Below are 55451 nucleotides of genomic sequence, written 5' to 3' on the forward strand. Positions count from 1 at the left end.
GTGTCACAGGCTCTCTGGCAACAATGTCTGGATACCCTTCAGGATGAACTGAATTCGCAACAGTTCAACACCTGGATCCGTCCGCTGCAGGCGGAGGAAGGGGAGTCCAACCAGTTGCGCCTGCTGGCGCCGAACCGCTTCGTGCGCGACTGGGTCAGCGACAAGTATGCCAAGCGGATCAGCGAGCTGATGCGCGAGCTCTCGCCGGCCAAGCCGCCCAAGGTGGTGCTGACCGTGGGCAGCCGGCGCAGCGCGGCGCCGAACCCGCAGCCCCGGGAGCTGGGCAACCCGGTCTCGGCGGCGCCCCGGGCACCCGCGGCGCCCGCCGTGCAGGTCCCGCCCCGCGGCGACGTGGCCGACGAGCGCGAGATCGACCAGCTGCGCGAGGAGGGGGCCGGCCAGCGGCGCGGTGGCGAGCGCGAGGTGCAGGTGGAGGGCAGCCTCAAGCACAACAGCGGCCTTAACCCCAACTTCACCTTCGAGACCTTCGTCGAGGGCAAGTCGAACCAGCTGGCCCGCGCCGCCTCCCGCCAGGTCTCCGAGAATCCCGGCGGGGCCTACAATCCGCTCTTCCTCTACGGCGGCGTCGGCCTGGGTAAGACCCACCTGATGCATGCGGTCGGTAACGCCCTGGCGACCCGGCGCGAGAACGCCCGCGTCGTCTACCTTCATTCGGAGCGTTTCGTCGCCGACATGGTGAAGGCGCTCCAGCTCAATGCGATCAACGATTTCAAGCGGTTCTATCGCAGCGTCGACGCCCTGCTGATCGACGACATCCAGTTCTTCGCCGGCAAGGAGCGCTCCCAGGAGGAGTTCTTCCACACCTTCAATGCGCTGCTCGAGGGCGGCCAGCAGATGATCCTGACGTCAGACCGATATCCCAAGGAAATCAGTGGGGTAGAGGAGCGGTTGAAGTCTCGCTTCGGCTGGGGCCTGACGGTGGCCATCGAGCCGCCGGAGCTGGAGACCCGCGTCGCCATCCTGATGAAGAAGGCCGACCAGGCCAAGGTCGACCTGCCCCACGATGCCGCCTTCTTCATCGCCCAGAAGATCCGCTCCAACGTCCGTGAGCTGGAGGGTGCCCTGAAGAAGGTGATCGCCGACTCCCACTTCATGGGCAAGACGATCACCCAGGATTTCATCCGCGAGTCGCTCAAGGACCTGCTGGCACTGCAGGACAAGCAGGTCGGGGTGGATAACATCCAGCGCACCGTGGCCGAGTACTACAAGATCAAGCTCTCCGATCTGCTCTCCAAGCGTCGCTCGCGCTCGGTGGCCCGCCCCCGCCAGGTGGCCATGGCGCTCGCCAAGGAGCTCACCAATCATAGCCTGCCCGAGATCGGCGACGCCTTCGGCGGCCGCGATCACACCACGGTGCTGCACGCCTGCCGCAAGGTGAAGTCGCTGCAGGAGGAGAGCGCGGACATCCGCGAGGACTACAAGAATCTGCTGAGGCTGTTGACCAGCTGAACGGAACACCAGCGGTCGGGACGCCGGCCTCAATCCCTCCAGGACAAGTAGTGGAGTCGACATGAAATTTTCCATCTCCCGAGAAGCGCTGCTGCGCCCGCTGACGCTGGTTGCCGGCGTGGTGGAGCGGCGCCAGACCCTGCCGGTACTCTCCAACGTGCTGATCCAGGTCGACCAGGACCAGGTGTCGCTGACCGGCACCGACCTCGAGGTCGAGCTGATCGGGCGCACCGCGGCCAGCCTCGTGGAGGAGCCGGGCTCCGCCACCGTGCCGGCCCGCAAGCTGATGGATATCTGCAAGTCGCTGCCCGACCAGTCGGAGATCCAGCTGACCCTCGAGGAGGGGCGGGCCGTGCTGCGCAGCGGCCGCTCGCGCTTCACGCTCTCGACCCTGCCGGTCGCCGAGTTCCCGAACATCGAGGACGACCAGGGCACCGTCGAGCTGAGCCTGCCCCGAGGCACGCTCAAGCACCTGATCGATGCCACCTCCTTCGCCATGGCCCAGCAGGACGTGCGCTACTACCTCAACGGCATGCTGCTCGAGATGGGCCCCAACCTGGTGCGCACCGTGGCCACCGACGGTCACCGCCTGGCGGTCTGCTCGCGCTCCGCCGATATCCAGGTGGAGCCGTCCCAGAAGCTGATCGTGCCGCGCAAGGGCATCATGGAGCTGGTGCGCCTGCTCGACGACGGTGAGGAGCCGGTCAGCCTGACCCTCGGCGCCACCCACGTGCGCGCCCACACCGGCGACTTCACCTTCACCTCCAAGCTGGTGGACGGCAAGTTCCCGGACTACGAGCGGGTCGTGCCGCGCGGCGGTGACAAGGTCTTCATCGCCGATCGCGCCGAGCTGCGCCAGGTGCTGTCGCGTACCGCCATCCTCTCCAACGAAAAGTACCGCGGCGTGCGCCTGCATCTCGAGGAGGGGAACCTGCGGGTCATGGCCAACAACCCCGAGCAGGAGGAGGCCGAGGAGAACGTGGCCATCGAGTACAGCGGTCCGGCCATGGAGATCGGCTTCAACGTCGGCTATCTCGTCGACGTGCTCAGCGTCCTGGACGAGGATCGCGTGCAGATGACCCTCGCCGATTCCAACAGCAGCGCGCTGATGGAAGAGCCCGGTGGCGGCGACGCCATGTACGTCGTCATGCCCATGCGCCTCTGAGACGCCGTCCGGCGGCACCCGGTGAGGGTGCCGCCGACGCTGTCGATCCGCTCTTATGCCTCTCGATCGCCTCGCCTTCCAGGGCCTGCGCAACCTGCAGGCCGTCGATATCACGCCCGGCCCCCGCATCAACCTCGTCACCGGCGCCAACGGCAGTGGCAAGACCAGCCTGCTCGAGGGCATCCATGTCCTCGGCATGGGGCGCTCGTTCCGAGCGCGTCAGCTGCGCCACGCCATCGCCCACGACGCCGACGCCATGACGCTGCACGCGCGGCTGTCCGGACGGCTGTCCGGTGACCCCGCCACTTCCATCGGGGTGCGTCGCCACCGCGAAGGCGCCGAGCTCGAGATGCGCCTCTCCGGCGAGCGCCTCGACCGGGTCTCGCGGCTGGTGGAAACCCTCCCGCTGCAGCTGATCAACCCCGACGCCTTCCGGCTGCTCGAGGGGCCGCCGGCCGGGCGGCGCGAGTTCCTGGACTGGGGTGTGTTTCACGTGAAACATGAATTCCTCGACGCCTGGCGCCGCTTTCGGCGGGCGCTGAAACATCGGAATGCCCTCCTCAGGCATGGTAGAATGTCGGATGCTTCACTGGATGCCTGGGAACAGGAACTGGTGCACTGGAGCGGGCTGCTGGACGGCATGCGCCGCGACTGGATCGAGGGATTCCTGCCGGTGTTCGAGGACACCCTGCGGGAGCTCATCACGCTCCCCGGCCTGGCCGTGCGCTACGCGCGAGGCTGGGACCGCAAGCGTGAACTGAGCGATATCCTCCGCCAGGCGCGCCACACCGATCACCAGATGGGCTTCACCCAGCAGGGGCCGCAGCGCGCCGAGCTGAGCATACGGCTCGGCAAGCGGCCGGCGGTGGAGGTGCTCTCGCGCGGCCAGCAGAAGCTGGTGGTGAGCGCCCTGAAGCTGGCCCAGGGGCGTCTGCTCGAGCAGCTGACCGGGCGGACCTGCCTCTACCTGATCGATGATCTGCCTGCCGAGCTCGACAGCGACCACCGGCGCGTCTTCTGCCAGTGGCTGGAGCGCATGCAGTGCCAGGTATTCATCACCAGCGTCGACCCCGATGCCCTGGCGGGCCTGTGGCAGGCGGACACCCAGTTGACGATGTTTCACGTGGAACATTCCGAATCAGGCCAGGGGCAGCTGCTGCCAATGGACAGACAGACTTCATGACGGAGTAGTCAATGAGCGAACAGGCTTACGACTCATCGAGCATCAAGGTTCTCAAGGGCCTGGATGCCGTACGCAAGCGGCCGGGCATGTACATCGGCGACACCGACGACGGCACGGGCCTGCACCACATGGTGTTCGAGCTGGTGGACAACTCCATCGATGAAGCGCTGGCCGGACACTGCAGCGAGATCCGGGTGATCATCCACCCCGATGAGTCGATCACCGTGACCGACAACGGTCGCGGCGTGCCGACCGATATCCACGAGGAGGAGGGGGTCTCGGCGGCCGAGGTGATCATGACCGTGCTGCACGCCGGCGGCAAGTTTGACGACAACTCCTACAAGGTGTCCGGCGGCCTGCACGGCGTCGGGGTCTCGGTGGTCAACGCCCTGTCCGAGGAGCTCAAGCTGACCATCTGGCGCGCCGGCCAGGTCCATGAGCAGCTCTACCACCACGGCGTGCCCGACGCCCCCCTGGCGGTGGTCGGCAAGACCGAGCAGAGCGGCACCCGGGTGCATTTCCGCCCCTCCGCCGAGACTTTCCACAATATCGAGTTCCACTACGATATCCTCGCCAAGCGCCTGAGGGAGCTCTCCTTCCTCAACTCCGGCGTGGCGATCCGCCTGATCGACGAGCGCAGCGGCAAGGAAGAGCTGTTCCACTACGAGGGCGGCCTCAAGGCCTTCGTCAACCACCTGAACACCAACAAGACGGTGCTCAACCCGGTGTTCCACTTCAACGCCGAGCGCGAAGACGGAGTGGGCGTCGAGGTGGCGATGCAGTGGAACGATACCTTCTCGGAAAATATCTTCTGCTACACCAACAACATCCCCCAGCGGGATGGCGGCACCCATCTGGCCGGCTTCCGCGCGGCGCTGACCCGCTCGCTGAACCACTACATCGAGGCAGAGGGGCTGCTCAAGAAGGCCAAGGTCAACACCTCCGGCGACGACGCCCGCGAGGGCCTCACGGCGATCATCTCGGTGAAGGTGCCGGATCCCAAGTTCTCGGCCCAGACCAAGGACAAGCTGGTCTCCTCGGAGGTCAAGACCGCGGTGGAGCAGGAGATGGGGCGCCTCTTCGCGGACTACCTCATCGAGAAGCCCAACGAGGCCAAGGCGATCGTCAACAAGATGCTCGACGCCGCCCGCGCCCGCGAGGCGGCGCGCAAGGCGCGCGACATGACCCGCCGCAAGGGTGCCCTGGACATCGCCGGGCTGCCGGGCAAGCTGGCCGACTGCCAGGAGAAGGACCCGAGCCTCTCCGAGCTGTTCCTGGTCGAGGGTGACTCGGCCGGTGGCAGCGCCAAGCAGGGGCGCGATCGGCGCACCCAGGCGATCCTGCCGCTCAAGGGCAAGATCCTCAACGTCGAGAAGGCGCGCTTCGACAAGATGCTCTCCTCGGCCGAGGTCGGCACTCTGATCACGGCCCTGGGCTGCGGCATCGGGCGCGAGGAGTTCAACCCCGACAAGCTGCGCTACCACTCGATCATCATCATGACCGACGCGGACGTCGACGGCTCGCACATCCGCACGCTGCTACTGACCTTCTTCTTCCGCCAGATGTCCCAGCTGATCGAGCGTGGCAACGTCTTCATCGCCCAGCCGCCGCTCTACAAGATCAAGCGTGGCAAGCAGGAGCTCTACCTGAAGGACGAGCAGGCGATGGTCGACTACCTGACCACCACCGCCCTTGACGGCGCCCGCCTGCACGTCAATGCCGACGCCCCCGGGATCGCCGGCGCCCAGCTCGAGGAGCTGGTCAACCAGTATCGCGACGTGATGAAGCGCATCGAGCGCCTATCGCGGGTCTATCCCGACGTCGTGCTGCGCAAGATCGTGCATGCCGCCCGGCTCGACGGCGAGCAGAGCCTGCGCGATCGCCTCACCATGCAGAACTGGATCGACTACCTGCAGCGGGAGATGGACGCCCTGGTCTCCTACGAGGGCGGGCCGCGCTACACCTTCCGCCTCGAGGAGGACGGCGAGCGCGGCTTTTTCCTGCCGGCAGTGACGCTCACGGCCCACGGCGTCACAACCGACTACGTCTGGGGCGTCGAGTTCTTCACCAGCGCCGACTACCGCGCCATGGCGGCGCTGGGCGAGACACTGGACGGCTTGCTGGAGGAGGGGAGCTACGTGGCGCGCGGTGAGCGCAAGCGCCCCGTGGCGAGCTTCTACGATGCCCTGGAGTGGCTGATGGCCGAGGCGCAGCGCGGCCTCTCCATCCAGCGCTACAAGGGCCTGGGCGAGATGAACCCCGAGCAGCTGTGGGAAACCACCATGAATCCCGAGACCCGTCGCATGCTGCGGGTCTCCATCGAGGATGCGGTGGCCGCCGACATGATGTTCAATACCCTGATGGGCGACGAGGTGGAGCCGCGGCGCGACTTCATCGAGCGCAATGCGCTGGTGGCCAACCTGGACATCTGATGGCCCCGGCGATGTTTCACGTGGAACATCGCCGGATTCGTCCTCTACGGCGAGCACCATCAACGACGAGGCCGGCTAATTAGCCGGCCTCGTCGCGTTCAGGGGTGACGACGTGTCGCCTCAGTCGGCGCCGCCACCCTCCTCTCTCAGCAGCCACGTCACGAAGGCGGCCAGATCGTCGAAGACCACCGCCCGGTCGAGTCCCTCTCCCTTCGCCTCCGTACGACGCCCCTTCCCGGTCCTGACCAGTACCGGGCGACAGCCCATCGGTTCTCCCGCCTGCAGGTCGCGTAGGCTGTCGCCGACCATCCAGCTGCCCGCCAGGCTCTCCAGGCCAAGCGCCCGGCGCACCTGCTCGAGCAGGCCGGTCAGCGGCTTGCGGCAGTCGCAGCCGTCGTCCGGACCGTGGGGGCAGTAGGCGATGTGGGCGATCTTTCCACCGGCCTGTCGGACCAGCTCGTCCAGCCGCTCATGCATGCTCGCGAGGACCGCCTCGCTGTAGTAGCCCCGGGCGATGCCCGACTGGTTGGTGGCGATCGCCACGGTCCAGCCGGCCCGGCTCAGCCGGGCGATGGCCTCGATGGCGGTGGGGTAGGGGATCCATTCGTCGAGGGACTTCACGTAGGCATCGGAGTCGTGATTGATGACGCCGTCGCGATCGAGGATCACGAGTTTCGAGGGATGGGGCATGGGGCGCGTCCGGTGATAGTAGCCAGGAGATGGCGGGAGTGTTTCACGTGGAACATCGTCTGCCAAGCGGCCAAGCGGCCAAGCGGCCAAGCGGCCAAGCGGCCAAGCGGCCAAGCGGCCAAGCGGCCAAGCGGTCAGCGGCCAGCCGTACGCATGACCTCGCGCCGCCGCCGCAATGCCGGTTGCCGCTCCAATGTTCCACGTGGAACATCGCATGAAAAAGGGCCGGCGATCATTCGCCGGCCCTTGGGGTCTCGAGAGGGAAGCGCCTACTGCTGGAGCAGGGCGATGTCGGCCACCTCGAGGAACAGCGCCTGCAGGCCGGCCAGCAGCGCCAGGCGGTTGCGCTTCACCGCCTCGTCATCGGCCATCACCATGACGTCATCGAAGAAGCTGTCGACCGGCTGGCGCAGGGTCGCGAGCACGTCCAGGGCATCGCTGTAGCGCGCCTCGGCGAACAGCGGGGCGACCTTCCCGCGGCAGCCGCTCAGCGCCTCGGCCAGGGCCTTCTCGGCGTCCTCCTGCAGCAGACCGGCGTCGACCTCGACGGTCACGTCGCCGCCCTGCTTGGCGAGGATGTTGGAGACCCGCTTGTTGGCGGCGGCCAGTGCGGCGGCCTCCTCGCGACGCGCGAAGCCCTGCACCGCGTGCAGGCGGCGGGCGAAGTCGAGGGGCTCGGTGACCGGGCGGGCCCGCACGGCCAGGTAGACCTCGGTGTCGATGCCCTCGTCGCCGGCCCAGGCACGGAAGCGGTCGAGCATGTAGGTGAGGACCTCGTCGACGAGCCCCTCGGCGTAGGGCAGCTCCTGGTGCTGGGCGGCCGACAGCTCGAGCAGCTCGCGCAGGTCGAGGCTGAGCTGGCCCTTGACCAGGATGTTGATCACGCCGATGGCCGCACGGCGCAGGGCGAAGGGGTCCTTGGTGCCGCTGGGGCGCTGGCCGATGCCGAAGATGCCGGTCAGGGTGTCGAGGCGGTCGGCCAGCGCCAGCGCCAGGCCGGTGCGGCCCTGGGGGATGGCGTCGCCGGCGAAGCGCGGCAGGTACTGCTCCTCCAGCGCCAGGGCGACCTCCTCGGGTTCGCCGTCGTTGAGCGCGTAGTAGCGGCCCATGGTGCCCTGCAGCTCCGGGAACTCGAGCACCATCTCGGTGACCAGGTCACACTTGGCGAGCTCGGCGGCGCGCCGGGCATCGTGCACGTCGCCGTCGATCTTGCCGGCGATGAAGGCGGCCACGGCGGCGTTGCGGTGCGCCTTGTCGGCCAGGCTGCCGAGCTGCTTCTGGAACACCACGCCGGCCAGCGCCGGGGCGCGCTCGGCCAGGGTCTGCTTGCGATCGGTGTCGTAGAAGAAGGCGGCGTCGGCCAGGCGCGGGCGGATCACCCGCTCGTTGCCCTGGATCACCTGCTCGGGGTCGGCGCTGTCGATGTTCGAGACGGTGATGAACAGCGGCTTGAGCCGGCCTGCCTCGTCCAGCAGGTGGAAGTACTTCTGGTTGGCCTTCATCGACGAGATCAGACATTCCGGCGGCACCTCGAGGAAGCGCTCGTCGAAGCTGCCGGTCAGGGCGACGGGCCACTCCACCAGGCCGCTGACCTCGACCAGCAGGTCCTCGTCGATCACCGCGGTGGCTTCCTGGACCTCGGCCTCGGCCAGCACCTGCTCACGGATGCGCTCGCGGCGCTGCTCGCGATCGGCCAGCACCCAGGCGCCCTCGAGGGCGGCGAGGTAGTCGTCGGCATGGGCGAGCTCGATGGGGGCGGGCGCGTGGAAGCGATGGCCGCGGGTGGTGCGGCCGGCCTCGAGGCCCAGGGCGCTGGCCTCTACCACCTGGCTGCCGTAGAGCATCACCAGCCAGTGGACGGGGCGGGAGAACTCGACGCGCGAGGCGCCCCAGCGCATGTTCTTGGGCACCGGCAGGGCGCCGATGGCCTTCTCGACGATGCCGGGCAGCAGGGCGGTGGTGGCCTCGCCGGGCTGGTGCTCCCGGTAGCCGAGCCAGGTGCCCTTGTCGGTCTCGAGGTGGATCAGCTGGTCCACGCCGACGCCGCAGGAGCGGGCGAAGCCCTCGGCGGCCTTGGTCGGCTGATCCTCCTTGAAGGCGGCGGCCAGCGCCGGGCCGCGGCGCTCGACCTCGCGGTCGGGCTGCTTGTCGGCGAGCTCGCGGACCTGCACGGCCAGGCGGCGTGGGCTCGCGTAGGCCAGCACCTCGCCGGCGTCGATGTCGGCCTCGCCAAGGCCGCGGCGGATGCCGTCGGCCAGGGCATCGGAGAGTTCATCGATGGCGCCCGGCGGCAGTTCCTCGACGCCCAGTTCGACCAGTAGGGTGTTGGCAGCCATCAGACGTCTCCCTGTTCGGCAAGCGGCGCATCGGCCAGCAGTTCATGGCGCAGGGCCTCGGGGGCCAGCGGGAAGCCGGCGGCCTTGCGTGAGTCGTAGTAGGCCTGGGCCACGCCCCGGGCCATGGTGCGCACGCGCAGGATGTAGCGCTGGCGTTCGGTGACCGAGATGGCGTGGCGGGCGTCCAGCAGGTTGAAGGTGTGAGAGGCCTTCAGCACCTGCTCGTAGGCGGGCAGCGGCAGCTGGGCCTCCAGCAGCTTGGCGCACTCGCGCTCCTGGTGGTCGAAGGAGGCGAACAGGAAGTCGACGTCGGCGTGCTCGAAGTTGTAGGCCGACTGCTCGCGCTCGTTCTGCAGGTAGACGTCGCCGTAGGTCACCCGGGTGCCGTCCGGGGCCACCGTCCACACCAGGTCGTAGACGCTGTCGACGTCCTGCAGGTACATGGCGATGCGCTCGAGGCCGTAGGTCAGCTCGCCGGTGACCGGGTAGCACTCCAGGCCGCCGGCCTGCTGGAAGTAGGTGAACTGGGTGACCTCCATGCCGTTGAGCCAGACCTCCCACCCGAGGCCCCAGGCGCCCAGGGTCGGCGACTCCCAGTTGTCCTCGACGAAACGGATATCATGGACCAGCGGGTCGAGGCCCAGACGCTTGAGCGAGCCCAGGTAGAGCTCCTGGAGCTCGGCCGGAGAGGGCTTCATCACCACCTGGAACTGGTAGTAGTGCTGCAGGCGGTTGGGGTTCTCGCCGTAGCGGCCATCGGTGGGGCGGCGGGAGGGCTGCACGTAGGCCGCATTCCAGGTCTCGGGCCCGATGGAGCGCAGGAAGGTGGCGGTATGGAAGGTGCCGGCACCGACCTCCATGTCCAGGGGCTGGAGGATCACGCAGCCCTGTTCGGCCCAGTACTGCTGCAGGGCGAGGATCAGGCCCTGGAAGGTTGTCACGTCTGGCGTCGACTGTGTCATTGGAAGCACCGTTGGCCATGAATTCACGAGCCGTCAAGTATACAATTACTGGCAGATCGGTTATAGGCGCAGGCCCGGAGAAGAGGTTTTCCATGATCGTAGTAACTGGCGGAGCCGGCTTCATCGGCTCGAATCTGGTCAAGGCGCTGAATGCCCGCGGCCGCAACGACGTCCTGGTGGTCGACGACCTCAGCGACGGCACCAAGTTCGTCAACCTGGCCGACTGCACGCTGGGCGACTACCTGGACAAGGACGACTTCCTGGCCCGGGTGAAGGCGGCGATGAACGGCGAGGAGTCGCACCTGCCGCCCATCGAGGCGATCTTCCACGAGGGCGCCTGCTCGGACACTACCGAGTGGGACGGCCGCTTCATGCTCGAGAACAACTTCGAGTACTCCAAGGTGCTGCTGCACTTCTGCCAGCGCGAGGGCATTCCCTTCCTCTACGCCTCCTCGGCCGCCACCTACGGCGGCAGCGAGGTGTTCTATGAGGCGCCGGAACACGAGAAGCCGCTCAACGTCTACGGCTACTCCAAGCTGCTCTTCGACCAGTATGTGCGCGCCCGCCACGACGAGTTCGAGAGCCAGGTCGTGGGCTTCCGCTACTTCAACGTCTACGGCCCCCGCGAGCAGCACAAGGGCAAGATGGCCAGCGTCGCCTACCACCATCACACCCAGATCAGCGCCGGCCATGACCTCAAGCTGTTCGGTGCCTGGGACGGCTATGAGGCCGGCATGCAGAGCCGCGACTTCGTCTATGTCGGCGACGTGGTGGACGTGAACCTCTGGTTCCTTGACCACCCCGAGGCCTCCGGCATCTTCAACCTGGGTACCGGCCGCGCCGAGCCCTTCAAGGCCATCGGCGAGGCGGTCATCGACCACTACGGCAAGGGCAAGATCGAGTACATCGACTTCCCCGAGGAGCTCAAGGGGCGCTACCAGAGCTACACCCGGGCCGACATCTCGCGGCTGCGCGAGGCGGGCTACGACCGCGAGTTTCGCACGGTGGCCGAGGGCGTGAGCGCCTACCTGGAGTGGCTGAATGGGTGAGGCCCCGGCGCCGACCGGCGGGGAGGGGCAGCGTATCCTGGTGGTCGGCCCCTCCTGGGTCGGCGACATGGTCATGGCCCAGAGCCTGTTCAAGACCCTCAAGGCGCGCCATCCGGGTTGTCGCATCGGCGTGGTGGCTCCCGGCTGGTCGCGGCCGATCCTCGAGCGCATGGACGAGGTCGACGAGGTCGCGGGCCTCGAGGTGGGCCACGGCGAGTTCGGCCTGGTAACGCGGCGGCAGCTGTCGGTCTCCCTCAAGGGACGCTTCGACCGGGCGATCGTGCTGCCGCGCTCCTGGAAATCGGCGCTGGTGCCCTTCCTGGCGCGCATCCCCCGGCGGACCGGCTTCACCGGCGAGCAGCGCTACGGGCTGCTCAACGATCGCCGGCCCCTCGACAAGGCGATCCTCGACCAGACCGTCAAGCGTTTCGTGGCGCTCGGCCTGCCCCGGGAGGAGGCCGAGCGCGGCGACTTCGCGCTGCCTCGCCCGGCCCTGCGCCTGGACATCGACAACCTGGTCGAGCAGCGCCTCGCCCTGGGCCTCTCGTCGCGCCCGGCCATCGGCATGATGCCGGGCGCCGAGTACGGTCCCGCCAAGCAGTGGCCGCTGGCACACTTCCGCGAGCTGGCCCGGGCGCTGGTGGTGGAGGGGTTCGAGGTGCGGGTGCTGGGTGGGCCCAAGGACGTCGAGGCCGGCGAGACGATCGCCGATGGCCTGCCCCATACCCACAACCTCTGCGGACGGACACGGCTGGCGGACGCCGTCGACCTGCTGGGCGACTGCCGTCAGGTGGTGACCAACGACTCGGGGCTGATGCATGTGGCCGCGGCGGTGGGGACCCGGGTCCAGGCCATCTACGGCTCCTCGTCGCCGGCCTACACGCCGCCACTGACCGACAACGCCGAGATTCACCACCTGGCCCTGGACTGCTCGCCCTGCTTCCAGCGCACCTGCCCGCTGGGCCATACCGACTGCCTGAAGCGCCTCACCCCCGAGCGCGTCCTGAAGGCGGTGCTGGCGGCGACGCCCTCCTCCTCACCCTCCTAGCGGTGGCCCGCCGAGGCGGCCTCGGGCGGCGCGTTCGAGGCGTCGTTCCGGGTGGGGGCCAGGCCCTCCCACAGCCGCTCCTGGAGGGCGGTCTCCTCCCGCAGGCGGGCGTTCAGCGTCTCCAGGCCATGCGCCTCGACCAGCGTTGGCTGGTCGGAGAGCAGCGAGACGCCGAGCCCCGCCCGGTGCCAGTCGATGACGAAGCCCATGGCCTCGAGCACCGTCGGCAGGACGTCCATGGTCGACGCCTCGACCCTGAGCCGGCGCGCCTCTAGCCCCTCGCCCAGCAGCATCAGGGTGTTCTCCCGCGGCGTCGCGACCAGCTGCTCCCAGGCGGAGACGCGCATGGTCAGGTGGTCGCTGGCGATCACCACCAGGGTGTTCTCCAGCAGCCCCTCCGACTCGAGACGCTCCACCAGGCGGCGTGCCAGCCAGGCCGAGCATTCCACCGAATAGAGGATGTCGGTGCCGTCGAACTCGCCCTGGCGCTCGCGGCAGGTGCGGGCCGGATACCCGTGGGGAGCGTGGCCGGCGAGGCTCAGGTTGACCAGGCCCCAGGGGCCGCCCCGGGCCTCCAGGCGGCGGATCTCCTCGACCGTGAGGTCGTAGAGCGTATCGTCGTAGAGCCCCCAGCTGTTGACGTAGTCGGGGTCCGGCAGCCGCGGCTCCAGCTCCTCGCGCCCCATGACCCGCTCGAAGCCATGATCGCGGTAGAAGACGCCCTTGCCGGCGAAGCGGGTGCTGGCCCCGCCCAGGTAGGAGAGCGCATAGTCGCGCTCGGCGAGCAGGTCGCCCAGGCAGTCGACCCCCGGCACGACTCGACCGAGGGGCTCGAACTGGCTGTCGTGGAGCAGGCCGGCCGGCATCAGCGGCGTGCCGCACTGGCTGGCGATCATGCCGGCCATGGTCCAGCCGGTGTTGTCGAGCTGGCGCACCCCCTCGACGACCAGGGCGCGCTCGCCCAGGGCCTCGAGCGGCGCATAGGCATCGCCGAAGCGCTCCGGGTCGGCGTAGGTGCGCTCCAAGCTCTCCAGGTAGATCAGCAGCAGGTTGGGGGGTGAGCGAGGCGCGTCGAGGATCACCGGCGCCACGTACTGCCGATCGAGCCAGGCGCCGTCGTCGGTGACGATGGCGGCGCCGCGCTGGCCGAGGCCGTAGAGCATGGGGTTGAGGGCCAGCAGCGCCACGGCCAGCAGGCGCTCCGTGGTCCGCCAGCGGCGATCGACCCTCACCAGCCAGGTGAAGGCGGCGAGCAGCAGCAGCATGCCCAGGGTATGCAGCAGGGCGGAGACGATCCGCTCCGCGCCGCCGTGTTCCGACATGCCGGCCTGGAGGTGGAAGAAGACCGCCCCGAGGTCGACCTCGCCGAAGCTGGCGGCCAGGTAGACGTAGAAACCCCACAGGGCCAGGGGAAGGAGTGACCAGGGCCACACCCGGGTCGGCGGGTGGGGATGCCGGGGGGCGCCCCAGCGGCGCCAGCGGGCCAGCAGCAGCCAGGCGCCGGTCACCGCGGGCAGCGCCCAGGTCGGCAGCCGGGTCAGCATGGCCAGGGCATAGCCGAGCCACAGGCCCAGCACCAGCAGCGCCCACCAGCGCGGATGACGGAGTCGACGCGCTGCCCTAGGCATGGTCGGAGGGTGCCACGGCCCGTTCGTTTTCGTGCAGCTCGTTCAGCTTGGCGTACTTCATGTAGGCGTGGAACGCCGTGGTGATCGCGACCGTCATGCCATCCGCCCCCTGGAAGAGTCCGCCCTTGAGGATCAGCTTGCGCAGCATGGCGCTGGCGGCATGCAGGGTGGGGCGCCAGCGCGAGGGGCCCTTGCCGCGCTCCTTCATCGCCCAGGCGTCGCGGCTCGAGAGCTGGTCGATGCGGGTGATCCAGTGGGAGAGGTCGCGATAGGTGAAGTGCCGGATGTGGCTGTGGGTATCCACGACGGCGGGGGCCTGCACCGAGGAGTGCGCCTTCTTCGGCAGGTAGCCCGAGGTGGTGCGGTTGTAGAGCCGCGTCACGGGGTCGGGATAGAAGCCGGCCGCCTTGATCCAGTGATGTCCGGCGAAGTTGCGGCGATTGAAGCGGTACGCCTGGCGTGGGTCGTCCAGCGGCAGGGCGCGGATCGCCGCGACCGCGTCCTCGTCGAGGCGCTCGTCGGCGTCGAGGGCGAGGATCCAGTCGTGCCGCGCCTGGGGCACGGCGAAGGCCTTCTGGGGGCCGTCGCCGAGGTAGGGCTGGTGGATGACCCGGGCGCCCAGCGACTCGGCGATGGCCGCGGTGTTGTCCCGGCTGCCCGAGTCGACGACGAGGATCTCGTCGCAGACCGGCCGCAGCGAGGCGATGCAGTCGGCGATGTTTTCCGCCTCGTCGAGGGTGATGATGATACCGGTGATGGGGGTCATGGGGTCGTCTCACGGGTCGAGAGGGGCAGCAGGTGCTCGGCGATGCGCGTCGCCGCGGCGTCGAGGTCGATGCTCGACATGTCGCGCTCGCCCGCCCCCTCCGGGGGGCAGAAGGCCAGGCGATGGGCCTTTGCGTTGCAGGTCTGCCAGCGCAGCGGAGTGGCCGAACGGCGCGACGGATAGAACCCCGCCGTCGGACGGTCCAGGGCCCCGGCGATGTGCAGCGGGCCGGTGGAGCCGGCGACGAACAGGTCGGCGGCCGCGAGGCTCCGGGCGAAGTCGTCGATGCCGCGGCGGGCGGGCAGCCGGTGGGCGGTGATCGCCGCCTCGGCGAGCCGCTCGCGGAGCCGGTCGGCCGCCGCCTCCTCGCCCGGGCCTGCGGTCAGCACCCAGCATGGCCGCTCGGCCCCGGCGGCGTCCAGCCGCGCGTCGACGGCGACCACCAGGCGGGCGTACTGCTCGAGGGTGAGGTTGACCGCCGAGCCGCCGCTGCCCGGGTGCAGGAAGGCCCAGCACGCCGCGGGGGCCAGGGGGAGCTCGTCGGCGAGCCGTGCCCGCTCGGCCTCGCGGGTGCCGGCCGGCAGCGGCCAGAAGGGCGGTGCGGGGCGCGGCGGCACGGCGAGGCCCAGGGCCTCGACCAGGGCCTCGGCCAGCTCCAGGTTGTAGACGTATTCGGGTTTCTCCGAACGCGACCTGCGCTGGGTGACCCGGCGGTTGTAGAATAGCTGCGCCCACTTGGTGGCCGGCGCCAGGCGCAGCGGGATGCCGGCTCGCCAGCCCAGCCAGCCGATGCGCGGAGTCGAGAAGAGGGTCAGCAGCGCATCGAAGCGGCCTGCGCGCAGGGTGTCGAGCAGCGCGCGCTGCGCCTCGCGGCCGGCGTCGTCGCCGGGGTCGAGCAGCACCTCGTCGATCCACGGGCACTGCCGGGCGAGTGGCGCCGTGTAGGCCGGCACCAGCACGCTGACATGGAGGGCCGGCTCGGCCGCCTTGAGGCAGGCCAGCGCCGGCCAGGCCAGCATGAAGTCGCCGAGCTTGTCATTGCGCACGACCAGCAGGCGAGGGTGGCCGCCGTCCCTGGCAGGAGAAAGTGTCATCATCCGGGCTCCCGGGCCCCGCAACCGCACGTAAGGAGAGCGCCTTGTCCTGCAAGTCGTCCCGCAAGGTCCTGCACATCTGCCTCTCGAACGGCTGGGGCGGACTGGAAATGTATCCGTCACGCATTATACCCGAGCTTGCGCGACAGGGGTGGGAGGCCCACGGCCTGGCCCTGGCCGGTTCCCGGGTGGCCGAGAGCCTCGTCGAGGCGGGGATCGCGCCGCTGACGGTGGCCTCGCGCGGTCGCGCGCTGCTGGGCATCGGCCGGCTGCTGGGCTACCTCAAGGCCCACGGGATCGGCGTGCTGCACTGCCACAAGTCCAGCGACCTGCGCCTGGGGGCCCTGCTGGTGAGCCTGCGCCCCTCCCTGCGGCTCTTCTTCACCGACCACATGGGGGGCACCCGCCCCAAGAAGGACCCCTACCATCGCTGGGCCTACGGCCGCGTCACCCGGGTCTTCTCCATCAGCGAGACGACTCGCCGGCGCAACCGGGCGGCCTTCCCCCTGCCTGCCGAGCGCATCCAGCGTCTCTACCTCGGCATCGACCCGACGCCCTATACGCCGCGGCTGTCGCCGGAGGCGCGGGCGGCGCTGCGCGATGAGCTCGGCGTGGCGCCGGGCAGGGTGGCGATCGGCCTGGCGGGGCGGTTGACCCCGGGCAAGGGGCAGCGGGTGTGGATCGAGGCGCTGGCCTGGCTGGCCGAGCAGCGGCCGGCCCTGGCCTGGCAGGGGGTGCTGGTCGGCGGACTCACGGCCGGCGAGGGCAGCAACGAAGCCTTCGTCGCGGAGCTGCGCGACCGGGTCCGCGCGCTCGGCCTGGAGGAGCGCATCGCCTTCGTCGGCTTTCGTCGTGACCTGCCGCGGCTCTTCGAGGCGCTGGACATCGTTTGCGTGCCGTCGCGCAACGAGGCCTTCGGCCTGACGGTGATCGAGGCCATGGCGGCGGGCAAGGCGGTGGTCGGCAGCGACAGCGGCGCCCTGCCCGAACTGATCGAGCCCGCGACGGGGCGCCTCGCTCCGCCCGACGATCCCGTCGCCTGGGGACAGGCCCTGGCCGAGCTGGCCGACGATGCGGCCCTGAGGGAGACCCTGGGAGAGGCGGCGCGCGCGCGGGTGGCGCGCGACTTCACCCTCGAGGCGCACGTGACGAGTCTCGTGGCCGCCTACGCCGAGGCGTCGTAGCCCCGGCGCACGGCCGCCATGGCCTCGGGGGCGCCGAACTTCTCGAAGGAGCGCTGCAGGCGCGCCAGGTTGGCCGCCCGCCAGCGACCGGGGCGCCTGAGCCGGCAGCGATCCAGGTCGATCAGCCAGACCCGTCCCTCGGGGTCGATCAGCAGGTTGCGGGCGTTGAGGTCGACGTGGTCGAGGCCTTCGTCGTGGAAGCGGCGCACCATGGCGCCGACCCGTGCGAGCAGGGCGTCGTCGGCCTGTCCGCGCGTGAGCCGGTCGGCCAGGGCGCGGGCACCGGGAATGCGCACGGTGATGAGCGCCGCCTCGTAGCCGAGCCCGTGGCGCGTCACCCGGGCGGCCACCGGGCGCGGCACCGGCAGGCCCCTCTCGTAAAGGCGGGCGGTGAGGCGCAGCTCGCGGAAGGCGCGGGTGCGCTCCAGGCCGGTCCAGGGATAGCGGGTCTCGCTGAGTCGCGCGATCAGCCCGCCCCGGCGGTAGGGTCGCAGCACCCACTCGATCCCGTCGCCGGCGTCCAGGAAGAGGCTGGCGCCCCGGCCCGGCGCCTCGCCGGTGACCCGACCGGCGTCGCGCCACCAGGCGGGGTCGAAGCCCTCGGCGAGGAGTCGCGGCGCGGTTTGTGGCGCCCGCCCGGCGTCACATAAACTGTCCGCATCATATAGAATGCAACTCTTTCCCGCTCGATACGTTGCCAACCGCATGAAGCATCCTCTGCCCGATCGACCCCAGCATATCTGCGTGCTGCGACTCTCCGCCCTGGGCGATGTCTGTAACCTGGTGCCGACAGTCCGTGCCCTGCAGCGTCAGTGGCCCGAGGCGCGGATCACCTGGATCGTCGGCAAGGGCGAGCACAGTCTACTGGCGGGCCTCTCCGGGGTCGAGTTCGTGGTCTACGACAAGGCGACGGGCCTGGCCGGCATGCGGGCCCTGTGGCGGCAGCTCGCCGATACGCGCTTCGACCTGCTGCTGCACATGCAGCAGGCGCTGCGGGCCAGCGTGCTCTCCCTGGGGCTCAAGGCCGACCTGCGGGTGGGCTACGACAAGGCGCGGGCCAAGGATGCCCAGCACTGGTTCACCCAGCGCCAGCTGGCCCCCCATCCGAGGGCCCACGTGCTCGAGTCCTACCTCGACTTCGCGCGCCTGCTCGGCGTCGAGGACCTCTCGCTCGCCTGGGACCTGCCGGTGCCCGAGGCCGCCGTCGAGGAGGCCCGCGGCATCACCGGCGAGGCCCCGTACCTGCTGATCAGCCCCTGCGCCAACCCACGGCTGCGCAACTTCCGCAACTGGTCCGCCGAGGGCTATGCGGCGGTGATCGAGCACGCCTGGCGTCAGCACGGGCTCAAGACCGTGCTGACCGGCGGCGGCAGCACCCAGGAGCGCGAGCTCGGCGAGCGCATCCAGGCGCTCTGCTCGGCGGAGGTGGTCACCGACGTCATCGGCGAGACCTCGCTGAAGGGCCTGCTGGCCCTGATACGGGACGCCCGGGCGGTGATCGCCCCGGATTCCGGGCCGGTGCACATGGCCAACGCCCTGGGCGCGCCGGTGGTCGGGCTCTACGCCACCACCAACCCCGACCGGGCGGGTCCCTACTGCTGGCGATCGTTCGTGGTGAATCGCTACCCCGACGCCGTGCGCACCTACCTGCACAAGGATCCCGAGACGCTGCCCGCCTGGGGTCAGCGGGTCCGCCACCCCGACGCCATGTCGCTGATCCGTGCCGAGGACGTCATCGACCGTCTCGAGGCACTGCTGAGCCACCCCGAGTCCCCTATCGAGACGGAGTCCCCCGATGAAGCTTGACCTGACCGCCCTGGAGCGCTCCCGCCTGCTGGTGGTAGGCGATGTGATGCTCGACCGCTACTGGCACGGCGGCACCTCGCGGATCTCCCCCGAGGCCCCGGTCCCGGTGGTCAGGGTCGACGAGGCCGAGGACCGCCCCGGCGGCGCCGCCAACGTGGCGCTCAACGTCGCCTCCCTCGGCGCCCATGCCGCCCTGGCCGGCCTGGTGGGCGAGGACGACAACGCCGACCGGCTGGTCTCCCGCCTCGAGGACGCCGGAGTGAGCACTCGCTTCGCGCGCAGCGCCGGCATTCCGACCATCACCAAGCTGCGCGTGATGAGCCGCAACCAGCAGCTGATCCGCCTCGACTTCGAGGAGAAGCTCGGCGAGGTCGATACCTCGGGGCTCCTTTCCCAGGTCGAGGCGGCCCTGCCCGGCTGCGACCTGGTGATCCTCTCCGACTACGGCAAGGGGACCCTCAACCGCGTCGAGGAGCTGATCCGGATGATCCGCGGCGCCGGCAAGCGGGTGCTGGTGGACCCCAAGGGTGGCGACTTCCGCAAGTATCGCGGGGCCAGCGTGATCACCCCCAACCTCGGCGAGTTCGAGGCGGTCATGGGCCCCTGCCGCGACGACGCCGAGCTCGCGGCCAAGGGCGAGACGCTGCGTGCCGAGCTCGAGCTCGAGGCGCTGCTGGTCACCCGCAGCGAGAAGGGCATGACGCTGATCCGCGAGGGGCACGAGCCGCTGCACCTGCCGACCCGCGCCCGGGAGGTCTACGACGTCACCGGCGCCGGCGACACCGTGATCGGCGTGCTGGGCCTGGCGCTCGCCGCCGGGCACGGCTTCCCCGAGGCGATGACCCTGGCCAACCTGGCCGCCGGCCTGGTGGTGGCCAAGCCCGGCACCGCGACGCTCTCCATCGCCGAGCTCTACACCGCCCTGCACGGCGACAAGCTGGCCGAGTTCGGCGTCATCGAGGAGGCGCCCCTGGTCGAGGCGGTGCGCGCCGCCCAGGCCCGCGGCGAGCGGGTGGTGATGACCAACGGCTGCTTCGACATCCTCCACGCCGGCCACGTCGCCTACCTGGAGCAGGCGCGCCGCCTCGGCGACCGGCTGGTGGTGGCGGTCAACGACGATGCCTCCATCGGCCGCCTCAAGGGGCCCAAGCGACCCATCAACCCCCTGGCCCGGCGCGTGCAGGTGCTGGCCGGCCTCGGCGCCGTGGACTGGGTGGTGCCCTTCGGCGAGAACACCCCCCAGCGGCTGATCGAGACGGTGCTGCCGGACGTGCTGGTCAAGGGCGGCGACTACCGCCCCGAGGAGATCGCCGGCGGCGCCGCCGTGCGCGAGGCCGGCGGCGAGGTGCGGGTGCTGGGCTTCGAGGACGGCGTCTCCACCACCGCGATGATCTCCACCATCCTCGATCGCGAGACCTGATGGGCCTCTCGCCGGCCTGGGCCCGCCGCGCCTACTCGGCGGCCCTCTACCTGCTCGCGCCGCTGGTCTGGAAGCGGGTGTGGCGCGAGCAACTGCCCGGTCGCCCGCGGTGCGAGCGGCTGGGGCTCGTTCCCCCCGCCGGCGAGCGCGAGCGGGTCCTCTGGCTGCACTGCGCCTCGGTGGGCGAGGTGCAGGCCGCCCGCCCGCTGATCGCGGCGCTGGCCGAGCGCTGGCCCGGGTATCGCCTGGTGATCACCACCATGACTGCCACCGGCGCCGAACGGGTGCTGGCGCTCTCGGAGGCGTCCGGTCAGGAGGGGGCGTCCGGCGAAGTGAGCCATCACTTCGTGCCGCTGGACTTCCCCGGCGCCGCGCGGCGCTTCGTCACCCGGCTGCGCCCGGCGCTCGCCCTCTTCTTCGAGACCGAGCTGTGGCCCAACCTGCTGGCGGCCTGCGATCGCGCGGGCGTGCCGGTGGCGGTGGTCAACGGCCGGCTCTCGCCCCGCGCCTTCCGCGGCTATCGCCGTCTGAGGCCGCTGATGCGCGACGTCCTGGGCCGGGTGCGCTGGCTGGCGGCCAAGTCCGGCGAGGATGCCGCCCGCTTCCAGGCCCTCGGCATGCCGGCCGAGCGCAGCGACGTGGTGGGCAGCCTGAAGTTCGACCTCGCCATCGACGACGCGACCCACGAGGTGAGCGAGCGCTTGCACACCCGGCTGGGCGACCGGCCCGTCTGGGTGGCCGGGTCCACTCACCCCGGGGAGGACGAGGCACTGCTGGCGGCCCATGCCCGGCTGCGAGCGCAGCGGCCCGAGGCGCTGCTGGTGCTGGTGCCGCGCCACCCCCGGCGCTTCGAGGAAGTGGCCGCCCTCTGTGCCCGGGCGGGCCTCGCGGTGGCGCGCCGCTCCCGGGGCGAATGGCCCGGCGCCGACACGGCCGTCTACCTCGGCGACACCATGGGCGAGCTGCTGGCGCTCTACGGCGCGGCGGACCTGGCCTTCGTGGGGGGCAGCCTGGTGCCCATCGGCGGGCATAACCTGCTGGAGCCGGCGGCGCTGGGCGTGCCGGTGCTCACCGGCCCCGAGCTTGCCAACTTCCTCGACGTGGCCGAGGCGCTGCGCGAGGCCGAGGCGCTGGTCGAGGTGGCCGACGCCGATGCGCTGGGCGACGCCCTGGGGCGGCTCTTCGACGACGCCGCCGAGCGCCGGCGGCTCGCCGAGGCCGGCCGCGGCGTGGTGGCGGCCAACCGCGGCGCCCTCGCGCGGACCCTGGCGGGCCTGGAGGCGCTGCTGCCGGCGAAGTAAGGTCCATCGCATTTTGGCGTGAAGCCGTTTGGCAAGAAATGAGGTAGGCAGCTTTCCTGTGGGAGCGATGCTTGCATCGCGAAAGAAGGCCGAAGGCCTTCTCGGCTTTAAGCACAAACTCCGAGGCGCCTGTCGGCGCCAATCGCGGTGCAAGTCGAGGCGTCGAACCGACCACTCCCACAAGGGTTTCTCGCCCCGTTCACGCTAATCTGCGAAGATCCCGAAGTAAGCGTTCACGCTACCCTTTCTTCAAGCTCGTTCGAGCGTCAGGCGGGCGTCAACCGCTCCACGCCCTGCTCGCCGCCGAGCAGCAGTAGGTCCGCGCCCCGGGCGGCGAAGAGCCCGTTGGTGACCACCCCCACGATAGCGTTGATCCGCGCCTCCATGGCGACCGGGTCCTCGATCATGAACTCGAAGCAGTCGAGGATCTGGTTGCCGTTGTCGGTGACCACGCCCTGGCGGTAGACCGGGTCGGCGCCCAGCTTGACCAGCTCGCGGGCCACGTAGGAGCGCGCCATGGGGATCACCTCGACCGGCAGCGGGAAGTCGCCCAGGGTCGCGACCTTCTTCGAGGCGTCGGCGATGCAGACGAAGCGCTCGGCGCAGGCGGCGACGATCTTCTCGCGGGTCAGGGCCGCGCCGCCGCCCTTGATCATGTGGAGGTGAGCGTTCACTTCGTCGGCGCCGTCGACATAGACCGGCACGGTGCCCACCTCGTTGAGCTCGAAGCACTCGATGCCGTGGCCGCGCAGACGCTCGGCGCTGGCCTCGGAGCTCGCCACGGCGCCGCGGAAGTCGCCGCGCAGGCCGGCCAGCCGGTCGATGAAGCGGTTCGCGGTGGAGCCGGTACCGACGCCGATCACGCTGTCACGGCCGAGGTGCGGGCGGATCTCGTCGATGGCGGCGGCGGCCACCGCGTCCTTGAGTTCGTCCTGGGTCATGTCGGGCTCGCTGTCTGATGGGGCCAAAGGGCGTCATTATAGGCCATGGCGCCGCTGGGTGCTGGACGCCGCGGCCGCGGGAATGCTACCAATACGGGTTCCTCGCGGCGCCGCCCATGGCGCCCTCGCGTCACTTCTGGGATATCAGGATGCTCGAAGCTACCGTCAAGAAGATTCTCCAGGCCCGGGTCTACGAGGCCGCCCGGGAAACCCCCATCTCGCCGGCCCCCTTCCTTTCCCGTCGCTTCAACAACCAGATCCTGATCAAGCGCGAGGACCTCCAGCCGGTCTACTCCTTCAAGATCCGCGGCGCCTACAACAAGATGGCGCAGCTCTCCGACGAGCAGAAGGCCAAGGGCGTGATCGCCGCCTCGGCGGGCAATCACGCCCAGGGGCTGGCCATGGCGGCGAAGCTGATGGGCGTCAAGGCGGTGATCGTCATGCCGCGCATCACGCCGGAGATCAAGGTGGCCGCGGTGCGGGCGCGGGGCGCCAAGGTGGTGCTCAAGGGCGATGCCTTCGCCGAGGCCGCGGCCCATGCCCAGGAGCTGATCGCCGAGCACGGCTACACCTATATCCCGCCCTTCGACGATCTCGACGTCATCGCGGGCCAGGGCACCATCGCGGTGGAGATCCTGCGCCAGCACGGCGGGGCGATCGACGCCATCTTCGTGCCGGTGGGCGGCGGCGGCCTGATTGCCGGCGTGGCGGCCTACGTCAAGTACCTGCGCCCCGAGATCAAGGTGATCGGCGTGGAGTCCGAGGACAGCGCCTGCCTCAAGGCGGCCCTGGCGGCGGGCGATCGCGTGGTGCTGGACCAGGTCGGCGTCTTCGCCGAGGGGGTCGCCGTGTCGCAGATCGGCGAGGCGCCCTTCGCCGTGATGCGTGGCCTGATCGACGACGTCATCACCGTCAACACCGACGAGATGTGTGCGGCGGTCAAGGACATCTTCGAGGACACCCGGGCGGTCTCCGAGACCTCCGGCGCGCTGTCGCTCGCCGGACTCAAGAAGTACATCCAGCAGACCGGCGCCGAGCACGAGACCCTGGTCTGCATCAATTCCGGGGCCAACACCAACTTCGATCGCCTGCAGCACATCGCCGAGCGCACCGAGCTCGGCGAGCAGCGCGAGGCGATCCTCGCCGTGACCATCCCCGAGAAGCCGGGCAGCTTCAAGAAGTTCTGCCGCACCATCGGCAAGCGCATGGTCACCGAGTTCAACTATCGCTACGCGGAGCCCGAGCAGGCTCACATCTTCGTCGGCGTGCAGGTGAAGCCCGGCGGCGAGGATCGCCAGGCGGTGATCGACCGGCTGCGCGATGCCGGCTACCCGGTGGAGGACCTCACCGACAACGAGCTGGCCAAGCTGCATATCCGCCACCTGGGCGGCGGCCGCCCCAAGGAGCAGTTCGAGGAAGAGGTCTATCGCTTCGAGTTCCCGGAGCGCCCCGGCGCGCTGATGAACTTCCTCACCCACCTGCCCCAGGACTGGAACATCTCGCTGTTCCACTACCGCAATCACGGCGCCGCCTATGGCCGGGTGCTGGTCGGCATGCAGGTGCCCAATGGTGACCGCCGCCACGTCGAGGGCTACTTCGACGAGATCGGCTATCGCTACTGGAAGGAGAGCGACAACCCGGCCTATCGGCTCTTCATGGCCTGAGGGCCGGGCGAAGCGGCGAGACACGGCCAGAAGTGAGCGCTGACTCACCGCGCGGTCTCGGTCATGCAAGTGTTTCGATATGTATCGTAGTGAGAGCGCCGGTTGCCATGCGTAAGCTCGAGGCTCTATAGTCTCGCGAGTGTCATCGCCGTCGCGGTGATATCGTTACCCTCTTCACCCCGGACCGATGCGGTCCCGTCTCCTTGGAGTCCATTACAATGAAGCGCAAGCCCGATCTGGTCATGGCACTGGTGCTGGTCTTTGGCATCGGGATCGTGGCCACCGGCTACGCCCAGGCGCTGGCGGGCGGCTGAGGCCCGCGCTGCAGAGCGGCCATCGCCCTGCCCGCTCCCGCCCGATGACGACGGCCGATGCTTACGCATCGGCCGTCGTCGTTGATGGCGCCCGGCGCCGGCGGACGCCATGCCGGGAGGGCCTCAGGGGCGGAGCACGCGGGCGTCGCTGACGATGGCGTCCAGCGGCACGTCCCAGGGCGCCGCCGGCAGGCGCGCGACGCGCTGGCCGTCATGGGCCAGGCCGATCAGCCGCGGGCGCGGTCCCGGACGGCGGGTGAAGGCCAGGGTGCGGTCGTAGAAGCCGCCGCCCATGCCGATGCGCTGGCCGTGATCATCGAAGCCCACCAGCGGCAGCAGGATCAGGTCCAGCGCCCAGGCCGGGGTGCGCCGGGCGCGGTGCGCCCCGTACCGGGTCTCGGGCTCGGGAATGCCGAAGCGGTTGGCCACCATGGGCGTGCCGGCATGGTAGTGCACGAACCACAGCCGGTTGTCGCAGAGCGGCTTCAGGACCGGCAGGTGGACGCGGCTGCCGCGGCGCTCGAGCCAGTCGATCAGCGGGGTGGGATCGATCTCGCCGTCGTTGGGCAGGTAGAGGGCCACGCGGCGGGCGCGCTGGAGTTCGGGGAGACGGCGCAGGCGACGGCAGAGTCGCTCCGCGGCCTCGCGGCGCTGACGGGACGAGAGTTCGCGGCGGCGGCGACGCAGTTCGCGTCTCAGCCGGCGACGCTCATCGTCGGAAGGGGTGGGTGCGGCGATATCCTGCATGGTGGTCATGTCGGATCGGAGTTCCCCAGAGTGCCGCTGTCGTTCTGGCCCTTGAACCCATTGGTTCAAGGTGGGTGGCCGCAGCCGAACCGTCAGGCTTTCCGACGCACGGACGTGCACACGGGTTCGGCTAGCTTTGGCCCCCTGGGTACTGCGCATAGGCTCGAGGGACTATAACGACTGGCCAACACCCCAGGGAACCACCTCAGTCTACCAGAGGCCGGGGCCGGGCCAAAGCGGGGAATGCGTCCCGGCTCAGCGGCCGGGGACGGCGTCCAGCGCCTTCTCGAGGCGGGCGGTGAGCGCGTTGAGGCTCTCCTCCCCGGCGCGCTGGTCGTCGAGGGTCTCGAGCAGCTCGTGGGCGATGTTGAGCGCCGCCATGATGGCGATCTTCTCGCGGTCGACCACCCGGCCCTGGGCGTGGATGCCCTGCATGGCGCGATCGAGGTAGCGGGCGGCCCGCTCCAGCTTGTCCTGCTCCTCGGGCGGGCAGGCGATGGAGTAGGAGCGCTCCAGGAGGGTGATCTCGGTGGTCGGCCGTGTCGGCTCGGTCATGGCAGGCTCCGGCAAGGGCCAGTGGCAGCGGGGGCGCAGCGGGTGCGCGTCATGCAGGGTCGATGCGTTAACATCGAGGCCTGAAGCGAAACCCAGTCACTATAAGAGAGCCGTTTGCGGGCGGTCAACGCGCCCGCCGGCTCCCCCAGCGGAACCTTGCCATGTCACTGATCAACGAGCGCCAGGACTTCTCCACCATCGCCGATACCTTCCTGCTCCACGGCAGCATGCAGTCGCCGGCCTTCCTCGACGGTCGCCTCTGCGCCTCCCTCGCCCTGCATGACCTCACCCCCGAGGCCTGGCTGGAGGAGGTCTGCCTGAGCCTGGGCGTCGAGCAGCCGCGCGACGAGGCCAGCGCCGAGCGCCTGCTGGGCTGGCGCCGCCAGACCCTCGAGGCGCTGTCGGCCGCCGAGCTCAACCTCGAGCCGCTGCTGCCCGACGAGCTGTTCTCGCTGGCCGAGCGCGCCCAGGGCCTTCAGGAGTGGACCCTGGGCTTCCTCGAGGTGGTGGCCGACGCCGGCGACGCCCCGCGGCGCGACTGGTCGCCGGCCCTGCGCGAGGCCATCGAGGACCTCGCGGGCCTGGCCTCCATCGAGACCGACCTCGAGGACAGCGCCGAGAACGAGAACGACCTCTTCGCCCTCACCGAGCATGCGCGCATGGCCGCCATGCTGCTCTACACCGAGCAGCATCCCGGCAAGCCCCAGGTCGAGCAGGTCGACGAGCCGACCCAGCACTGAGCCGCCGCCCCACCCCGCCACCGAGGAGCCGTGATGTCCCCCGAGACCCTGCCCCGCCCCGCGCCGATCGCCGTTGATGAGTACCGCGCGCGGCGCCGTGCCCTGATGGCCGAGCTGCCCGCCGGCAGCGCCGTGCTGCTGCCGGGGGCCTCGCTGGTCACCCGCTCGCGCGACAGCGAGTTCCCCTTCCGGCAGGACAGCGACGTTCACTACCTGACCGGCTTTCCCGAGCCCGAGGCGCTGCTGGTGCTGCTGCCGGGTCGCGAGGCCGGCGAGAGCGTGCTGTTCTGCCAGGACCGCGACCCGGCGATGGAGGCCTGGACCGGCCGGCGCCTGGGGGCCGAGGGCGCGGTGCGCGAGCACGGCGTCGACGAGGCCTTCGAGAACGCCGAGCGCGACGAGCGCCTGGCCCCGCTGCTGGAGGGTCGCGAGACCCTCTTCCTGCCGCTGGATGACGCCGGTGCCCTGGCGCTCGCCGAGGAGGTGCGCGGCGAGCTGGCGGCACAGGCCCGCCGCGGGGGGGCGACGCCCGCGGCCTTCGCCGACGTCAGTGCGCTGATCCACGAGCAGCGCCTGATCAAGAGCCCGGCGGAACTCGCGCTCTTGCGCCACGCCGGGGCGATCTCCGCCCGGGCCCAGGCGCGCGCCATGCGGGCCTGTCGCCCGGGGCTCATGGAGTTCCAGCTGCAGGCGGAGCTCGAGCACGAGTTCCGCTGGCAGGGCGCCAGCGGCCCGGCCTACGCCAGCATCGTCGGTGGCGGCTCCCATGCCTGTGTGCTGCACTATCTCGAGAACGACGCCCCGCTGCGGGACGGCGAACTGGTGTTGGTCGACGCCGGCGCCGAGTTTGACCTCTATGCCGGCGACATCACCCGCACCTTCCCGGTGAACGGCCGCTTCACGGCCGCCCAGCGGGCCCTCTACGAGGTGGTGCTGGCGGCCCAGGAGCGCGCCGTCGCGGCGGTGCGCCCCGGCGCCACCCTGGCCTCGATCCATGCCGGCGTGGTGCGCGACCTGACCGCCGGGCTGATCGAGCTGGGGCTGCTGACCGGCGACGTCCAGGCGCGCATCGACGACGGCAGCTACCAGCGCTTCTACCTGCACTCGACCTCCCACTGGCTGGGGCTCGATGTGCACGACGTCGGTGCCTACCGCCAGGGGGGCCAACCGCGCCCCCTGCGTCCCGGCATGGTCCTCACCGTGGAACCGGGTCTCTACGTGCCCGACGCCGAGGACCTTCCGGCGGCCTTCCGGGGCATCGGCATTCGTATCGAGGACGACGTGGCGGTCACCGCCGAGGGCAACGAGGTGTTGACTGCCGACGTGCCCAAGCGGGTGGCCGATATCGAGGCCCTTATGGTCACGAAATGACCAGTCGATGGGAGGGCTTTCATGCCTTTATGTAATGTACGTTACGAAATGGAGGGGCGGCGAGCATGACGTCGACGCGGGAGGAGGCAGTCGCGGAACAGCGGGGCGAGCGAGTCGATATCGCCATCGTCGGCGGCGGCCTGGTGGGGGCCAGCCTGGGCTGCGCCCTGGCCGAGCGGATCGAGCGGACGGGGCTCAGGGTGGCGGTGATCGAGCCGGCGCCGCTGGATCGCCGGCTGGCCGAGCCCTGGCAACCGAGCTTCGACGCCCGGGCCAGCGCCATCGCCTGCGGCTCGGCCCGCCACTTCGCGCGCCTGGGCGTCTGGCAGGCCATGGCCGAGCAGGCGGCGCCGATCCGCACCATCCACGTCAGCGAGCGGGGGCGGCTCGGCGTGACCCGGCTGCGGGCCGCGGAGCTCGGCGTCGAGGCGCTGGGGCACGTGGTGCCCAACGCCTGGATGGGGCGCGCCCTGCACGGCCGGCTCGGCGAGCTGCCGCTGGACTGGCACTGCCCGGCGAGGGTGGAGGGCATCGCGCCCGTCGCCGAGGGGCACCGGCTCACCCTCTCGGACGGCAGCGTGCTGGAGGCGGGCCTGACGGTGCTCGCCGACGGCGGGCGTTCGGGGCTCAAGGAGCGCCTGGGCATCGAAAGCCGCGAGCGGCCCTATGATCAGGTGGCGCTGATCGCCAGCGTCGAGGTCGGCCGTCCCCACGACGGCATCGCCTATGAGCGCTTCACCCCCGAGGGGCCCATCGCCCTGCTGCCCCTGCCGGGGCAGGCCATGGAGCTGGTCTGGACCCACGCCCGGGGCGAGGAGGCGCGGCGGCTGGCGCTCGCCGACGGCGACTTCCTGGCCGAGCTGCAGCGCGCCTTCGGCGATCGCGCTGGGCACTTCCGCCGGGTCGGTCGCCGCCACGCCTACCCGCTCTCGCTGGTGACGGCGCGGGAGACGGTGCGCCCGGGGCTGGCGGTGCTCGGCAACGCGGCCCACTCGCTGCACCCGGTGGCCGGCCAGGGCTTCAATCTGGCGCTGCGCGGGGTGATGGACCTGGTGGCGGCGATCGAGGCCGGCGGGGAGAGCGGCGAGGCGCCGGGGAGCGCGGCCGTGCTGCAGGACTTCGAGGCGCGCCGCGACGGCGATCGCCAGGACGTCATCCGCTTCAGCGACGGCCTGATCCGGCTGTTCGGCCTCGACCATCCCGTGCTCTCCCACGCCCGGGCGGCGGGGCTCGTCGGCCTGAACCTGGTGGGGCCGCTGCGCCGCACCCTGGCCCGCCGGGCCATGGGGCTGGAACGCTAGACGTGACAACGAGGAGGATCCGGTGGAGAGGGACGCAACAGGCCGCATGAACAGGCGGCGGGGCCATCATGAGGAGCAGACGCCATGAGCGCAGAACCAAAGTCCGCACCAGGGGCGTTCGAGGCGATCATCGTCGGCGGCGGCATGGTGGGCGCGACCCTGGCCTGCCTGCTGGGCCGGGCCGGGATCACGGTGGCCCTGCTGGACGCCCGGGAGGCGCCCCTCGACGGGCAGGCCGTGGGCCGGGGCGCGCCCGGGATGCGGGTCAGCGCCCTGACCCCGGTCTCCCGCCAGCTGCTGGAGGGGTTGGGTGCCTGGCCGAGGATGACCGCGCGTCGGGTCAGCCCCTACCGCTTCATGCAGGTGTGGGACGGCGAGGGCAGCGGCGAGGTGACCTTCTCCGCGGACCAGGCCGGGGTGCCGGTACTCGGGCACATCGTCGAGAACGACGTGACCCTGGCGGCCCTCGAGGCGTGCCTGGCGGAGCTGCCCACGGTCACCCTGCGCTACGGCGCCCGGGTGGCCGAGCTCGAGGCCGGGGACGAGACGGAGGGCGCGTCGCGCGCGGTGGTGCTGGAAGGTGGCGAGCGGCTCAGCGCCCCGCTGGTGGTGGCCGCGGACGGCGCCCGCTCGCCGCTGCGCGAGCGGGTCGGCATCGAGACCCGGGAGCGCGACACCGGCCAGGTGGCGGTGGTCACCACGGTGCGCACGGCCCGCGTGCACGGCGAGGTGGCGCGCCAGGTCTTCCTGCCGACGGGGCCCCTGGCCTTCCTGCCGCTCTCCGTCGAGGGCGATCGCCACCACTGCTCCATCGTCTGGTCGACGACGCCGGCGGAGGCCGAGCGCCTGACGTCGCTCTCCGCGCACGACCTGGGTCGGGCGCTGGGCGCGGCCCTGGAGCATCGCCTGGGCGAGGTGACGGTGGTCGACCGGGCCTTGGCGGTACCGCTGATCCAGCGTCACGCTCAGGCGTACGTGCGCCCGGGCTTCGCCCTGGTGGGGGATGCGGCGCACAGCATTCATCCGCTGGCGGGCCAGGGGGTGAACCTGGGGCTGATGGATGCCGCGGTGCTGGTCGAGGAGGTCATCGAGGGTCGCCGGCGGGGCCTCACGGCCGGCGATGCGACCCTGCTGGCCCGCTATGCCCGCCGGCGTCGCGGCGACAACGCCGCCATGCTGGCGCTGATGGACGGCTTCCGGCTGCTGTTCGGGGCGCGCCATCCGGCGCTGACCCTGGCGCGCAACCTGGGGCTCTCCGGGGTGGATCGGCTGGGGCCCCTCAAGCGGCTGCTGATGCAGCAGGCGACCGGCCATCGTGGCCGGCTGCCCGCCGCCTGTCGTCCGCTCAGCCGTCGCGACGCCGGCTGAGCACGTCGAGGGCCTTCAGCAGGTTCAGGGCCTCGCCGAGCTGGTAGTCCTCGCGCAGCCGCTCGCTCGCCTCGCGGCGGGCCCGCTGCTCGTCGGGGGCGTCCAGGTGGCCCTGGAGGTCCGCCTCGCGCACGTCCAGGCCGCTGCTCTCGGCGACCTCCAGGCGGCCGCGGATCACCTCCACGTCGGGCTCGATGCCCTGGGCCTGGATCGAGCGGCCGTCGGGGGTGAAGTAGAGCGCCGTGGTCAGCTTGAGCCCCTCGTCGTTGCCCAGCGACATGATCTGCTGCACCGAGCCCTTGCCGAAGCTGCGGGTGCCCATCACCACGCCGCGGCGCTGGTCCTGGAGGGCGCCGGCGACGATCTCCGCCGCCGAGGCGCTGCCGCCGTTGATCAGTACCACCAGCGGCACCTCGGGCGCCGCCGTCTCGCGGCCCGCGGAGAAGCGCATCGCGCTGTCGGCCAGGCGCCCCTCGGTGTAGACGATCAACCCGCTGTCGAGGAAGGCGTCGGCCACGTCCACCGCCGCCTGGAGCACGCCGCCGGGATTGTTGCGCAGGTCGAGCACCAGCCCGCGGAGGGGGCCGTCGCGGCGCAGGCGGTCCAGGGCCTCGTCGACCTGCTCGCCGGTGCGGCTCTGGAACTGGCTGACGCGCAGGTAGCCGTAGCCCTCTTCCAACAGCTCGTGCTTGACGCTTCGGGTGCGGATGATCTCCCGGGTCAGGGTGACCTCCTGCGGCGCGTTGGCGTCCTGGTGGAGGATGGTCAGCCGCAGCCGGGTGCCCGGCTCGCCGCGCATCAGGTTGACCGCCTCCTGCAGCGAGAGCCGGTCGGTGGGGGTGTCGTCGATGCGCAGGATCCGATCCCGGGAGCGCAGGCCGGCCCGGGAGGCCGGCGTATCGTCGATGGGCGTGATCACCGTCAGCTGGCCCTCCTCCATGCCTACCTCGATGCCCACGCCGCCGAACTCGCCCTGGGTGGACTCGCGCAGGCTCTCGAACTCCTCGCTGTCCAGGTAGGCGGAGTGGGGATCGAGCTCGCTGAGCATGCCGCGCATGGCGTTGCGCAGCAGGTCCTCGTCCTCGACCTCCTCGACGTAGGCGCGCTTGATGCGCTCGAACACCTCGGCGAAGGCCTGGATCTCGGCCACCGGCAGGTCATCGTCCGCCGTGTCCTGGGCGGCGGCGGACAGGGGCGCGGCGGCCAGCAGGGCGATCGGCAGCAGCATCGAGCCCAGGCGGCGCGTCACAGAAGGCGGTACGGCGGGACGTAGGGGCATGCAGACTCTCGCGGTTGCGGGGCGGGCGGCCCAGCATAGCCCGCGCCCCGGCGTCGATGGAATAGCCGCGGGGCCGGCGGCGGCTCAGGGCCGGCTGGCGATCCAGCCCCGCGGGTCGATGGGCTGGCCGTCGCGGCGCACCTCGAAGTAGAGCCCCGGCCGGCCCTGGCCACCGCTGGCGCCCACGGCGCCCAGGGTGTCGCCGCGGGCGACCTCGCTGCCCACCCCGGCGGAGAAGCGCTGCAGGTGGGCGTGCAGGGTCATCACCCGGTCGCCGTGATCGACGATCAGCAGGTTGCCGAAGCCGCGCATCCAGTCGGCGAAGACCACCCGGCCGGGGTGCACGGCGCGCACGGGCGTACCCTCGGCGGCGCGGATCACCAGGCCGTTGAGGTGCACCCCCTCGCCGTGGCGGAAGCCCGAGGCGATGCTGCCCTGCACCGGCCAGGGCAGCGCGCCGCGGGTCTTTTCGATGGCGGTGGAGGGGGGCGGTCGCTCGAGGCGGGCGAGGCGCTCCTGCACCTCGCGCAGGGTGCGCTCGGCATGGGCACGGTCCTGGGCGAGGGTCGCCAGGCGGGCCTGCTCGCTGGCGAAGCGCTCGTCCAGCGTCGCCACCAGGGCGGCGCGCTCGGCGCTCTGCTCGGCCAGGGCGGCGCTGCGCTCGTCGAGGCGGGTCGTCACGGCCGCCAGCCGCTCGCCGCGCTCGGCCAGCGCCCGGCGCGTCTCGGCGAGCTCGCGCTCCAGGCGCTCGAGCGCATCGAGGCGCTCGTGGCGGGCCCGGGCCAGGCGGTTGAGGTAGTGCTGCAGGCGGTCGAGGCGGGCCGGGTCGTCCTGGTTGAGCAGCAGCTTGAGCTGGGGGGTGAGGCCGAGCCGGTAGAAGGCCTCGAGCTGGACCTCCAGGGACTCGAGCTGCTCGCGTCGCTCGTCGGCCAGGCGCTCGCGGCGCGCCTCGAGATCGAAGATCTCGTCGTTCAGGGCGCGCCGCTCGGCCTGCAGGGCGTCGAGGCGGCGATGGGTCTCGGCCAGCGTCGTCTCCACCTCGCGCAGCGCCTCGCTCGCCTCGTCGCGGGCCTCCCGGGTGGTGGAGAGCCGGCCGGAGGCGGCCAGGATCTCCTCGCCCAGGGCGTCGAGTCGCGCCTGGGCCTCGCGCTCGGAGGGCGCGGCGAGAAGCGGGCCGCCCAGGGCGAGGCCCAGCACCAGGCCCGCCAGCAGGCCGCCCAGGGGGGGGCGGCGCGGCGCCACGCCCTGGCGCGCCGGGCTCGGGGTCACTCGGCCTCGATCAGCACGCGTCCGGTCATCTCCTCGGGCACCGGCTGGTCCATCATGGTCAGCAGGGTCGGGGCGATGTCGCACAGCCGGCCGTCGTCGAGCAGGCGCACCGGACGCGGCCCGACATAGATCAGCGGCACGTCGAAGGTGGTGTGGGCGGTCTGGGGGGCGCCGGTCTCGGGGTGGATCATCTGCTCGGCGTTGCCGTGGTCGGCGGTCACCAGGCAGGCGCCGCCGACGCGCTGGATTGCCTCCACCACCCGGCCGACGCAGGCGTCCACGGCCTCGATGGCCTTGACCGCGGCATCGAACTGGCCGGTATGGCCGACCATGTCGCCGTTGGCGTAGTTGCAGACGATCAGGTCGTACGCGCCGCCCTCGATCGCCTCGACCAGTCGGTCGGTGACCTCCACGGCGCTCATCTCGGGCTTCTCGTCGTAGGTCTTCACCTCCTGGGGAGAGGGCACCAGCACCCGGGTCTCGCCCCGGTACTCCTGCTCGCGCCCGCCGGAGAAGAAGAAGGTGACGTGGGCATACTTCTCGGTCTCGGCGATGCGCAGCTGGGTCAGGCCGCGCGTCTCCATCACCTCGCCCAGGGTGTTGACGAGCTCCGCCGGCGGGAAGGCGGCCGGGGCCGGGATGTCTGCGGCGTACTGGGTCAGCATCACCAGCCCCTCGCCGGCCAGCCGGGGCCGCGCCTGGCGGGTGAAGCCCGCGAAGTCGTCCTCGACGAAGGCGCGGGTCAGCTCCCGGGCGCGGTCGGCGCGGAAGTTCATGAAGATGGCCGCGTCGCCGTCGGCCATGGCCACCGGCGCGCCGGCGGGGCGGAGGCTGGTGGCGGTGACGAACTCGTCGGTCTCGCCGCGGGCGTAGGCCTGCTCGAGGCCACGTTCGGCGGTCTCGGCGGTGACCTCGCCCACGCCTTCGGTGATCAGCCGGTAGGCCTGCTCGACGCGGTCCCAGCGGTTGTCGCGGTCCATGGCGAAGTAGCGGCCGATGATCGAGGCCACGAAGCCGTGCTCGGCGCCCACCAGCTCGGCGAGGCGCGCGTTGGCGCGTTCGATCGAGGCCATCGCGCTCTTCGGCGCCGTGTCCCGGCCGTCCAGGAAGGCGTGGAGATAGATCTGCCGGGCCCCGCGGCGGGCGGCCAGCTCGGCCATGGCCAGGATGTGGTCCTCGTGGCTGTGCACGCCGCCCGGCGAGAGCAGGCCCAGCAGGTGCACGGCCCGGCCGGCGGCCACGGCGGCGTCGATCGGCGCGGTCAGGGCGGCGATGGCGTCGAGCTCGCCCTCCTCGACGGCCTTGGTGATGCGGGTGAAGTCCTGGTAGACGATGCGCCCGGCCCCCAGGTTCATGTGGCCGACCTCGGAGTTGCCCATCTGGCCGTCCGGCAGGCCCACGTAGCGGCCGTCGGTGTGGATCAGGCTGTGGGGCTGCTCCTGCCACAGGCGGTCCATCACCGGGGTGCGGGCGGCGAGGACGGCGTTGTCGTCGGGCGACTCGTTGTGGCCGTAGCCGTCGAGGATGATCAGGGCTACCGGACGCGGGGTACGGGGGTCGGTCATGGGGGAGGGCCTCGTGGTCGGGGTCGTGCCTGGCCTGCCTGCCTGCGAGGCGGCCAGGGTCGCGACTTGCATCAGCTTGCGGCATCATATCGCACGGCACCGCCGGACGTCATTTTGACCGGCGTCCGGGCCGCGGCGCGCCGCGGCTTTGTGTATACTGGGCGCCGCCGCGACCGGCCTGCCCCGTTCACCGTGTACCCGATAAAGAGTTAGCCGAACCCATGATCGATCAGCTGTTCGAATTCGTGCAGAATCATCCCCTGCTGGTGGGGGCCTTCCTGGTGGTGTTGATCGCCTGGCTCGCCTACGAGGTCCGCAACAGCAGCGCCGGAGGCGTGACCTCCAGCGAGGCCACCCAGCTGGTCAATCGCGAGGACGCCGTGGTGGTCGACCTGCGCGACGCCAATGACTTCAAGGCGGGCCACATTGCCGGGGCGCGCAACATTCCCCAGAGCAAGCTCGACGATCGCCTGCGCGAGCTCGAGAAGTTCAAGGGCAAGCCGATCATCGTGGCCTGCAAGCACGGCCAGAGCGCCGGCGTCGCCCAGGCCAAGCTCGCCAAGGCGGGCTTCGAGCGCGTCCTGAAGCTCAAGGGCGGCATGACCCAGTGGCAGGCGGACGGCCTGCCGGTCGTCAGGAAGTAGGCTGCCCCGCATCACCCGGACCCGTTATCCCGATACTTTCACCGGACATAGGACCTTTCCCATGGCGGAAGAGAACAACCAGAACGCCGGCGCCGATGGTCAGGCGTCGGGCCAGCAGGACAAGCCGCAGCTGCAGTTCGCCCTGCAGCGCATCTACGTCAAGGACCTCTCCTTCGAGGCGCCCAACTCGCCGGCGATCTTCCAGCAGCCGTTCAAGCCCAAGGTCGGCCTGGACCTGAACACCACCCACCAGCAGGTCGGGGAAGGCCTCTACGAGGTGGTGATCAAGGTCACCGCCCAGGTCACCCACAGCGAGGAGGGCACCACCTCCTTCCTGGCCGAGATCGAGCAGGCCGGCCTGTTCCGCATCGGCGGCCTCGAGGGGCAGCAGCTCGATCACACCCTGGGCGCCTTCTGCCCCAACGTGCTGTTCCCCTATGCCCGCGAGTGCATCGACAGCCTGGTCAACCGCGGCGGCTTCCCGCCGCTGATGCTGGCGCCGGTCAACTTCGAGGCGATCTACGCCCAGAAGAAGAAGCGCGAGGCCGAGCAGGCCCAGGCCGCCGGCGAGCAGGCGACCCAGTAAGCCGATGCCGAGCCTTTTGAGCGAGGGCCGCCCGTGAAGGCGCCGCGCATCCACGTCGCCGCCGACTTCCAGGTCGGCGGCGACGTCGTTCTGCCCGAGGGGCCGGCGCGCCACGTGGCGCGGGTGCTGCGCCTGGGCGAGGGGGCCGAGCTGCGCCTGTTCGACGGCGCCGGCCTGGAGGCCTGGGCGGTGCTGGTCGAGGCCTCCCGCAAGCGGGTGGTGGCGCGCCTCGAGGCCGTCGAGCCGGGCCGCGGCGAGTCGCCGCTGGCGGTGCACCTCGGCCAGGCGATCTCCAAGGGGGATCGCATGGACTACGCCATCCAGAAGGCGGTCGAGCTCGGCGTGGCGGCCATCACCCCGCTCTACACCGAGCACGGCGACGTGCGGCTCAAGGGCGACCGGGCGGCCAAGAAGCTCGCCCACTGGCAGGCCGTGGCCGCCAGCGCCTGCGAGCAGTGCGGCCGCGCGACCCTGCCGCCGGTGCACGCCCCGATGGGGCTCGCCGAGTGGCTCGCCGCCCGCGACGAGGCGCTGCGCCTGGTGCTGCACCCCGGCACCGCCGGTGCCCTGGACGTGGCCGAGGCGCCGGCCAGCGCCGCGGTGCTGATCGGTCCGGAGGGCGGGCTCGCCGAGGCCGAGGTCGTGGCCGCCCGGGCCGAGGGCTTCGCCCCGCTCTCCCTCGGCCCGCGGGTGCTGCGCACCGAGACCGCGCCGGTGGTGGCGCTGTCGCTGCTGCAGGCCCGCTTCGGCGACCTCTGAGCCCCGCGCTCGGCTATCCTCCTTTCCAGCGCCACGCTCTCCGCTCCCTACTCTCTACCGGATGCCCGCCATGCCCGATTCCCGAGACCGCCGCTCGCCGCGCTCCTCCGCCTCGCATGCCGCCGCGCCGCGGCGCCACCGCGCGCCCCGGGCCGCCGTCGGCGAGGTGGTCTACCTCGAGGTGGTCACCGTCAACGAGACCGGCGCCTTCCTCGACTGGGGCCACCCCCGCGACCTGCTGCTGCCCTACGGCGAGCAGCGCTTCCGCCCCAGCGTCGGGCGGCGGGTGCTGGTGAGGATCTACGAGGACCAGCAGGGCCGGCCGGTGGCCTCCCAGCGCCTCGACCGCTTCCTGGCCGACGAGGCCGAGGGCCTGGCGGCGGGCGACGAGGTGGCGCTGGTGATCGCCGAGGCGACCGACCTGGGCTACAAGGTGGTGGTCGACCAGCGCTTCTGGGGCCTGCTCTACCGCGATGACGTGAACCGGCCGCTGCGCCGCGGCCAGCGGCTCACCGGCTACGTGAAGCGGGTGCGCGACGACGGGCGCCTGGACCTCTCGCTGCTGCCGCCGGGGCCGGCGCGCCTCGACGTGGTGGGCGAGAGGGTGCTCAAGGCGCTGCGCGAGAGCGGCGGCTACCTGCCGCTGGGCGACAAGAGCGACGCGGGTGAGATCAAGGCGCGCCTGGGGGTGAGCAAGAACGCCTTCAAGCAGGCCATCGGGCGGCTCTACAAGCAGCGGCGCATCCTCCTGGAGCCCGGTGGCATCCGGCTGGCCCCGACCGGGGAGTAGCCCGGAGGTCCTGAGCGGATTGCGAGGGGCGCCGGGGGCAGGCCGAAGAGGAGGTCCGAGGACCAGGGGTGAGGAGGACTCCTCCGAACGGGCTGGCCATGGATGGCCAGCCCCGGTCCTGCAAGCGGAGCAGGATGCGAGAGCACCGCAGGGCATCGGTAGCGCCCAGGGAGGGGTTCACAGCGCCTCCTCGATGGTTCGGCACCCCGGGGCCTGTCGGCCGGATCAGCCCCGAGCGAAACAGCGCCCGCAGCGCCCCTTGCTTGGTGCGCCGCTGGCCGCTGCGGCATACTGAGCGCATTCACTCCCGACCGGAAACACGACGCCATGAGCGAACGCGCGCTGAAGATCGGCGTGGTGATGGACCCCATCGCCGATCTCACCTACAAGAAGGACACCAGCCTGGCCATGCTGTGGGCCGCCCAGGATCGTGGCTGGTCGCTGCACTATCTCGAGCAGGAGGACCTGTTCCTGCGTGAGGGGCGCGCCTTCGCCCGGATGCGCGATCTCCGGGTGCATCGCGATCCCGCACACTGGCATGACCTCGGCGAGCCCCAGGTGGGGCCCCTGGCCGAGCTCGACGTCATCCTGATGCGCAAGGATCCGCCGGTCGACGGCCACTTCCTCAACGCCGTCTACCTGCTGGGCTTCGCCGAACGCGAGGGCGTGCTGGTGGTCAATCCCACCCAGGCGCTGCTGGAGTGCAACGAGAAGCTCTTCGCCCAGCAGTTCCCCCAGTGCTGCACCCCCACCGTGGTCTCCTGCGACGAGGCCGTGCTGCGCGCCTTCCACGCCGAGCACGGCGACGTGATCTTCAAGCCGCTGGACGGCATGGGGGGCACCGGGATCTTCCATGTGCGCCCCGACGGCCGCAATCTCGGCGCCATCATCGAGATGCTGAGCGAGCGCGGCCAGCGCCAGATCATGGCCCAGCGCTACATCCCCGAGATCAAGGACGGCGATACCCGCATCCTGCTGGTGGACGGCGAGCCGGTGCCCTATGGGCTCGCCCGGGTGCCCATGGCCGGCGAGACCCGTGGCAACCTCGCCGCCGGCGGCACCGGGGTCAGCCGCGAGCTCACCGCCCGCGACCACTGGCTGATCGAGCAGGTGCAGCCGGTGATCCGCGAGAAGGGGCTGATGTTCGTCGGCCTCGACGTGATCGGCGACTACATCACCGAGATCAACGTCACGAGCCCCACCTGCGTGCGCGAGATCGACGACCAGCGCGGCACCGACATCGCCGGCCTGCTGATGGACGCCATCGTGCGGCGCCTCGACGCGCGGGCCTGACCCGGGAGGTCGGCGGCCATGTCCAGCCCCCTCAGCGATCCGATCCAGTACGCCCCGGTGACCCGGCCGCACCGGCACTGGCTGGCCTGGTCGCTGGCGCTGCTGCTGCACCTGGTGGTGATCGGGGTGGTGGCGAGCCGCCAGTTCGCCCCGGCCCCATCCGCGGCGCCGACCAGCGTCGACGTGGTGCTGGTGAGCCGTCCTGCCGAGGCGCCGGTGGAGGCCGAGGCGATCGCCGAGGCCGACCAGCGCGCCGCGGGCACCCCCGAGGCCCAGGCGCCGGCCGAGGCCCGCGCCGCGCCCAGGGAGGCGCTGCCCGAGCGCCAGGCCGCCGAGCCCGAGGTGGATCCGGCCACGCCGGCCGCCCCCCAGCCGGCCCAGGCGCCCGCCACCGAGCGCGATCGCGAGGCGCCGGCCGCCGAGGCCATCCGGGAGGCGCCGTCGACCCCCGAGCCCCGCGAGAGTGCTCCCCAGTCCGCCGAGGCCTCGGCGCCGCCCACCGCCGCGGCGCCCTCGGCCTCGGGGCGCGACCTGCTCGCCCAGGCCACCGCCAGCATCCGCGACCAGGGGCTCTCGGCCGAGTACGCTGGCGAGCAGCCGGGCGAGGGGCGCCCCGCCGCCCAGCAGGCCGCCGAGGCGCGCTACATCGACGACTGGACCCGCCGGGTCGAGGACTACGGCAACCGCGTGCACCCGGCGCCGCGCGAGCTCGCCGGCCAGCTGCGCATCCGAGTGGTGATCGGCCGCGACGGTCAGGTTCGCCAGGCAGAGGTGATACAATCCTCGGGACATGCCGAACTCGACCAGGCGGCCCTGGACACGGTGCACGGTGCCGCCCCCTACCGGCCCTTCGACCGGGGCATGGGGCGCCTGGACAGCCTGTCCATCACCCGGGTCTGGCGGTTCGGCCAAGGCAATCATTACGGCGTGCACTAGGTCCGCCGGGGAGTCCCATGCAATCCGTGCAACACTTCGGCTTGAAACACCACTTCCTGCTGGCGATGCCGCACCTGGAAGATCCCAACTTCGCCGGCAGCTTGAGCTATCTCTGCGACCATGACGAGAACGGCACCATGGGCGTGATCGTCAACCGCCCCCTGGAGCTGACCCTCGACGCCCTCTTCGAGCAGCTGGAGCTGGGGGGCGAGGAGAGTCCCCATCGCCAGGCGCCGGTCTACTACGGCGGCCCGACCCACAAGGATCGCGGCTTCATCCTGCATCGCGGCGACAGCGACGCCTGGGACTCCAGCATCCAGGTCGCCGAGGACATCGCCCTGACCACCTCCATGGATATCCTCCAGGCGCTGGCCGACGGCCGCGGCCCCGGCGAGTTCCTGGTCTGCCTGGGCTGCGCCGGCTGGGAGGCGGGCCAGCTCGAGAACGAGCTCAAGGAGAACGCCTGGCTGACCGTCGAGGGGCAGGCCGAGATCCTCTTCTCGGTGCCGCCGGAGCAGCGCCTGGGCGCCGCCGCGGGCATCCTCGGCATCGACCTGAACCTGATGACCCGCGAGGCGGGGCACTCCTGATGGCCGACGCCGGCGCGCGCCTGATCCTGGCCTTCGACTTCGGCACCCGCCGCATCGGCGTGGCGGTGGGCAACGAGCTGCTCGCAAGCGCCCGGGAGCTCGCCCCGCTGCCGGCCCGGGACGGCATCCCCGACTGGGCCGAGGTGGCCCGCCTGGTGGACGAGTGGCGCCCGGACCTGTTCGTGGTGGGGCTGCCGCTCAACATGGACGACAGCGAGTCGGTCATGAGCACCCGGGCGCGCAAGTTCGGCAAGCGCCTCTTCGGGCGCTTCGGGGTGCCCTGCGAGATGGTCGACGAGCGAGGCTCCACCCGCGAGGCCAAGGCGATCGCCCGGGAGGGCGGCCACCGCGGCAACTACCGCCAGGAGAGCGTCGACGGCATCGCCGCGGTGCTGATCCTGGAGGGCTGGTTCGCCCGCGCCGAGGGGCTGCCCCCACGCTGAGCGCCTCTCGCCTCCGAGACCACGACGCCCGGGCCATGGCCCGGGCGTCGGTCGTTATGCGTGGGGAAGGACGCGCCCACTAGAAGCGGGTGTCGTCCACGCCCACGGTCGGCGGCACGAACCAGGGCACGTCGCGCAGGTCGCGCTCGATGTGCTCCTCGACCTTCAGCAGGGTGGCGAAGATCGCCATGCGCACCGGGATGCCGTTGTCGGTCTGGCGGAAGATCGCCAGGCGCGGGTCGCCGTTCACGTCGACGTCGAGATCGTTGGCCTCGGGCCGGCTGTCCCGGGGCAGCGGGTGCATGACGATGGTGGAGGCGTTGCAGCGGCTGTCGAGGAAGGCGCGGTCGACGGTGAAGTCCCGGGAGAGGTTGAAGCCCTCGATCATCTCGGCGGTGAAGCGCTCCTTCTGGATGCGCGTGGTGTAGACCACGTCGACGTCGGAGAAGTCGCCGGCCAGGCTCTCGCGCACCTCCACGTCGAGTCCCTGGCGGCTGACGCGCTCGATCAGGTGGTGGGGCATCTCGAGCCCCGGGGGCGCCACCAGGGTGACGCGCAGCGGGCCGTAGAGGGCCAGCAGCTTGAGCAGCGAGTGGACGGTGCGCCCGTACTTCAGATCCCCGGTCATCAGCACGTGGGCGCCCTTCAGCGACTTGCCCTGGCGGGCGAACTCCTTGTCGATGGTGTAGATGTCGAGCAGCGCCTGGCTCGGGTGCTCGCCGGGGCCGTCGCCGGCGTTGATCACCGGCACATGGGTGGCGGCGGCGAACTCCGCCACCGAGCCCTGCTCGGGGTGGCGCATCACGATGGCGTCGCAGTAGCCGCTCATCACCCGGCTGGTGTCGTAGAGCGACTCGCCCTTGGCCATGGAGGAGAAGGTGAAGCCGGTGGTGTCGCAGACGCTGCCGCCGAGCCGCGAGAAGGCGGTGTGGAAGCTGACCCGGGTCCGGGTGCTGGCCTCGAAGAAGAGGTTGCCGAGCACCGCGCCCTCCAGGATCCGGGTGACCTTGCGCCGCTGGGCGACGGGTTCCAGGCGCGCGGCGACGCGCATCAGGTGGTCGATCTCGTCGCGGGAGAGGGAGTCGATGGAGAGCAGGTGGGACATCACGGCGGCCTCGGCAGGGGGAACGGGCGCTAGTGTAACGCCGCGCGGGCACGGCTTCAGCCCTCTTGCCGGCCCCCGAACGCTTGCGCCCGGCCGAGGCCGGGCGTGGTGGCGAGGGACGGGGCGGCTACCAGGGCTCCGGCACCCGGCCGCCCAGGCGCGCGGTGATCTCGGCGGCGGTCTCGCGGACCAGCTGGCCGAGCTCCGGCAGCCGCGCCTCGGGAATCCGCGCCACCGGCCCGGAGACCGAGATGGCGGCCAGCGGGATGCCGTGCTCGTCGTGGATGCAGGCGGCCACGCAGTGCAGGCCGATGGCGTGCTCCTCGCGGTCGCAGGCGAAGCCCTGGCGACGGATCTCGGCCAGGCCCTCGCGCAGCGACTCGGGCGTGTGCAGGGTGTTCTCGGTCACCCGCGCCAGGCCCCGCTCGTCGAGGATGCGCTCGAGCTCGTCCTCGGGCAGCCAGGCCATCAGGGCCTTGCCCACGCCGGAGGCGTGCAGGGGCGCCCGGGAGCCGAGTCGGGTGATCATGCGCATCATCTGTGGCGATTCGCTCTGGGCGAGGAACACCGCGGTGCCGTCGTCGCGCACGCCGAGGTTGGCCGTCTCGCCGGTCAGCGCCGTGAGGCGGCGCAGGAAGGGCCGGCTGGTGGCGAGGTAGTCGCGCGCCTCGAGGAAGCTGTTGCCGATGCGGAAGGTCTTGACGTCGATCTTCCAGACGCCGAGCTCGCTGTCCTGGGTGACGAACCCCTGGCTCTGCAGCGCCTGCAGCAGGCGGTGCGTGGTGGAGGGGGCGAAATCCGCCTCCTCGGCCAGCTCCGACAGGGCGAGGCCGCCGGGGCTCGCCGCCAGGCGCTCGAGCAGGTTGAGCCCGCGCACCAGCGACTGGCTGTGGCCGCTGGTGCTCTTGCCTGAACCGGCGGGACGCCCCGCCGTCCTGCGCTTGCCTTCGGTCACCCGATCTCTCCTGTCACTTGCATTAGCGGCCTAGGATACCGATCCATCGGGGCGATGTCGCGCTTCGGAAATGGTTTCCAACCTGCCGTGAGGCCGGACGCTCAGCGGTGTCGCCAGCGGGGCGGGCGCTTCTCCAGAAAGGCGTCGATCCCCTCGCCGGCGTCCTCGGCCATCATGTTCCCCGCCATCACCTGAGCGGCGAAGTCGTAGGCCTCGGCGAGGGGCATCTCCTGCTGGCGCGGGAACATGCCCTTGCCGGTGCGCACCGCCACCGCGCTCTTGGCGCAGATACTGGCGGTCAGCTCACCGAGCGCCTCGTCGAGGGCGTCGTCGGCGGTGACCCGGTTGACCAGCCCCCAGTCGTGGGCCCGGTCGGCATCGATGAACTCGCCGGTGAAGAGCATCTCCAGGGCCCGCTTGCGGCCGATGTCCCGGGAGAGTGCCACCGCCGGGGTGGAACAGAACAGGCCGACCCCGATGCCGGAGACGGCGAACCGGGCGCTGCGTGCCGCGACGGCCAGGTCGCAGCTGGCCACCAGCTGGCAACCGGCGGCGGTGGCCAGCCCCTGCACCCGGGCGATGACCGGAACCGGCAGGGCGACGATCGCCTGCATCAGGGCGCCACAGCGGGTGAAGAGGTCGCGGTAGTAGGCCTCCTCGGACGACGCGCGCATCTCGCGCAGGTCGTGGCCGGCGCAGAAGGCGCGGCCCCGGGCGGCGATGACCACGCAGCGCACCTCGCCGTCGTCGGCGAGCGCGTCGAGGGCCGCGGCCAGCGCCTCGAGCACCTCCTCGGAGAGGGCGTTGAAGCGCTCGGGGCGGTTCAGGGTGAGGGTGGTCACGCCGTCGGCGTCGTGGCGCAGTACCGGGGCATCGTCCGCGTCTTGCATCGTCGTACTCCTCGGGGTAAAGCCCCCAGCCTAACGCCAGGCGGGCCGCCCGGGGGGAGGCCTACGACCAAAGGCGGCCCCTGTCGACGACCGCCCCGGACGGAGCGGTCGCGAGACAGTGCTTCAGACGTCGTCGCGGAAGGAACGCTCCTGCCTGGGCAGCACCAGGTTGAGCACGATGGCGCACAGCGCGCCGGGAATCAGCCCGGACTCGATGATCGCCTGGACGTTATCGGCGAGGCCGGCGTAGAGGCCCTCCTGGGCCGGCAGGCCGATGGCTGCCGACAGCGAGACGCCGATGATCACCATGTTGCGCTTGTTGAAGTCGATGTGGGAGAGCATCTTGATGCCGGCGCTGGCGATCATGCCGAACATGATCAGCACGGCGCCGCCCAGCACGGCGTTGGGGATGCTCGAGATCAGTCCGCCGAGCTTGGGCAGCAGCCCCGCCAGCACCAGGAAGCCGCCGCCGATGGCCACCACGAAGCGGCTGACCACCCCGGTCAGCGCCACCATGCCGACGTTCTGGCTGAAGCTGATCTGCGGGAAGGCGTTGAAGACGGCGGCGAACACGCTGGCCAGGCCGTCGGCCATCACCCCGCCGGAGAGCTCCCTGGCCGTGGGCTCGCGGTCGAGGCCGCCGGCGGTGGTGCCGACGATGTCGCCGATCGACTCGGCGCAGGTCACCACCGCCAGCAGCACCACCGGCAGGATGGCGGCCAGGTGGAACTCCAGGCCGATGGTCAGCGGCATGGGCAGCGAGACCCAGTCCGCCGCGGCGATCGGGCCGACGTCCACGAGGCCGGCGGCCATGGCGGTCGCGTAGCCTACGACCAGGCCGATCAGCGGCGCGGTCTCGGACCAGATGCCGCGGCCGAACTGGTGCAGGCCCAGGGTGACCACCAGCACCAGCGCCGCCAGCAGCAGGTTGTGCAGGGCGCCGAAGTCCTCGGCACCGAAGCCGCCGCCGGCGTAGGCGAAGCCCACCGGCATCAGCAGGGTGCCGAGCATGATCACGAAGGTGCCGGTGACCACCGGCGGGAACAGGAAGCGAAACCAGGGTAGGAAGAGCCCCACCAGCGCCATGGCGATGCCGCCGCACAGGGCCGCGCCGAGCGCCGCCGGCAGCCCCATGCCCACGGCGATGGGGATCAGCACCGGCACGAAGCCGAAGCTGGTGCCCATGACGATCGGCAGGCGGGCGCCGATCGGCCCCAGCCCCAGCGACTGCACCAGGGTCGCGATGCCGGCGACGAACATCGCCGCCTGGATCATGAAGGCGGTCTGGGCCTCGGGCAGGTCGGCGGCGCCGGCGATGATGATCGGCACGGTGACGTTGCCGACGAACATCGCCAGCACGTGCTGCAGCCCCAGCGGGATGGCCCGGTGCAGGGGCGGCATGGCGTTGACGTCGTGGGTGCTGCGCACCCGTGGCGTCGCCGCCTCGCCGGCGGTCTCGGGGGTCGACATGGTGGTGGCTCCTGTTGTCGTTGTTGAAGCGGAAACCCTGGGAGATGTCCTGTCTCGTCGTGTCGTTAGGCCCTCAGCGCCCGGGCCGCGCGGTCGTGGCGGGCCAGCAGCTCGTCGAGGTCGATGCCCAGCGGCCGCCCCTCGGCCACCCGCCACCGGCCGGCGACCATCACCCGGTCGGCGCGATGGGCGCCGCACAGCAGCAGCGCGGCGACGGGATTCTCGGCGCCGGAGAAGCGGGCCTCGTCGAGGCGGAACAGCGCCAGGTCGGCCTGCTGGCCGGGCGCCAGGCCGCCGATGTCGTCGCGGCCCAGGCAGCCGGCCGAGCCGCGGGTCGCCCAGCGGATCACGTCGTCGTGGCTGACCTCGCTCGGTGAGTAGCGCAGCCGGCCGAGCAGCAGCGCCTGGCGCATCTCCTCGGCGAGGTTGGAGTGGTCGTTGGAGGCCGAGCCGTCCACCGCCAGGCCCACCGGGCAGCCGGCGGCCTCCAGCTCCAGGGTGCGGCACAGCCCCGAGCCCAGCACCATGTTCGACGACGGGCAGTGGGCGATGCCGGTGCCGGCGGCGCCGAGCCGGGCGATCTCGCCGTCGTCGAAGTGGATGCCGTGGGCCAGCCAGGTGCGCGACGAGAGCCAGCCGGTGGCCTCCAGGTAGTCCAGCGGGCGCATCCCGAACAGTCGCTCGCAGTAGGCGGTCTCGTCCTCGGTCTCGGCCAGGTGGGTGTGCAGGCGCACGTCCTTCTCCTCGGCCAGCCGCGCGCTCTCCTGCATCAGCTCGCGGCTCACCGAGAACGGCGAGCAGGGCGCCAGGGCGATGGTGGTCATGGCGCCGTCGCCGCGCTGGTGGTAGGCGTCGATCAGCCGCGCGCTCTCGTCGAGGATGGTGCGCTCGTCCTGCACCACCGACTGGGGCGGCAGGCCGCCGTCGTCGCGGCCCACGCTCATCGAGCCGCGGGTCAGGGCGGCGCGCACGCCGAGTCGCCGGGCGGTCGCCACCTGGACGTCGATGGCGTGTTCAAGCGCGCCGGAGAACACGTAGTGGTGGTCGGCCACGGTGGTGCAGCCGCTCATCAAGAGCTCGACCATGGCCAGCTCGCTGGCGACGGCCAGCTGCTCCTCGGTGAGGTGGGCCCAGACGTCGTAGAGCGTCGTCAGCCAGGGGAACAGTGCCTTGTTCAGCGCCGGCGAATAGGCGCGGGTCAGGGTCTGATAGAAGTGGTGGTGAGTGTTCACCAACCCGGGCAGCAGCACGTGCCGAGAGGCATCGAAGGCGGCATCGATCGGCGTGGCGGGCGTGGCGCCCGCCGGTACGGCCTCGACGATGCGTTCATCGCGGATCACCACCCCGCCGGCGGCGGCGGGATCGCTGCAGGCGCGGGGGTGGCGGATCCAGAGGGTCGGAGAGGTCGGGGCCATGTTGTCCTCCTGAGGGACCACCGGCGGTGGCCCCTGTTTGTGGACAAAGGGTTACTCAAGTCTCACCGGGAGCTGGTGCCTTGGTTCAGGTGCCTTTGCGCTCATGTGTACGATGCCGGGCTGAAATCGATCCAGGCATTGTGTACAAGATGCGAGGGGGCGTGCCCCCTGTCAAGACGGGCGCGCCATGCTGGCCCCGTTCTTGAGCTCGGGTGCATCGCGCCGGCCCTGCGGCAGGGCGGGCTGCCTTGAGCGGGGAGCGGAGGGGGAAAGAGGCGTCTCATGCCCACCAACAACACCGCCGCGTCGATGACGCGGCGGTGTTGGCGTGGCCCGGGCCTCGAGGCGAGGTTCAGCCCTCGAAGCTGGACTCGGAGTAGAGCACCCGCACGCGCTTGGTGTGGGTCACCTGGCTCAGGGCCTCCAGGGCCTTCGCGCCGTAGTCCTGGTCGACGTCGATGACCACGTAGCCGATGCGCTCGTTGGTCTGCAGGTACTGGCCGAGGATGTTGATGCCGTTCTCGGAGAGCACGCGGTTGATCTCGGAGAGCACGCCGGGCACGTTGTCGTGGATGTGCAGCAGGCGGTGCTTGCCCGGGTGGGCCGGCAGGGCGACCTCGGGGAAGTTGACCGAGCTGACGGTGGTGCCGTTGTCGGAGTAGGTCACCAGCTTCTCGGAGACCTCGATGCCGATGTTCTCCTGGGCCTCGAGGGTGGAGCCGCCGATGTGCGGGGTGAGGATGACATTGGCCAGGCCGCGCAGCGGGCTGACGAACTCTTCGTCGTTGCCCTTGGGCTCGACCGGGAAGACGTCGACGGCGGCGCCGGCGAGGCGGCCGGCCTCGAGGGCCGCGGCCAGCGCCTCGATCACCACCACGCTGCCGCGCGAGGCGTTGATCAGGATGCTGCCCGGCTTCATCAGGGCGATCTCGGCCTCGCCGATCATCCAGCGGGTGGAGGCGAGGTCCGGCACGTGCAGGCTGACCACGTCGGCGCGGGCCAGCAGCTCCTCGAGGCTGCCCACCTGGCGGGCGTTGCCCATGGCGAGCTTGGTCACCACGTCGTAGTAGATGACGTCGAAGCCCAGGGACTCGGAGAGCACCGAGAGCTGCGAGCCGATGCTGCCGTAGCCGATGATGCCGAGGGTCTTGCCGCGCGCCTCGTGGGAGTTCTTGGCCGATTTCAGCCAGCCGCCCTGATGGGCATGGTGGCTCTTCTCGGGGATGCCGCGCAGCAGCATGATGGCCTCGGCCAGCACCAGCTCGGCGACCGAGCGGGTGTTGGAGTAGGGAGCGTTGAAGACCGGGATGCCGCGCACCAGGGCGGCGTCGAGATCGACCTGGTTGGTGCCGATGCAGAAGCAGCCCACCGCCACCAGCTTCTCGGCGGCGTCGAAGACGCGCTCGTTGAGCTGGGTCCGCGAACGGATGCCGATGAAGTGAACGTCGCGGATCTTCTCGATCAGCGTCGCTTCATCGAGCGAGGTCGGCAGGTGTTCGATGTTGGTGTAACCGGCATTGAGAAGATTGTCCACCGCACTCTGGTGGACGCCCTCGAGCAGCAGGATCTTGATCTTGCTCTTGTCCAGGGACGTTTTGGCCATGGTCGATTCAACCCCTTCGTCGGCGCGCGCCGCATGCATGTGTCATGAAGATGCTGATGAGCCTGGGGCCGGCCGGTTGCGCTTCGCCCGGGGCAAGGCAGGCTCGAAACAGGGCCGCTATAGTACCACAGCCGGCATGAGTCGGGATGAAAATGCTGTGGGGCGAGGATGAGCGGCCTGCATGTTGGCACCCCCGCGGGCCGGGGCAGACGACCCCCCGGGGAGAGCGTGTATACTGTCGGGCCACGTATCATCCACCGGCGAGTAGAGGCGATGGCGGAACACCATAGTCAAGGCAGGGACGGGGCCGGCGACGAGGCGGCCCCGGCCGACTTCGCCGCCACCGTCGAGCGGCTCGAGCAGCTCGTCGAGCGCCTGGAGTCCGGCGAGCTGTCGCTGGAGGGCTCGCTCGCGGCCTTCGAGCAGGGCGTGCGCCTGACCCGGGACGCCCAGCGGCGACTCGACGAGGCCGAGCTCAAGGTGCGCACCCTGACCGAGGGCGACGGCGGTGGCGTCGATCTCGCGCCCTTCGAGGCCCCATCCGCGGAGGACGACGGTGAGCGCTGATCAACTGACGGCCCGGCTGGCCGCGGACCGTACTCGGGTCGACGCTCGTCTCGCGTCGCTTTTCACCGAGCGGGCGGCGCCCTCGCCGCGCCTGGAGGCGGCGATGCGCCACGCCCTGCTGGTGGGCGGCAAGCGCCTGCGCCCGGTGCTGGTCTACACCGCCGGCCGCGCCCTGGGCGCCGCGGACGACGACCTGGACGCCCCGGCCATGGCGCTGGAGCTGATCCACGCCTACTCGCTGGTCCACGACGACCTGCCGGCGATGGACGACGATGACCTGCGTCGCGGCCAGCCCACGGTGCATCGCGCCTATGACGAGGCCACGGCGATCCTGGCCGGCGACGCCCTCCAGGCGCTGGCCTTCGAGGTGCTGGCGACAAGCAAGCACCCGCGGACCGGCGCCCTGGTCGCCGGGCTCGCCCGGGCCGCCGGGCGCGACGGCATGGTGGCCGGCCAGGCGCTGGACCTGGCCGCCGTGGGCGGCCAGCCGGACGTCACGGCACTGGCCACCATGCACGGCCACAAGACCGGGGCGCTGATCCGCGCGGCGGTGCGCCTCGGCGGGCTGATCGCGGTCGACGAGCATGACCCGCGGCTGGCCGCCCTGGACGCCTATGCCGACGCCATCGGCCTGGCCTTCCAGATCCACGACGACGTGCTGGACGTGACCGGCGACACCGCCACCCTCGGCAAGACCTCCGGCGCCGATGCCGCCCGTGCCAAGCCGACCTATCCGAGCCTGCTGGGGCTCGAGGGCGCCCGCCGTCGCGCCCGCGACCTGGTCGAGGCGGGCGTGGCGGCCCTGGCGCCGCTGGGCGAGGGCGCGGCGCCCCTGGCCGACCTGGCCCGCTACATGATCGAGCGTGACCACTGACACCACAGGGCCCACATGAAGCTGTTCGATGACATTCCCATCGAGCGTCCGGCGACGCCGCTGCTCGACACCCTGGAGGCGCCGGCCGCCCTGCGCGCCATGAACGCCGGCCAGCTGGCCCAGGTGGCCGACGAGCTGCGCGCCTATCTGCTCTACAGCGTGGGCGTCTCCGGCGGCCACTTCGGCGCGGGCCTCGGCGTGGTGGAGCTCACCGTGGCCCTGCACCAGGCCCTGGAGACGCCCCACGACCGGCTGGTGTGGGACGTGGGCCACCAGGCCTACCCCCACAAGATCCTCACCGGCCGCCGCGAGGCGATGACCGGCATCCGCCAGTACGGCGGCCTGGCCGCCTTCCCGCGGCGCGCCGAGTCGGAGTTCGACACCTTCGGCGTCGGCCACTCCAGCACCTCGATCTCGGCGGCGCTGGGCATGGCGCTGGCCGCCCGGACCCGCGGCGAGTCGCGCCGGGTCTGCGCGGTGATCGGCGACGGCGCCCTGACCGCCGGCATGGCCTTCGAGGCCCTGGCCCATGCCGGTCACGTCGATGCCAACCTGCTGGTGGTGCTCAACGACAACGAGATGTCGATCTCCGAGAACGTCGGCGGCATGGCCAGCTACCTGGCGCGCATCCTCACCAGCAAGCCCTACACCAGCATGCGCGAAAGCGGCAAGAAGGTGCTCTCCCACCTGCCCGGCGCCCTGGAGCTGGCGCGGCGCACCGAGGAGCACATGAAGGGCATGATCAGCCCGGCCACGCTCTTCGAGGAGCTGGGCTTCAATTACATCGGGCCCATCGACGGCCACGACCTGCCGCTGCTGGTGGAGACCCTGGGCAACATGCGTGACCTGGAGGGGCCGCAGTTCCTCCACGTGAAGACCCGCAAGGGCAAGGGTTTCCTGCCCGCCGAGGCCGACCCCATCGGCTACCACGCCATCACCAAGCTCGAAAAGCGGGAGCCGGAGAAGCCGGGCGCGACCCCGCCGCCGCTCACGCCGGCCACCCCGGCCGGGCCCAAGCCGAAGAAGTACTGCAGCGTCTTCGGCGACTGGCTCTGCGACATGGCGGCGGCGGACCCGCGGCTGATCGGCATCACCCCGGCGATGCGCGAGGGCTCCGACCTGGTGCGCTTCTCCAAGGAGTACCCTGAGCGCTACTTCGACGTGGCGATCGCCGAGCAGCACGCCGTGACCCTGGCCGCGGGCATGGCCTGCGAGGCGATGAAGCCGGTGGTGGCGATCTACTCCACCTTCCTGCAGCGCGGCTACGACCAGCTGATCCACGACGTGGCGGTGCAGGAGCTCGACGTCACCTTCGCCATCGACCGCGCCGGTCTGGTGGGCGAGGACGGCCCCACCCACCACGGCAGCCTGGACCTCTCCTACCTGCGCTGCATCCCCGGGCTCGTGGTGCTGGCGCCGGCCGACGAGGCCGAGTGCCGGGCCATGCTCAGCGCCGCCTACCGGCATCCCGGCCCGGCGGCGGTGCGCTACCCCCGCGGCACCGGGCCGGGGGTCGCGATGCCCGACCACCTCGAGCCTCTGGAGATCGGCCGGGCCGAGTGGCGGCGGCGCGGCGAGGCGCGGGTGGCGCTGCTTGCCTTCGGCAGCCTCAACGGCCCGGCGGCCGAGGTCGCCGAGCGCCTCGACGCCACGCACCTCAACATGCGCTCGATCAAGCCGCTGGATCGCGACGCCGTGCTGGCGGCCGCCGACGACCACGACCTGCTGGTGACCCTGGAGGAGAACGTGGTCGCCGGCGGCGCGGGCAGTGCCGTCAACGAGCTGCTGATGGCCGAGGGCGCCGCCGTCGAGGTGCTCAACCTGGGCCTGCCCGACGCCTTCGTGGAGCACGGCAAGCCCGCCGAGCTGCTCGTCGAGTGCGGCCTCGATGCCGACGGCATCGAGGCGGCGATCCGTGCCCGGCTGGGCTGATTCCTTCCCCCGACCTGCGAGGCGACGATGCTCTTTCTGACTCTGCTCGGTGCGCTACTGGGCTTCTGGATCGGCGGCCCCCTGGGGCTGCTGGTCGGTGCCGGCCTCGGCTACTGGCTGGTGCGGCGGCTGCGCAAGAGCGTGCTGGGCCGGCTGGCCGGCGCCCAGGCGCAATTCCTCGACTCGACCTTCGCGGTGATGGGCTGCATGTGCAAGGCCGACGGCCGCGTCACCGAGGATGAACTGGAGGCCTCCCGGCAGCTGTGGGATCGCCTGCGGCTCAATGAGGCGCAGCGTGCCCAGGCGCGGGCCGCCTTCACCCGCGGCAAGGCGCCGGACTTCGACCTGGAGGCGGAGCTCGCCAAGGTGCGCCAGGTCGTCGGCCGCCAGCACGCCCTGTTGCAGGTGTTCCTGCAGGTGCAGCTCGCGGCCATCGCCGCCGACGGCGAGCTGCATCCCGCCGAGCATGAGATGCTGCTGCGGGTGGCGCGGGGCCTGGGCTGCTCCGAGGCCGAGATCGCCCAGATCGAGGCGATGCTGCGCGGTGGCCCCCAGGCGGCGCGCGACCAGGGCCCCTCGCTGGAGGACGCCTATCGAGTGCTGGGCGTCGCGGCCGAGGCCAGCGATGCCGAGGTCAAGAAGGCCTACCGCCGGCTGATGAGCGAGAACCACCCCGACAAGCTGGCCGCCAAGGGGCTGCCCGAGAGCATGCGCGAGATGGCCAAGGAGCGGACCAGCGAGATCGGCAACGCCTACGAGCGCATTCGCAAGGCCCGCGAGACGGCCTGATCCCGCGCCGCGTCACCGCGGCAGCGCCCACGAAAAAGCCCCCGAGATCGGGGGCTTTTTGCGTGTTGCGTGCCGGGCGTGGCCCGGGTCGGGCCGGTGCCCTCAGCTAGTGGCCTCGCGGGCGAGGCGGTAAGCGTCGTCGTTGTCGGCGAAGTCGGTCGTGGCGGCCTGCTGGGAGCGCAGCCGCAGGCGGGCCTGGGCCATGGCGTCGCTGCCGCCGTCGAGGCGCTCGAGGTCGACGGTGGCCTCGTTCGCGGCGGAGACGGCCGCGGCGGACACGGCGCTCGAGAGCGGCTCCTGGTTCAGTTGGAAGGCGCGCTCGGAGGCCGGGTCGGCCTGGGCGGCGAGCGGCAGGGCGGCGAGCATCAGGGTCGCGGTGATCAGGGTGGTCTTCATGGGTAAAACCTCATCGTCGTATGGATGGATGCCGTGAATAATAATAGCGAGCTAAACGTTAGGATAGTTACAGGTTTCGATGGGGGCGATTGAGCGGGCCTATCGCAAGGCCCGCACGCGGGCCTGACCGCCTGCCTTGCCCCGGCTCCGCCCACGAAAAAGCCCCCGAGATCGGGGGCTTCTTGTGTACCGGGCATGGTCGCGCTGGGGCGGAGCCCTTAGCTGGTGGCCTCGCGGGCGAGGCGGTAAGCGTCGTCGTTGTCGGCGAAGTCGGTCGTGGCGGCCTGCTGGGAGCGCAGCCGCAGGCGGGCCTGGGCCATGGCGTCGCTGCCGCCGTCGAGGCGCTCGAGGTCGACGGTGGCCTCGTTCGCGGCGGAGACGGCGTCGGCAGACACGACGCTCGAGAGCGGCTCCTGGTTCAGCTGGAAGGCGCGCTCGGAGGCCGGGTCGGCCTGGGCGGCGAGCGGCAGGGCGGCGAGCATCAGGGTCGCGGTGATCAGGGTGGTCTTCATGGGTAACAGCCTCATCGTCATTGGGATGGATGCCATGAATAATAATAGCGAGCTAAACATTAGTATAGTTATTGGTTTCGATGAGGGTGATTGGGTGGGGCTATCGCGGGCCTGTCGCGCGTTGGTCTATTGCGAAGGTCTTTTGCGAAGGTCTATTGCGAAGGTCTTTCGCGACGGCATGCCGCGCCAGGCGCTCGCGGGGCGGGCCGCCTGGCTCGCCACATCCCCGAGGGTGCGCTAGCGTGGTGGGAACCGAGACAGCGCAAGGAACCGCCCGATGATCACCCTCTACGGCTTCCCCAACTCCCGCTCGCTGCGGGTCGCCTGGGCCCTGGAAGAGCTGGGCCTCACGTATGACTATCGCCACGTCGACCTGGGGCGCGGGGAGGGCCAGTCGGAAGCCTTCCTGAGACGCCATCCCGACGGCAAGGTGCCGGTGCTGGAGGATGACGCGCTGACGCTCTTCGAGTCGGCGGCGATCTGTCGCTACCTGGCGGAGCGCTACGGCGTGCCGGGCGACCTGCTGCCGGCGGACGTCGAGGGGCGGGCCCGGGTCGACCAGTGGCTCTTCTTCATCATCGGCGAGCTGGAGCAGCCGCTCTGGACCCAGGCCAAGCACAAGTTCGCGCTGCCGGGCGAGCAGCGCATCCCGGCGGTGCTGCCGACCGCCGCCTGGGAGTTCCAGCGGGCGCTGGCGGCGCTGGGGCGATGCTTCGACGGTGAGGGCTGGCTGGTGGGGGGGCGTTTCACCCTGGCGGACCTGTTGCTGGCCCACACCCTGACCTGGGCCAAGCAGTGCAAGATGCGCCTGCCGCCGGCGCTTTCGGCCTATCGCGAGCGGGTCATGGCGCGGCCGGCGCTGACCCGGGCAACGGCCCGGGAGCGCGAGGCCGCCTAGTCGGACTGACGCCGGCTCAGGCCGCGAAGGGCAGGACGGCGGTGACCACCGCGAAGTAGTGGCAGGTGCTGCCGCCCATCACGAAGAGGTGCCAGATCGCGTGGTTGAAGGGGATGGCGCTGACGGCGTAGAAGACCACCCCCAGGGTGTAGGTGAGCCCGCCGGCGATCAGCAGCGCGAGGCCGGTGGTGGAGAGGCGGGCGGCCAGGGCGTCGCCGGCCAGCACGATCAGCCAGCCCATCAGCAGGTAGATGGCGACCCGCAGCGCCTCGAAGCGATGGGGCCAGGCGAGCTTGCAGGCGATGCCGGCCAGCGCCAGCGACCAGACCGTGGCGAGCAGCGTCCAGCCCGTGGGGCCGCGCAGGTTGACCAGCAGGAAGGGCGTGTAGGTGCCGGCGATCAGCAGGTAGATCGCGCAGTGGTCCAGGTGCTGGAACAGGCGCTTCAGGCGCGGATGACGCACCCCGTGATAGAGGGTGGAGGCGGTGTAGAGCAGCACCAGGCTGGTGCCGTAGAGGCTGATGCCGACGATCTTCCAGGGGTCGGCCTGGGTGCCGAGGCCGGCGAGCACCAGCAGCACCACCAGCCCGGCGAGGCTCAGGACGGCGCCGATGCCGTGGCTGATGCTGTGCAGCCGCTCCTCGAGCACGCTGTAGGGGGATGCGCCGTGCGCCGGGGAGGGTGTCATCGGGGTGCCTCCTGTCAGGCCACCACCCCGATGCCGGTCGCCCGATGCCGGTCGGCGCGTCGCGAGGGGTCAGGGCTTGCGTTCGATGTCCACGTCGTCGGCCTGGGTGAAGTCGCCCAGGGCCATCATGTGGCCCAGCTTGCCCGCCTTGGTGGTCAGGTATTGTTCGTTGTGCGGGTTTAGACCGGTGGTCAGCGGCACGCGTTCCCTGACCGTCACGCCGGCCTGGGTCAGGGCATCGACCTTGCGCGGGTTGTTGGTCATCAACCTGAGGGCCGTGATCTGGAGGTGGTCGAGCATCGGCACGCAGAGGTCGTAGCGGCGCAGGTCGGCGGCGAAGCCCAGCTGCTCGTTGGCCTCCACGGTGTCGGCGCCCTGGTCCTGGAGGTGGTAGGCGCGGATCTTGTTGAGCAGGCCGATGCCGCGCCCCTCCTGGCGCAGGTAGAGCAGCACCCCGCGGCCCTCCTCGGCGATGCGCTTGAGTGCCTCCTGGAGCTGGAAGCCGCAGTCGCAGCGCATCGAGAAGAGCGCATCGCCGGTCAGGCACTCCGAGTGGACCCGGCCCAGCACCGGTTCGCCATCGGCCACGTCGCCCAGGGTCAGGGCGATGTGATCCTTGCCGGTGGCCTCGTCCTCGAAGCCGTGCATGGTGAAGGTGGCCCAGGGGG

51 protein-coding genes and 1 other RNA gene (1 of these 52 running past the window's edge) are annotated in these 55451 nt (G+C 70.9%); 28 read left to right on the plus strand and 24 right to left on the minus strand.

The window, feature by feature from the left end; genetic code table 11:
• From dnaA to gyrB, 4 genes are all read left to right on the plus strand, one after another.
• Window positions 1–1470 carry a chromosomal replication initiator protein DnaA gene (gene dnaA, locus FIU83_RS00005; RefSeq protein WP_152482163.1) on the plus strand — a complete coding sequence of 490 codons (1470 nt, stop codon included), beginning with the start codon at window positions 1–3 and terminating at the stop codon, window positions 1468–1470.
• A 61-nt stretch (window positions 1471–1531) separates the two neighbouring features.
• The gene (gene dnaN / locus FIU83_RS00010) at window positions 1532–2635 is read left to right on the plus strand and encodes a DNA polymerase III subunit beta (RefSeq protein WP_152482164.1); all 1104 of its coding nucleotides are present in this window, start codon (window positions 1532–1534) and stop codon (window positions 2633–2635) included.
• A 55-nt stretch (window positions 2636–2690) separates the two neighbouring features.
• Window positions 2691–3818, plus strand: a complete 1128-nt coding sequence (recF, locus tag FIU83_RS00015) for a DNA replication/repair protein RecF (RefSeq protein ID WP_152482165.1) — start codon at window positions 2691–2693, stop codon at window positions 3816–3818.
• 11 nt (window positions 3819–3829) lie between these two features.
• Window positions 3830–6250: a DNA topoisomerase (ATP-hydrolyzing) subunit B gene (gyrB, locus tag FIU83_RS00020; protein WP_152482166.1), complete on the plus strand. Its 2421-nt coding sequence runs from the start codon at window positions 3830–3832 to the stop codon at window positions 6248–6250.
• A gap of 120 nt (window positions 6251–6370) precedes the next feature.
• Here the strand turns inward: gyrB and gmhB are convergent, their stop codons facing one another.
• The 3 genes from gmhB to glyQ all read right to left on the minus strand — a co-directional run bounded on the left by gmhB (window position 6371) and on the right by glyQ (window position 10238).
• Window positions 6371–6940, minus strand: coding sequence for a D-glycero-beta-D-manno-heptose 1,7-bisphosphate 7-phosphatase (gene gmhB, locus FIU83_RS00025; RefSeq protein WP_152485185.1), 570 nt, complete (start codon window positions 6938–6940; stop codon window positions 6371–6373).
• A gap of 269 nt (window positions 6941–7209) precedes the next feature.
• A complete protein-coding gene (glyS, locus tag FIU83_RS00030) occupies window positions 7210–9276 on the minus strand; it encodes a glycine--tRNA ligase subunit beta (RefSeq protein WP_152482167.1) in 2067 nt (688 codons plus the stop codon).
• Window positions 9276–10238, minus strand: a complete 963-nt coding sequence (glyQ, locus tag FIU83_RS00035) for a glycine--tRNA ligase subunit alpha (RefSeq protein ID WP_152482168.1) — start codon at window positions 10236–10238, stop codon at window positions 9276–9278. The genes glyS and glyQ overlap by 1 nt, the downstream gene beginning before the upstream one ends.
• Before the next feature lie 92 nt (window positions 10239–10330).
• On the opposite strand from glyQ, the gene rfaD reads away from it, so the two are divergent.
• Window positions 10331–11287: an ADP-glyceromanno-heptose 6-epimerase gene (rfaD, locus tag FIU83_RS00040; protein WP_152482169.1), complete on the plus strand. Its 957-nt coding sequence runs from the start codon at window positions 10331–10333 to the stop codon at window positions 11285–11287.
• Entirely contained in the window at window positions 11280–12335 is a 1056-nt protein-coding gene (waaF, locus tag FIU83_RS00045) for a lipopolysaccharide heptosyltransferase II (protein ID WP_152482170.1), read from the plus strand. The genes rfaD and waaF overlap by 8 nt, the downstream gene beginning before the upstream one ends.
• On the opposite strand, the gene FIU83_RS00050 is transcribed toward waaF, so the two are convergent.
• From FIU83_RS00050 to FIU83_RS00060, 3 genes are read right to left on the minus strand one after another with little or no spacing between them, the layout of a single operon-like run.
• Window positions 12332–13963, minus strand: coding sequence for a sulfatase-like hydrolase/transferase (locus FIU83_RS00050; RefSeq protein WP_152482171.1), 1632 nt, complete (start codon window positions 13961–13963; stop codon window positions 12332–12334). The genes waaF and FIU83_RS00050 overlap by 4 nt on opposite strands.
• Complete coding sequence (locus FIU83_RS00055) at window positions 13956–14729, minus strand: glycosyltransferase family 2 protein (RefSeq protein ID WP_152482172.1); 774 nt, start codon at window positions 14727–14729, stop codon at window positions 13956–13958. The genes FIU83_RS00050 and FIU83_RS00055 overlap by 8 nt, the downstream gene beginning before the upstream one ends.
• Complete coding sequence (locus FIU83_RS00060; protein WP_152485186.1) at window positions 14726–15823, minus strand: glycosyltransferase family 9 protein; 1098 nt, start codon at window positions 15821–15823, stop codon at window positions 14726–14728. The genes FIU83_RS00055 and FIU83_RS00060 overlap by 4 nt, the downstream gene beginning before the upstream one ends.
• A 44-nt stretch (window positions 15824–15867) precedes the next feature.
• Between FIU83_RS00060 and FIU83_RS00065 the strand changes: the two genes are divergently transcribed.
• Complete coding sequence (locus FIU83_RS00065) at window positions 15868–17007, plus strand: glycosyltransferase family 4 protein (protein WP_253939505.1); 1140 nt, start codon at window positions 15868–15870, stop codon at window positions 17005–17007.
• Here FIU83_RS00065 and FIU83_RS00070 read toward each other — a convergent pair.
• The gene (locus tag FIU83_RS00070) at window positions 16989–17714 is read right to left on the minus strand and encodes a 3-deoxy-D-manno-octulosonic acid kinase (RefSeq protein ID WP_152482173.1); all 726 of its coding nucleotides are present in this window, start codon (window positions 17712–17714) and stop codon (window positions 16989–16991) included. The two genes, FIU83_RS00065 and FIU83_RS00070, sit on opposite strands and share 19 nt — an antisense overlap.
• Between FIU83_RS00070 and FIU83_RS00075 the strand changes: the two genes are divergently transcribed.
• The 3 genes from FIU83_RS00075 to waaA are packed head-to-tail and all read left to right on the plus strand — an operon-like array spanning window position 17713 to window position 21534.
• Window positions 17713–18813: a glycosyltransferase family 9 protein gene (locus tag FIU83_RS00075; protein ID WP_152482174.1), complete on the plus strand. Its 1101-nt coding sequence runs from the start codon at window positions 17713–17715 to the stop codon at window positions 18811–18813. The two genes, FIU83_RS00070 and FIU83_RS00075, sit on opposite strands and share 2 nt — an antisense overlap.
• Window positions 18803–20233 (plus strand): bifunctional D-glycero-beta-D-manno-heptose-7-phosphate kinase/D-glycero-beta-D-manno-heptose 1-phosphate adenylyltransferase HldE, encoded by a 1431-nt coding sequence (hldE, locus tag FIU83_RS00080; RefSeq protein WP_152482175.1) that lies wholly within the window; start codon window positions 18803–18805, stop codon window positions 20231–20233. Before FIU83_RS00075 ends, hldE begins: the two co-directional genes overlap by 11 nt.
• Window positions 20233–21534: a lipid IV(A) 3-deoxy-D-manno-octulosonic acid transferase gene (gene waaA, locus FIU83_RS00085; protein ID WP_152482176.1), complete on the plus strand. Its 1302-nt coding sequence runs from the start codon at window positions 20233–20235 to the stop codon at window positions 21532–21534. The genes hldE and waaA overlap by 1 nt, the downstream gene beginning before the upstream one ends.
• Window positions 21535–21800: 266 nt before the next feature.
• Here waaA and rpiA read toward each other — a convergent pair whose 3' ends face one another.
• Window positions 21801–22475, minus strand: a complete 675-nt coding sequence (gene rpiA / locus FIU83_RS00090; RefSeq protein ID WP_152482177.1) for a ribose-5-phosphate isomerase RpiA — start codon at window positions 22473–22475, stop codon at window positions 21801–21803.
• A gap of 149 nt (window positions 22476–22624) precedes the next feature.
• Between rpiA and ilvA the strand changes: the two genes are divergently transcribed.
• A complete protein-coding gene (ilvA, locus tag FIU83_RS00095) occupies window positions 22625–24139 on the plus strand; it encodes a threonine ammonia-lyase, biosynthetic (protein ID WP_152482178.1) in 1515 nt (504 codons plus the stop codon).
• 437 nt (window positions 24140–24576) lie between these two features.
• Here ilvA and FIU83_RS00100 read toward each other — a convergent pair whose 3' ends face one another.
• The 3 genes from FIU83_RS00100 to FIU83_RS00110 form a co-directional block, all read right to left on the minus strand.
• A complete protein-coding gene (locus FIU83_RS00100) occupies window positions 24577–25209 on the minus strand; it encodes a 5-formyltetrahydrofolate cyclo-ligase (RefSeq protein WP_152482179.1) in 633 nt (210 codons plus the stop codon).
• Between the two features lie 9 nt (window positions 25210–25218).
• Window positions 25219–25402: non-coding RNA, 6S RNA (gene ssrS / locus FIU83_RS00105), on the minus strand.
• Between the two features lie 53 nt (window positions 25403–25455).
• Window positions 25456–25755: a cell division protein ZapA gene (locus FIU83_RS00110; RefSeq protein ID WP_108446165.1), complete on the minus strand. Its 300-nt coding sequence runs from the start codon at window positions 25753–25755 to the stop codon at window positions 25456–25458.
• Window positions 25756–25916: 161 nt separating this feature from the next.
• Here FIU83_RS00110 and FIU83_RS00115 point away from each other — a divergent pair, with 161 nt between their 5' ends.
• The 4 genes from FIU83_RS00115 (at window position 25917) to FIU83_RS00130 (ending at window position 30535) form a co-directional block, all read left to right on the plus strand.
• Window positions 25917–26495 (plus strand): UPF0149 family protein, encoded by a 579-nt coding sequence (locus tag FIU83_RS00115; protein WP_152482180.1) that lies wholly within the window; start codon window positions 25917–25919, stop codon window positions 26493–26495.
• Window positions 26496–26528: 33 nt separating this feature from the next.
• On the plus strand, window positions 26529–27866 hold the full coding sequence (gene pepP, locus FIU83_RS00120; RefSeq protein ID WP_152482181.1) for a Xaa-Pro aminopeptidase: 1338 nt from the start codon (window positions 26529–26531) through the stop codon (window positions 27864–27866).
• A 65-nt stretch (window positions 27867–27931) separates the two neighbouring features.
• The gene (gene ubiH / locus FIU83_RS00125; RefSeq protein WP_152482182.1) at window positions 27932–29167 is read left to right on the plus strand and encodes a 2-octaprenyl-6-methoxyphenyl hydroxylase; all 1236 of its coding nucleotides are present in this window, start codon (window positions 27932–27934) and stop codon (window positions 29165–29167) included.
• 84 nt (window positions 29168–29251) lie between these two features.
• Window positions 29252–30535, plus strand: a complete 1284-nt coding sequence (locus FIU83_RS00130; protein ID WP_152482183.1) for a UbiH/UbiF/VisC/COQ6 family ubiquinone biosynthesis hydroxylase — start codon at window positions 29252–29254, stop codon at window positions 30533–30535.
• On the opposite strand, the gene FIU83_RS00135 is transcribed toward FIU83_RS00130, so the two are convergent.
• The 3 genes from FIU83_RS00135 to gpmI form a co-directional block, all read right to left on the minus strand.
• Window positions 30513–31814, minus strand: coding sequence for a S41 family peptidase (locus tag FIU83_RS00135; RefSeq protein ID WP_152482184.1), 1302 nt, complete (start codon window positions 31812–31814; stop codon window positions 30513–30515). The two genes, FIU83_RS00130 and FIU83_RS00135, sit on opposite strands and share 23 nt — an antisense overlap.
• Window positions 31815–31898: 84 nt before the next feature.
• The gene (locus FIU83_RS00140; RefSeq protein ID WP_253939506.1) at window positions 31899–33083 is read right to left on the minus strand and encodes a murein hydrolase activator EnvC; all 1185 of its coding nucleotides are present in this window, start codon (window positions 33081–33083) and stop codon (window positions 31899–31901) included.
• Window positions 33080–34648 carry a 2,3-bisphosphoglycerate-independent phosphoglycerate mutase gene (gene gpmI / locus FIU83_RS00145; RefSeq protein WP_152482186.1) on the minus strand — a complete coding sequence of 523 codons (1569 nt, stop codon included), beginning with the start codon at window positions 34646–34648 and terminating at the stop codon, window positions 33080–33082. The genes FIU83_RS00140 and gpmI overlap by 4 nt, the downstream gene beginning before the upstream one ends.
• Before the next feature lie 221 nt (window positions 34649–34869).
• Here gpmI and FIU83_RS00150 point away from each other — a divergent pair, with 221 nt between their 5' ends.
• The 8 genes from FIU83_RS00150 to ruvX all read left to right on the plus strand — a co-directional run bounded on the left by FIU83_RS00150 (window position 34870) and on the right by ruvX (window position 40689).
• A complete protein-coding gene (locus tag FIU83_RS00150; RefSeq protein ID WP_152482187.1) occupies window positions 34870–35292 on the plus strand; it encodes a rhodanese-like domain-containing protein in 423 nt (140 codons plus the stop codon).
• 61 nt (window positions 35293–35353) lie between these two features.
• The gene (gene secB, locus FIU83_RS00155) at window positions 35354–35878 is read left to right on the plus strand and encodes a protein-export chaperone SecB (protein ID WP_152482188.1); all 525 of its coding nucleotides are present in this window, start codon (window positions 35354–35356) and stop codon (window positions 35876–35878) included.
• A gap of 33 nt (window positions 35879–35911) precedes the next feature.
• On the plus strand, window positions 35912–36637 hold the full coding sequence (locus FIU83_RS00160; RefSeq protein WP_152482189.1) for a 16S rRNA (uracil(1498)-N(3))-methyltransferase: 726 nt from the start codon (window positions 35912–35914) through the stop codon (window positions 36635–36637).
• Window positions 36638–36707: 70 nt separating this feature from the next.
• Complete coding sequence (locus FIU83_RS00165) at window positions 36708–37427, plus strand: S1 RNA-binding domain-containing protein (RefSeq protein WP_152482190.1); 720 nt, start codon at window positions 36708–36710, stop codon at window positions 37425–37427.
• Between the two features lie 327 nt (window positions 37428–37754).
• Window positions 37755–38720, plus strand: a complete 966-nt coding sequence (gene gshB, locus FIU83_RS00170; protein WP_152482191.1) for a glutathione synthase — start codon at window positions 37755–37757, stop codon at window positions 38718–38720.
• An 18-nt stretch (window positions 38721–38738) separates the two neighbouring features.
• Window positions 38739–39656 carry an energy transducer TonB gene (locus tag FIU83_RS00175; RefSeq protein WP_152482192.1) on the plus strand — a complete coding sequence of 306 codons (918 nt, stop codon included), beginning with the start codon at window positions 38739–38741 and terminating at the stop codon, window positions 39654–39656.
• 17 nt (window positions 39657–39673) lie between these two features.
• On the plus strand, window positions 39674–40246 hold the full coding sequence (locus FIU83_RS00180; protein ID WP_152482193.1) for a YqgE/AlgH family protein: 573 nt from the start codon (window positions 39674–39676) through the stop codon (window positions 40244–40246).
• Window positions 40246–40689, plus strand: a complete 444-nt coding sequence (gene ruvX, locus FIU83_RS00185) for a Holliday junction resolvase RuvX (protein ID WP_152482194.1) — start codon at window positions 40246–40248, stop codon at window positions 40687–40689. Before FIU83_RS00180 ends, ruvX begins: the two co-directional genes overlap by 1 nt.
• A gap of 79 nt (window positions 40690–40768) precedes the next feature.
• Here the strand turns inward: ruvX and pyrB are convergent, their stop codons facing one another.
• The 6 genes from pyrB to serA all read right to left on the minus strand — a co-directional run bounded on the left by pyrB (window position 40769) and on the right by serA (window position 48127).
• Window positions 40769–41797, minus strand: a complete 1029-nt coding sequence (gene pyrB, locus FIU83_RS00190) for an aspartate carbamoyltransferase (RefSeq protein WP_152482195.1) — start codon at window positions 41795–41797, stop codon at window positions 40769–40771.
• 124 nt (window positions 41798–41921) lie between these two features.
• A complete protein-coding gene (locus FIU83_RS00195; RefSeq protein WP_152482196.1) occupies window positions 41922–42749 on the minus strand; it encodes an IclR family transcriptional regulator C-terminal domain-containing protein in 828 nt (275 codons plus the stop codon).
• A gap of 101 nt (window positions 42750–42850) precedes the next feature.
• On the minus strand, window positions 42851–43639 hold the full coding sequence (locus FIU83_RS00200; protein ID WP_152482197.1) for an enoyl-CoA hydratase: 789 nt from the start codon (window positions 43637–43639) through the stop codon (window positions 42851–42853).
• Window positions 43640–43762: 123 nt separating this feature from the next.
• Window positions 43763–45109, minus strand: a complete 1347-nt coding sequence (locus tag FIU83_RS00205; protein ID WP_152482198.1) for a uracil-xanthine permease family protein — start codon at window positions 45107–45109, stop codon at window positions 43763–43765.
• A gap of 65 nt (window positions 45110–45174) precedes the next feature.
• Window positions 45175–46524 carry an 8-oxoguanine deaminase gene (locus tag FIU83_RS00210; protein ID WP_152482199.1) on the minus strand — a complete coding sequence of 450 codons (1350 nt, stop codon included), beginning with the start codon at window positions 46522–46524 and terminating at the stop codon, window positions 45175–45177.
• A 352-nt stretch (window positions 46525–46876) separates the two neighbouring features.
• Entirely contained in the window at window positions 46877–48127 is a 1251-nt protein-coding gene (gene serA / locus FIU83_RS00215) for a phosphoglycerate dehydrogenase (RefSeq protein ID WP_152482200.1), read from the minus strand.
• A gap of 273 nt (window positions 48128–48400) precedes the next feature.
• Here serA and FIU83_RS00220 point away from each other — a divergent pair, with 273 nt between their 5' ends.
• Genes FIU83_RS00220 through djlA form a run of 4 tightly spaced genes read left to right on the plus strand, consistent with a single transcriptional unit; the run spans window position 48401 to window position 52289 of the window.
• Window positions 48401–48694: an exodeoxyribonuclease VII small subunit gene (locus tag FIU83_RS00220; protein ID WP_152482201.1), complete on the plus strand. Its 294-nt coding sequence runs from the start codon at window positions 48401–48403 to the stop codon at window positions 48692–48694.
• Window positions 48684–49568: a farnesyl diphosphate synthase gene (locus FIU83_RS00225; RefSeq protein WP_152482202.1), complete on the plus strand. Its 885-nt coding sequence runs from the start codon at window positions 48684–48686 to the stop codon at window positions 49566–49568. The genes FIU83_RS00220 and FIU83_RS00225 overlap by 11 nt, the downstream gene beginning before the upstream one ends.
• 15 nt (window positions 49569–49583) lie before the next feature.
• Window positions 49584–51500, plus strand: a complete 1917-nt coding sequence (gene dxs, locus FIU83_RS00230) for a 1-deoxy-D-xylulose-5-phosphate synthase (protein WP_152482203.1) — start codon at window positions 49584–49586, stop codon at window positions 51498–51500.
• 27 nt (window positions 51501–51527) lie between these two features.
• Window positions 51528–52289, plus strand: a complete 762-nt coding sequence (gene djlA / locus FIU83_RS00235) for a co-chaperone DjlA (RefSeq protein ID WP_152482204.1) — start codon at window positions 51528–51530, stop codon at window positions 52287–52289.
• A gap of 102 nt (window positions 52290–52391) precedes the next feature.
• Here djlA and FIU83_RS00240 read toward each other — a convergent pair whose 3' ends face one another.
• Both FIU83_RS00240 and FIU83_RS00245 read right to left on the minus strand, forming a co-directional pair.
• Window positions 52392–52685, minus strand: coding sequence for a hypothetical protein (locus FIU83_RS00240; RefSeq protein ID WP_152482205.1), 294 nt, complete (start codon window positions 52683–52685; stop codon window positions 52392–52394).
• Between the two features lie 218 nt (window positions 52686–52903).
• Entirely contained in the window at window positions 52904–53197 is a 294-nt protein-coding gene (locus FIU83_RS00245; RefSeq protein ID WP_152482206.1) for a hypothetical protein, read from the minus strand.
• Window positions 53198–53474: 277 nt separating this feature from the next.
• Between FIU83_RS00245 and FIU83_RS00250 the strand changes: the two genes are divergently transcribed.
• Window positions 53475–54095, plus strand: coding sequence for a glutathione S-transferase family protein (locus FIU83_RS00250; protein WP_152482207.1), 621 nt, complete (start codon window positions 53475–53477; stop codon window positions 54093–54095).
• A 16-nt stretch (window positions 54096–54111) separates the two neighbouring features.
• Here FIU83_RS00250 and FIU83_RS00255 read toward each other — a convergent pair whose 3' ends face one another.
• Together FIU83_RS00255 and ribA are read right to left on the minus strand one after the other, a co-directional pair.
• Entirely contained in the window at window positions 54112–54783 is a 672-nt protein-coding gene (locus tag FIU83_RS00255) for a hemolysin III family protein (protein WP_152482208.1), read from the minus strand.
• 69 nt (window positions 54784–54852) lie between these two features.
• Window positions 54853–55451, minus strand: partial view of a GTP cyclohydrolase II gene (gene ribA, locus FIU83_RS00260; RefSeq protein WP_152482209.1) — the 3' portion only. 37 nt of this gene lie beyond the right edge of the window; the window shows 599 of its 636 coding nt (coding positions 38–636); the start codon falls outside the window, past its right edge — the gene reads right to left on this strand; the stop codon is at window positions 54853–54855.

Origin of the sequence: Halomonas sp. THAF5a (genome assembly GCF_009363755.1) — a bacterium.
In the GTDB taxonomy this organism is placed as follows: domain Bacteria; phylum Pseudomonadota; class Gammaproteobacteria; order Pseudomonadales; family Halomonadaceae; genus Halomonas.

What these genes read in the sequence shown, in the direction of transcription:
- dnaN (WP_152482164.1), top strand. Translation starts at nt 1,532, where the DNA reads ATGAAATTTTCCATCTCCCGAGAAGCGCTGCTGCGCCCGCTGACGCTG.
- recF (WP_152482165.1), top strand. Translation starts at nt 2,691, where the DNA reads ATGCCTCTCGATCGCCTCGCCTTCCAGGGCCTGCGCAACCTGCAGGCC.
- gyrB (WP_152482166.1), top strand. Translation starts at nt 3,830, where the DNA reads ATGAGCGAACAGGCTTACGACTCATCGAGCATCAAGGTTCTCAAGGGC.
- gmhB (WP_152485185.1), bottom strand. Translation starts at nt 6,940, where the DNA reads ATGCCCCATCCCTCGAAACTCGTGATCCTCGATCGCGACGGCGTCATC.
- glyS (WP_152482167.1), bottom strand. Translation starts at nt 9,276, where the DNA reads ATGGCTGCCAACACCCTACTGGTCGAACTGGGCGTCGAGGAACTGCCG.
- glyQ (WP_152482168.1), bottom strand. Translation starts at nt 10,238, where the DNA reads ATGACACAGTCGACGCCAGACGTGACAACCTTCCAGGGCCTGATCCTC.
- rfaD (WP_152482169.1), top strand. Translation starts at nt 10,331, where the DNA reads ATGATCGTAGTAACTGGCGGAGCCGGCTTCATCGGCTCGAATCTGGTC.
- waaF (WP_152482170.1), top strand. Translation starts at nt 11,280, where the DNA reads ATGGGTGAGGCCCCGGCGCCGACCGGCGGGGAGGGGCAGCGTATCCTG.
- FIU83_RS00050 (WP_152482171.1), bottom strand. Translation starts at nt 13,963, where the DNA reads ATGCCTAGGGCAGCGCGTCGACTCCGTCATCCGCGCTGGTGGGCGCTG.
- FIU83_RS00055 (WP_152482172.1), bottom strand. Translation starts at nt 14,729, where the DNA reads ATGACCCCCATCACCGGTATCATCATCACCCTCGACGAGGCGGAAAAC.
- FIU83_RS00060 (WP_152485186.1), bottom strand. Translation starts at nt 15,823, where the DNA reads ATGACACTTTCTCCTGCCAGGGACGGCGGCCACCCTCGCCTGCTGGTC.
- FIU83_RS00075 (WP_152482174.1), top strand. Translation starts at nt 17,713, where the DNA reads ATGAAGCATCCTCTGCCCGATCGACCCCAGCATATCTGCGTGCTGCGA.
- FIU83_RS00070 (WP_152482173.1), bottom strand. Translation starts at nt 17,714, where the DNA reads ATGCGGTTGGCAACGTATCGAGCGGGAAAGAGTTGCATTCTATATGAT.
- hldE (WP_152482175.1), top strand. Translation starts at nt 18,803, where the DNA reads ATGAAGCTTGACCTGACCGCCCTGGAGCGCTCCCGCCTGCTGGTGGTA.
- waaA (WP_152482176.1), top strand. Translation starts at nt 20,233, where the DNA reads ATGGGCCTCTCGCCGGCCTGGGCCCGCCGCGCCTACTCGGCGGCCCTC.
- rpiA (WP_152482177.1), bottom strand. Translation starts at nt 22,475, where the DNA reads ATGACCCAGGACGAACTCAAGGACGCGGTGGCCGCCGCCGCCATCGAC.
- ilvA (WP_152482178.1), top strand. Translation starts at nt 22,625, where the DNA reads ATGCTCGAAGCTACCGTCAAGAAGATTCTCCAGGCCCGGGTCTACGAG.
- FIU83_RS00100 (WP_152482179.1), bottom strand. Translation starts at nt 25,209, where the DNA reads ATGACCACCATGCAGGATATCGCCGCACCCACCCCTTCCGACGATGAG.
- FIU83_RS00110 (WP_108446165.1), bottom strand. Translation starts at nt 25,755, where the DNA reads ATGACCGAGCCGACACGGCCGACCACCGAGATCACCCTCCTGGAGCGC.
- FIU83_RS00115 (WP_152482180.1), top strand. Translation starts at nt 25,917, where the DNA reads ATGTCACTGATCAACGAGCGCCAGGACTTCTCCACCATCGCCGATACC.
- pepP (WP_152482181.1), top strand. Translation starts at nt 26,529, where the DNA reads ATGTCCCCCGAGACCCTGCCCCGCCCCGCGCCGATCGCCGTTGATGAG.
- ubiH (WP_152482182.1), top strand. Translation starts at nt 27,932, where the DNA reads ATGACGTCGACGCGGGAGGAGGCAGTCGCGGAACAGCGGGGCGAGCGA.
- FIU83_RS00130 (WP_152482183.1), top strand. Translation starts at nt 29,252, where the DNA reads ATGAGCGCAGAACCAAAGTCCGCACCAGGGGCGTTCGAGGCGATCATC.
- FIU83_RS00135 (WP_152482184.1), bottom strand. Translation starts at nt 31,814, where the DNA reads ATGCCCCTACGTCCCGCCGTACCGCCTTCTGTGACGCGCCGCCTGGGC.
- gpmI (WP_152482186.1), bottom strand. Translation starts at nt 34,648, where the DNA reads ATGACCGACCCCCGTACCCCGCGTCCGGTAGCCCTGATCATCCTCGAC.
- FIU83_RS00150 (WP_152482187.1), top strand. Translation starts at nt 34,870, where the DNA reads ATGATCGATCAGCTGTTCGAATTCGTGCAGAATCATCCCCTGCTGGTG.
- secB (WP_152482188.1), top strand. Translation starts at nt 35,354, where the DNA reads ATGGCGGAAGAGAACAACCAGAACGCCGGCGCCGATGGTCAGGCGTCG.
- FIU83_RS00165 (WP_152482190.1), top strand. Translation starts at nt 36,708, where the DNA reads ATGCCCGATTCCCGAGACCGCCGCTCGCCGCGCTCCTCCGCCTCGCAT.
- gshB (WP_152482191.1), top strand. Translation starts at nt 37,755, where the DNA reads ATGAGCGAACGCGCGCTGAAGATCGGCGTGGTGATGGACCCCATCGCC.
- FIU83_RS00175 (WP_152482192.1), top strand. Translation starts at nt 38,739, where the DNA reads ATGTCCAGCCCCCTCAGCGATCCGATCCAGTACGCCCCGGTGACCCGG.
- FIU83_RS00180 (WP_152482193.1), top strand. Translation starts at nt 39,674, where the DNA reads ATGCAATCCGTGCAACACTTCGGCTTGAAACACCACTTCCTGCTGGCG.
- ruvX (WP_152482194.1), top strand. Translation starts at nt 40,246, where the DNA reads ATGGCCGACGCCGGCGCGCGCCTGATCCTGGCCTTCGACTTCGGCACC.
- FIU83_RS00200 (WP_152482197.1), bottom strand. Translation starts at nt 43,639, where the DNA reads ATGCAAGACGCGGACGATGCCCCGGTACTGCGCCACGACGCCGACGGC.
- FIU83_RS00205 (WP_152482198.1), bottom strand. Translation starts at nt 45,109, where the DNA reads ATGTCGACCCCCGAGACCGCCGGCGAGGCGGCGACGCCACGGGTGCGC.
- FIU83_RS00210 (WP_152482199.1), bottom strand. Translation starts at nt 46,524, where the DNA reads ATGGCCCCGACCTCTCCGACCCTCTGGATCCGCCACCCCCGCGCCTGC.
- serA (WP_152482200.1), bottom strand. Translation starts at nt 48,127, where the DNA reads ATGGCCAAAACGTCCCTGGACAAGAGCAAGATCAAGATCCTGCTGCTC.
- FIU83_RS00220 (WP_152482201.1), top strand. Translation starts at nt 48,401, where the DNA reads ATGGCGGAACACCATAGTCAAGGCAGGGACGGGGCCGGCGACGAGGCG.
- dxs (WP_152482203.1), top strand. Translation starts at nt 49,584, where the DNA reads ATGAAGCTGTTCGATGACATTCCCATCGAGCGTCCGGCGACGCCGCTG.
- djlA (WP_152482204.1), top strand. Translation starts at nt 51,528, where the DNA reads ATGCTCTTTCTGACTCTGCTCGGTGCGCTACTGGGCTTCTGGATCGGC.
- FIU83_RS00240 (WP_152482205.1), bottom strand. Translation starts at nt 52,685, where the DNA reads ATGAAGACCACCCTGATCACCGCGACCCTGATGCTCGCCGCCCTGCCG.
- FIU83_RS00245 (WP_152482206.1), bottom strand. Translation starts at nt 53,197, where the DNA reads ATGAAGACCACCCTGATCACCGCGACCCTGATGCTCGCCGCCCTGCCG.
- FIU83_RS00250 (WP_152482207.1), top strand. Translation starts at nt 53,475, where the DNA reads ATGATCACCCTCTACGGCTTCCCCAACTCCCGCTCGCTGCGGGTCGCC.
- FIU83_RS00255 (WP_152482208.1), bottom strand. Translation starts at nt 54,783, where the DNA reads ATGACACCCTCCCCGGCGCACGGCGCATCCCCCTACAGCGTGCTCGAG.